The sequence below is a fragment of the Paenibacillus wenxiniae genome, from assembly GCF_039822605.1.
Lineage (GTDB): Bacteria > Bacillota > Bacilli > Paenibacillales > Paenibacillaceae > Saccharibacillus > Saccharibacillus wenxiniae.
Genome location: NZ_JBCGUH010000018.1, coordinates 1 through 57,671, shown reverse-complemented (window position 1 = coordinate 57,671; position 57,671 = coordinate 1). Strand labels below are relative to the sequence as shown.

The 57,671-nt window shown below is 45.8% G+C and carries 53 protein-coding genes; 41 read left to right on the top strand and 12 right to left on the bottom strand.

Going from position 1 to position 57,671, the window contains the following annotated elements:
- Window positions 1-52: 52 nt before the first annotated feature.
- Window positions 53-370, top strand: a complete 318-nt coding sequence (locus AAHF22_RS21160) for a hypothetical protein (RefSeq protein WP_347327005.1) — start codon at window positions 53-55, stop codon at window positions 368-370.
- A 331-nt stretch (window positions 371-701) separates the two neighbouring features.
- Window positions 702-1,880, top strand: coding sequence for a helix-turn-helix transcriptional regulator (locus tag AAHF22_RS21155; RefSeq protein ID WP_347327004.1), 1,179 nt, complete (start codon window positions 702-704; stop codon window positions 1,878-1,880).
- Window positions 1,881-2,312: 432 nt separating this feature from the next.
- Here AAHF22_RS21155 and isdG read toward each other — a convergent pair whose 3' ends face one another.
- From isdG to AAHF22_RS21135, 4 genes are read right to left on the bottom strand one after another with little or no spacing between them, the layout of a single operon-like run.
- Complete coding sequence (gene isdG, locus AAHF22_RS21150; protein WP_347327003.1) at window positions 2,313-2,672, bottom strand: heme oxygenase; 360 nt, start codon at window positions 2,670-2,672, stop codon at window positions 2,313-2,315.
- Entirely contained in the window at window positions 2,638-3,501 is an 864-nt protein-coding gene (locus AAHF22_RS21145; RefSeq protein WP_347327002.1) for an ABC transporter ATP-binding protein, read from the bottom strand. Before AAHF22_RS21145 ends, isdG begins: the two co-directional genes overlap by 35 nt.
- Complete coding sequence (locus AAHF22_RS21140; RefSeq protein ID WP_347327001.1) at window positions 3,498-4,493, bottom strand: FecCD family ABC transporter permease; 996 nt, start codon at window positions 4,491-4,493, stop codon at window positions 3,498-3,500. Before AAHF22_RS21140 ends, AAHF22_RS21145 begins: the two co-directional genes overlap by 4 nt.
- A gap of 7 nt (window positions 4,494-4,500) precedes the next feature.
- Window positions 4,501-5,487 carry an ABC transporter substrate-binding protein gene (locus AAHF22_RS21135; protein ID WP_347327000.1) on the bottom strand — a complete coding sequence of 329 codons (987 nt, stop codon included), beginning with the start codon at window positions 5,485-5,487 and terminating at the stop codon, window positions 4,501-4,503.
- 447 nt (window positions 5,488-5,934) lie between these two features.
- Between AAHF22_RS21135 and isdC the strand changes: the two genes are divergently transcribed.
- The 8 genes from isdC to AAHF22_RS21095 all read left to right on the top strand — a co-directional run bounded on the left by isdC (window position 5,935) and on the right by AAHF22_RS21095 (window position 15,900).
- Window positions 5,935-6,408, top strand: coding sequence for a heme uptake protein IsdC (gene isdC, locus AAHF22_RS21130; RefSeq protein WP_347326999.1), 474 nt, complete (start codon window positions 5,935-5,937; stop codon window positions 6,406-6,408).
- 28 nt (window positions 6,409-6,436) lie between these two features.
- Complete coding sequence (locus AAHF22_RS21125) at window positions 6,437-6,922, top strand: NEAT domain-containing protein (RefSeq protein ID WP_347326998.1); 486 nt, start codon at window positions 6,437-6,439, stop codon at window positions 6,920-6,922.
- A gap of 59 nt (window positions 6,923-6,981) precedes the next feature.
- The gene (locus AAHF22_RS21120) at window positions 6,982-7,470 is read left to right on the top strand and encodes an NEAT domain-containing protein (protein WP_347326997.1); all 489 of its coding nucleotides are present in this window, start codon (window positions 6,982-6,984) and stop codon (window positions 7,468-7,470) included.
- A 95-nt stretch (window positions 7,471-7,565) separates the two neighbouring features.
- Window positions 7,566-11,201: an NEAT domain-containing protein gene (locus AAHF22_RS21115; RefSeq protein WP_347326996.1), complete on the top strand. Its 3,636-nt coding sequence runs from the start codon at window positions 7,566-7,568 to the stop codon at window positions 11,199-11,201.
- Between the two features lie 310 nt (window positions 11,202-11,511).
- Window positions 11,512-12,375: a heme ABC transporter substrate-binding protein IsdE gene (gene isdE / locus AAHF22_RS21110; RefSeq protein ID WP_371834093.1), complete on the top strand. Its 864-nt coding sequence runs from the start codon at window positions 11,512-11,514 to the stop codon at window positions 12,373-12,375.
- A 377-nt stretch (window positions 12,376-12,752) separates the two neighbouring features.
- Window positions 12,753-13,820, top strand: a complete 1,068-nt coding sequence (locus AAHF22_RS21105) for a FecCD family ABC transporter permease (protein WP_347326995.1) — start codon at window positions 12,753-12,755, stop codon at window positions 13,818-13,820.
- Window positions 13,810-14,595 (top strand): ABC transporter ATP-binding protein, encoded by a 786-nt coding sequence (locus AAHF22_RS21100; protein ID WP_347326994.1) that lies wholly within the window; start codon window positions 13,810-13,812, stop codon window positions 14,593-14,595. The genes AAHF22_RS21105 and AAHF22_RS21100 overlap by 11 nt, the downstream gene beginning before the upstream one ends.
- Window positions 14,596-14,790: 195 nt before the next feature.
- Window positions 14,791-15,900, top strand: a complete 1,110-nt coding sequence (locus AAHF22_RS21095; RefSeq protein ID WP_347326993.1) for an MBL fold metallo-hydrolase — start codon at window positions 14,791-14,793, stop codon at window positions 15,898-15,900.
- A gap of 152 nt (window positions 15,901-16,052) precedes the next feature.
- Here the strand turns inward: AAHF22_RS21095 and AAHF22_RS21090 are convergent, their stop codons facing one another.
- The gene (locus AAHF22_RS21090; RefSeq protein ID WP_347326992.1) at window positions 16,053-16,802 is read right to left on the bottom strand and encodes a hypothetical protein; all 750 of its coding nucleotides are present in this window, start codon (window positions 16,800-16,802) and stop codon (window positions 16,053-16,055) included.
- Between the two features lie 480 nt (window positions 16,803-17,282).
- Between AAHF22_RS21090 and AAHF22_RS21085 the strand changes: the two genes are divergently transcribed.
- The 3 genes from AAHF22_RS21085 (at window position 17,283) to AAHF22_RS21075 (ending at window position 21,315) form a co-directional block, all read left to right on the top strand.
- Window positions 17,283-18,908 carry an ABC-F family ATP-binding cassette domain-containing protein gene (locus AAHF22_RS21085; RefSeq protein WP_347326991.1) on the top strand — a complete coding sequence of 542 codons (1,626 nt, stop codon included), beginning with the start codon at window positions 17,283-17,285 and terminating at the stop codon, window positions 18,906-18,908.
- 815 nt (window positions 18,909-19,723) lie between these two features.
- Window positions 19,724-20,602 carry a cation diffusion facilitator family transporter gene (locus AAHF22_RS21080; protein ID WP_347326990.1) on the top strand — a complete coding sequence of 293 codons (879 nt, stop codon included), beginning with the start codon at window positions 19,724-19,726 and terminating at the stop codon, window positions 20,600-20,602.
- Window positions 20,603-20,634: 32 nt separating this feature from the next.
- Window positions 20,635-21,315, top strand: coding sequence for a hypothetical protein (locus AAHF22_RS21075; protein ID WP_347326989.1), 681 nt, complete (start codon window positions 20,635-20,637; stop codon window positions 21,313-21,315).
- A 123-nt stretch (window positions 21,316-21,438) separates the two neighbouring features.
- On the opposite strand, the gene AAHF22_RS21070 is transcribed toward AAHF22_RS21075, so the two are convergent.
- The gene (locus AAHF22_RS21070; RefSeq protein ID WP_347326988.1) at window positions 21,439-21,603 is read right to left on the bottom strand and encodes a DUF1328 domain-containing protein; all 165 of its coding nucleotides are present in this window, start codon (window positions 21,601-21,603) and stop codon (window positions 21,439-21,441) included.
- Window positions 21,604-21,811: 208 nt separating this feature from the next.
- Between AAHF22_RS21070 and AAHF22_RS21065 the strand changes: the two genes are divergently transcribed.
- The 10 genes from AAHF22_RS21065 to AAHF22_RS21020 all read left to right on the top strand — a co-directional run bounded on the left by AAHF22_RS21065 (window position 21,812) and on the right by AAHF22_RS21020 (window position 33,118).
- Window positions 21,812-22,336 carry a DUF948 domain-containing protein gene (locus AAHF22_RS21065; protein WP_347326987.1) on the top strand — a complete coding sequence of 175 codons (525 nt, stop codon included), beginning with the start codon at window positions 21,812-21,814 and terminating at the stop codon, window positions 22,334-22,336.
- 64 nt (window positions 22,337-22,400) lie between these two features.
- The gene (locus AAHF22_RS21060; protein WP_347326986.1) at window positions 22,401-22,970 is read left to right on the top strand and encodes a hypothetical protein; all 570 of its coding nucleotides are present in this window, start codon (window positions 22,401-22,403) and stop codon (window positions 22,968-22,970) included.
- A 148-nt stretch (window positions 22,971-23,118) separates the two neighbouring features.
- Window positions 23,119-23,463 (top strand): YflT domain-containing protein, encoded by a 345-nt coding sequence (locus AAHF22_RS21055; RefSeq protein WP_347326985.1) that lies wholly within the window; start codon window positions 23,119-23,121, stop codon window positions 23,461-23,463.
- 221 nt (window positions 23,464-23,684) lie between these two features.
- Window positions 23,685-24,854, top strand: a complete 1,170-nt coding sequence (locus AAHF22_RS21050) for a SpoIIE family protein phosphatase (protein ID WP_347326984.1) — start codon at window positions 23,685-23,687, stop codon at window positions 24,852-24,854.
- Entirely contained in the window at window positions 24,851-28,546 is a 3,696-nt protein-coding gene (locus AAHF22_RS21045) for a response regulator (protein WP_347326983.1), read from the top strand. Before AAHF22_RS21050 ends, AAHF22_RS21045 begins: the two co-directional genes overlap by 4 nt.
- A gap of 151 nt (window positions 28,547-28,697) precedes the next feature.
- A complete protein-coding gene (locus tag AAHF22_RS21040) occupies window positions 28,698-29,591 on the top strand; it encodes a CheR family methyltransferase (protein ID WP_347326982.1) in 894 nt (297 codons plus the stop codon).
- Between the two features lie 18 nt (window positions 29,592-29,609).
- On the top strand, window positions 29,610-31,277 hold the full coding sequence (locus AAHF22_RS21035) for a hybrid sensor histidine kinase/response regulator (protein WP_347326981.1): 1,668 nt from the start codon (window positions 29,610-29,612) through the stop codon (window positions 31,275-31,277).
- Between the two features lie 258 nt (window positions 31,278-31,535).
- Window positions 31,536-31,874, top strand: a complete 339-nt coding sequence (locus tag AAHF22_RS21030) for an STAS domain-containing protein (protein WP_188777281.1) — start codon at window positions 31,536-31,538, stop codon at window positions 31,872-31,874.
- An 18-nt stretch (window positions 31,875-31,892) separates the two neighbouring features.
- Window positions 31,893-32,345: an anti-sigma B factor RsbW gene (gene rsbW / locus AAHF22_RS21025; RefSeq protein WP_347326980.1), complete on the top strand. Its 453-nt coding sequence runs from the start codon at window positions 31,893-31,895 to the stop codon at window positions 32,343-32,345.
- Window positions 32,342-33,118, top strand: a complete 777-nt coding sequence (locus AAHF22_RS21020) for a sigma-70 family RNA polymerase sigma factor (RefSeq protein WP_188777278.1) — start codon at window positions 32,342-32,344, stop codon at window positions 33,116-33,118. The genes rsbW and AAHF22_RS21020 overlap by 4 nt, the downstream gene beginning before the upstream one ends.
- Before the next feature lie 1,145 nt (window positions 33,119-34,263).
- On the opposite strand, the gene AAHF22_RS21015 is transcribed toward AAHF22_RS21020, so the two are convergent.
- From AAHF22_RS21015 to AAHF22_RS20995, 5 genes are all read right to left on the bottom strand, one after another.
- Window positions 34,264-34,641, bottom strand: a complete 378-nt coding sequence (locus AAHF22_RS21015; protein ID WP_347326979.1) for a DUF5665 domain-containing protein — start codon at window positions 34,639-34,641, stop codon at window positions 34,264-34,266.
- A gap of 111 nt (window positions 34,642-34,752) precedes the next feature.
- Entirely contained in the window at window positions 34,753-35,265 is a 513-nt protein-coding gene (locus AAHF22_RS21010) for a YtxH domain-containing protein (protein ID WP_347326978.1), read from the bottom strand.
- A gap of 160 nt (window positions 35,266-35,425) precedes the next feature.
- Entirely contained in the window at window positions 35,426-35,683 is a 258-nt protein-coding gene (locus tag AAHF22_RS21005) for a GlsB/YeaQ/YmgE family stress response membrane protein (RefSeq protein WP_347326977.1), read from the bottom strand.
- A 162-nt stretch (window positions 35,684-35,845) separates the two neighbouring features.
- A complete protein-coding gene (locus AAHF22_RS21000) occupies window positions 35,846-36,493 on the bottom strand; it encodes a phosphatase PAP2 family protein (protein WP_347326976.1) in 648 nt (215 codons plus the stop codon).
- 380 nt (window positions 36,494-36,873) lie between these two features.
- Window positions 36,874-37,098 carry a DUF1128 domain-containing protein gene (locus tag AAHF22_RS20995; protein ID WP_347326975.1) on the bottom strand — a complete coding sequence of 75 codons (225 nt, stop codon included), beginning with the start codon at window positions 37,096-37,098 and terminating at the stop codon, window positions 36,874-36,876.
- A gap of 167 nt (window positions 37,099-37,265) precedes the next feature.
- Between AAHF22_RS20995 and yyaC the strand changes: the two genes are divergently transcribed.
- The 18 genes from yyaC (at window position 37,266) to AAHF22_RS20905 (ending at window position 55,660) form a co-directional block, all read left to right on the top strand.
- On the top strand, window positions 37,266-37,808 hold the full coding sequence (yyaC, locus tag AAHF22_RS20990) for a spore protease YyaC (RefSeq protein WP_347326974.1): 543 nt from the start codon (window positions 37,266-37,268) through the stop codon (window positions 37,806-37,808).
- Window positions 37,809-38,004: 196 nt separating this feature from the next.
- Window positions 38,005-38,793: an alpha/beta fold hydrolase gene (locus AAHF22_RS20985; RefSeq protein WP_347326973.1), complete on the top strand. Its 789-nt coding sequence runs from the start codon at window positions 38,005-38,007 to the stop codon at window positions 38,791-38,793.
- A 133-nt stretch (window positions 38,794-38,926) separates the two neighbouring features.
- Window positions 38,927-39,571, top strand: a complete 645-nt coding sequence (locus AAHF22_RS20980; protein ID WP_347326972.1) for a DUF6483 family protein — start codon at window positions 38,927-38,929, stop codon at window positions 39,569-39,571.
- A gap of 25 nt (window positions 39,572-39,596) precedes the next feature.
- Window positions 39,597-40,781 (top strand): class I SAM-dependent methyltransferase, encoded by a 1,185-nt coding sequence (locus AAHF22_RS20975; protein ID WP_347326971.1) that lies wholly within the window; start codon window positions 39,597-39,599, stop codon window positions 40,779-40,781.
- 664 nt (window positions 40,782-41,445) lie between these two features.
- Window positions 41,446-42,045 carry an undecaprenyl phosphate transporter UptA gene (gene uptA, locus AAHF22_RS20970; protein WP_347326970.1) on the top strand — a complete coding sequence of 200 codons (600 nt, stop codon included), beginning with the start codon at window positions 41,446-41,448 and terminating at the stop codon, window positions 42,043-42,045.
- A 26-nt stretch (window positions 42,046-42,071) separates the two neighbouring features.
- Window positions 42,072-42,641, top strand: a complete 570-nt coding sequence (locus AAHF22_RS20965; protein ID WP_347326969.1) for a thioredoxin family protein — start codon at window positions 42,072-42,074, stop codon at window positions 42,639-42,641.
- Window positions 42,642-42,646: 5 nt separating this feature from the next.
- Window positions 42,647-43,282 carry an MBL fold metallo-hydrolase gene (locus tag AAHF22_RS20960; RefSeq protein WP_347326968.1) on the top strand — a complete coding sequence of 212 codons (636 nt, stop codon included), beginning with the start codon at window positions 42,647-42,649 and terminating at the stop codon, window positions 43,280-43,282.
- An 872-nt stretch (window positions 43,283-44,154) separates the two neighbouring features.
- The gene (locus AAHF22_RS20955; RefSeq protein ID WP_347326967.1) at window positions 44,155-44,532 is read left to right on the top strand and encodes an ATPase; all 378 of its coding nucleotides are present in this window, start codon (window positions 44,155-44,157) and stop codon (window positions 44,530-44,532) included.
- A gap of 241 nt (window positions 44,533-44,773) precedes the next feature.
- Entirely contained in the window at window positions 44,774-45,061 is a 288-nt protein-coding gene (gene gatC / locus AAHF22_RS20950; protein ID WP_347326966.1) for an Asp-tRNA(Asn)/Glu-tRNA(Gln) amidotransferase subunit GatC, read from the top strand.
- 44 nt (window positions 45,062-45,105) lie between these two features.
- Window positions 45,106-46,563, top strand: coding sequence for an Asp-tRNA(Asn)/Glu-tRNA(Gln) amidotransferase subunit GatA (gatA, locus tag AAHF22_RS20945; protein WP_347326965.1), 1,458 nt, complete (start codon window positions 45,106-45,108; stop codon window positions 46,561-46,563).
- A gap of 27 nt (window positions 46,564-46,590) precedes the next feature.
- Complete coding sequence (gatB, locus tag AAHF22_RS20940) at window positions 46,591-48,030, top strand: Asp-tRNA(Asn)/Glu-tRNA(Gln) amidotransferase subunit GatB (protein ID WP_347326964.1); 1,440 nt, start codon at window positions 46,591-46,593, stop codon at window positions 48,028-48,030.
- Window positions 48,031-48,213: 183 nt separating this feature from the next.
- On the top strand, window positions 48,214-48,708 hold the full coding sequence (locus AAHF22_RS20935) for a GNAT family N-acetyltransferase (RefSeq protein ID WP_347326963.1): 495 nt from the start codon (window positions 48,214-48,216) through the stop codon (window positions 48,706-48,708).
- On the top strand, window positions 48,708-49,421 hold the full coding sequence (locus AAHF22_RS20930) for an MgtC/SapB family protein (RefSeq protein ID WP_347326962.1): 714 nt from the start codon (window positions 48,708-48,710) through the stop codon (window positions 49,419-49,421). The genes AAHF22_RS20935 and AAHF22_RS20930 overlap by 1 nt, the downstream gene beginning before the upstream one ends.
- A 226-nt stretch (window positions 49,422-49,647) precedes the next feature.
- A complete protein-coding gene (locus tag AAHF22_RS20925; RefSeq protein WP_347326961.1) occupies window positions 49,648-50,217 on the top strand; it encodes a hypothetical protein in 570 nt (189 codons plus the stop codon).
- Window positions 50,201-51,664 (top strand): DUF4097 family beta strand repeat-containing protein, encoded by a 1,464-nt coding sequence (locus tag AAHF22_RS20920; protein WP_347326960.1) that lies wholly within the window; start codon window positions 50,201-50,203, stop codon window positions 51,662-51,664. The genes AAHF22_RS20925 and AAHF22_RS20920 overlap by 17 nt, the downstream gene beginning before the upstream one ends.
- Before the next feature lie 178 nt (window positions 51,665-51,842).
- A complete protein-coding gene (locus tag AAHF22_RS20915; RefSeq protein ID WP_347326959.1) occupies window positions 51,843-52,268 on the top strand; it encodes a Fur family transcriptional regulator in 426 nt (141 codons plus the stop codon).
- 139 nt (window positions 52,269-52,407) lie between these two features.
- A complete protein-coding gene (locus AAHF22_RS20910; RefSeq protein WP_347326958.1) occupies window positions 52,408-54,120 on the top strand; it encodes a glycosyl hydrolase family 18 protein in 1,713 nt (570 codons plus the stop codon).
- A gap of 661 nt (window positions 54,121-54,781) precedes the next feature.
- Complete coding sequence (locus AAHF22_RS20905) at window positions 54,782-55,660, top strand: nucleotidyltransferase-like protein (protein ID WP_347326957.1); 879 nt, start codon at window positions 54,782-54,784, stop codon at window positions 55,658-55,660.
- A gap of 577 nt (window positions 55,661-56,237) precedes the next feature.
- Here AAHF22_RS20905 and AAHF22_RS20900 read toward each other — a convergent pair.
- Window positions 56,238-56,747, bottom strand: coding sequence for a hypothetical protein (locus AAHF22_RS20900; RefSeq protein WP_347326956.1), 510 nt, complete (start codon window positions 56,745-56,747; stop codon window positions 56,238-56,240).
- Window positions 56,748-57,671: the final 924 nt, after the last annotated feature.

The following is a 57,671-nucleotide window of genomic DNA, read 5'->3' as shown; positions in this document are numbered from 1 at the left end:
GGTGGAATGTTAAGTGCTTATCCTGTCAGATAAAGGTTTAAGGAGTGAGAACATGATTGATGTGATCGAGCATTTTTTAGAGGACGAAATATCTTCTCAAGAGCTATACGAAGAAATATACTCGTTTATTACTTCTTTTCATATTCGAAGTGGTGAGTTTGAAGCGAACTATCATATTATTAAAAAAATGGATCAAATAAACTTTTTTATTTATGCTGAAAATATATTTCCCGATGATCATCATAGAGAGATACCTTACGGTGTCGCTATTTATAAAAGAAGCTTAATCAAAGCGATTAACAAATATGCCCAGCTACAAGGCTTTACGGTGATGGATTATGCAGATCATGAAGCGGACAATATCCTATAGATCATCTGCGGGCTATTGGCAGCTAGATCATGCTATATGAGAAAACAAAGCTCCTTTTCCTTGAGAAGGAGCTTTGTTTTTAATTAAAAAATGTAATGATAGCAGCATAGATCACTATAGATGCTCATGCAAATGGAAAATCACCCACATAAGCACAGCGCGTTTCTTGATTGTACATCAAAACGCTCCGTGTTTTTCTTCGTGAGATCATCGTATAGCGAAATAATAAGCTCTAGGCTATACTACATACCCAACATCACAACTATTATCAAACGCTGCTCTATCGCGTCTTATATACTAAGCTCATCACCACAGCAGAAAGGAGCAGCATATGAACAAATCGAACTTGCACAATCATCTACCCAATCATCTACCCAACCATCCCGTTCAGCAGATGATCGATAGTATCGAACACACGATTGCGCAGCAGCATGAATTCTCTCTACCCGAACTGGCTCAACAAATCGGTTATTCTCCTTTTTACTGCTCCTTCCTATTCCGTCACCATACCGGAATCAGCATTAGAAAATATATCCTGCTACGACGTAGCTTTCTGGCAGCATCCCGATTAGCGGATACGAATGAACGTATTCTCGATATCGCCATACAATATGGCTATTCCTCGCAGGAAGCCTTTTCCCGAGCATTTAAGGACATATTTGGCATGACACCAGCCGCATTTCGCAATCATCCACAGCCTTTACAACAATACGCTAAACGCACGTTATCTCCACTAGATGCACACAAAGGAGCGATTTCCATGTATGAGATCAAAACCGCAGATATTGTTCACCTGCAACATAAAGTAGAGCAACTGTACGAGCAGGATATTTTAAACGTATTGAACGGTCAGATGATGTATAAGCAGTTTCAATCCAATCAATGGATGGGCGCGAGTAGCTACGTTCCTTTTAATGAAGCAATGTGCGTGCATGAAGCAACAAGTGATATATTCAGCGAGTCCTTTAATAAAATCAGAGCAGCGGGACATAGCAGTACATTAGCGGATTATGAGCAGATCGTTATCGCTCCACTACAACCGCTATTTACAAATCTGCACGATTACAAATGTATCGTGCTCTGGTTTGGTGACGATATGTTCTGCCAGCTTAACCTGCTAACGATGCTCGCCTATTTGGAACAACAGCACTATTCAGGCACCGTCTACTTCAATACCGTTCAGGAACAGACCTATGATGTACAACAGACCGAAATGAAGCTGGGCACATTTGCTTCATTATATGAGCAAGTTGTACTGCATCACCAGATGCCCGAGCAACCGCTGCTGCCTGTCATGTATCAAAGTATTCGTCTATACTTGCAATTACAATCTGCGGACAACGAACTGACCCGTTATATCGCTGCTCATCCCGATCAATCGCAGCAAGAGCTAGTACAGGCTATGCTACAATTGTTCACTCACTACGGATTAGGCGATACGCAATATATAGAATGGATTCAGCAAGTACGTAGCGAGGTGGGAAGAGGAGTAGATGCAGATCGGAAGTAGGGTACAGATACGACAAGCAATAATGCGAATGAAGCACATGCGACGTTTAAACATACGCGTTTTATTGGTAAAGCTACGACCATAAATGATGCGAACGTGCATGGCATACAAATGAATGCTACGCCAACCCTTTCCACTCCTTGCGAAGCCGACCATTGCCAAAATGATTGTGCTTCCACGCAAATAGCTTCCTTCAAGCGATACACATCACGAACGCGAACCATCCTTTCCATAACAAAGGCTGCTCTCATCGAAACTAGAGCAGCCTTTTTTTATAGTTCTTCACTTGTCTATAGTATTCACTCATCTAGCTACATCGTTCACTTATCTATATTTTTCGTGTAATCCTTTTTATAAGCAACTCTTTGTACCAATCCACAGCTACTATAACCTACCACTACTAATACAACTCATACTATCCATACTGCTAATTTATACCGCCGCCTGATCGCCTTCCGTTTCACGCAACTCCACTGCTGGTGCCTGCTGCGGCTGACGCACAATTTTCACATCGTAAAACGCAATTTTATTATCCAAAATATAATCTGGAATATTGCGATGGGCGTGGGATTCGCGGAAGGCGTCGCTGCGTGTCCAGTTATGGAAATGATCTTTCGTTTCCCAGCGTGTGCTGATCGTCACTTCGTCGTATTCCTTATTGCTGTCATTGTATAGCACTTCCAGACCGAGAAAGCCGTCCATATAATCGACCTTGCCCACTTTATCAAAGCGTTCAACGAGCAGATGGGCGCTACCTTTAGTAATTTGTGAAGTGTTCGTTACGATAATCATGGGATATTCCTCCTGAATGGTGTGGGATGTCCGGTACAATGACCGGGTATTTGCCTTCATATTGAATACGGGCATTCATGCCGTATACTTGACGGATAAACGTATCGGTTAACAATTCTAGCGGTTCACCCTGTGCCGCAAGGCGGCCGTTTTGGAGTGCGATCATATGATGGCAATAAGCAGCAGCTTGCTGTAAATCATGCAGCACCATTACAATCGTAATTCCAGTTTCTCGGTTGATCCGATGCAGCATATCCATCACCTCAAACTGATGGGCAATATCGAGAAAAGTAGTCGGTTCGTCAAGCAGTACGATCGGTGTCTGCTGTGCCAGTGCCATGGCGATGCGTGCACGCTGCTGTTCACCACCGGACAGGGTATGCAACATGCGGTTGCTATAATGGGCGATACCTGTCCAGTCGAGCATCTGTTGAATCACGCTATCGTCTTCCGCACGATGTAAGGTCTGGAAGTGTCGCTTGTGCGGAGCGCGTCCGTATGCAACCAGCTCGCGTACGGTCAGTTGCGGTAAAGCTTCCTTCAGTTGCGGCAACATCGTAATCTGACGCGACCATTCGCGCAGCGTATACTTTGTAGCGGGTTTATTTTGTATCGTGACTGTTCCATGATCTGGCTTCAGTAGGCGTACTATAATACGCAATAGTGTCGATTTGCCGGAGCCATTGGGACCGACGATGGCGGTTAATTTATGGGCCGGGATAGAGAGCGAGATATCGTCCAACCGGAAATGACCACGATGCAGTGCGATATTTGCTACTTCAATCGCTGCATCGGAAAAGGAATTAGCATCGCCATTCGTAGCGTTCATGTCAGCACACGCCCCTTTCGTTTCAATAAATAAAGAAAGAACGGTGCGCCGATCACAGCGAGCAAAATGCCAACCGGCAATTCAATCGGATCAAACCATGACCGTGCAATGCCATCGGCGAACACGACCAGTGCCGCGCCGCCGATCATTGAGTACGGCAGCAGAAAGCGATAATCCTCACCGATCAGCAGCCGGATCATATGCGGTACAACCAGTCCGACAAATCCGACTAGTCCTGCTACGCTAACCGCGGCGCCTGCCAGCAGTGCAGCGAGCACAATAAGCAGGAAACGCTGTACTTCGACACGTTGACCGAGCAAGCGAGCGGAGTCATCGCCCAACAACAACAGATTGGCTGGCTGAATGGCGAATAGACAGAGTACGAGTCCGATCAGTGCATACGGTGCCATGAATTCTAAATGATGCCAGCTACGTCCATTTAATCCACCGGACAACCACGGCAGTACCGCCTGGACCCGATCACTGAACACCACCATAATGCCATTGGTGACGGCACCGAGTAAGGCATTGACCGCTACGCCTGCCAGTACAATTTTGACGGGTGAAGCACCGTGCTCCCATGCCATGGCATAGATGACGATCGCCGTTACAAACGCACCTATAAAAGCAGTGATCGGCAATAAATAGCTGAACTGAGGTAGCATCACCATCGTGATCATCGCCGCCATGCCACCACCGGCGGATACGCCGATAATGCCAGGATCAGCGAGCGGATTTTTCATCACACCTTGTAATAACGCACCGGAAGCTGCGAGGCAAGCGCCGACTAGCATACCAACCAGTACACGAGGTATACGCAGATCGATAATAATCGTACGATAGACCGATTCCTGCTGACCTTTCAGTACAGCCAGCAGATCGGCAACAGGAATCGAGATCGCTCCATCGATGATGCTGTATAGCGACACGAGTAGGAGCAGTATAGGAAGGAGTATCGCCAGCATGAGTCTGCGTCGTGAACGCCGCAGCATATCGGGATTACTCATCGGTTTCCGACGGATACAGCAGATGATGCATTTGATCCAGCGCTTCGGTTACACGTGTACCTGGATTCGTACCGAACAGATCGGACGGAAGGACTTCAACCTGATTCTGTTTGACCGCCTTCACACTACTCCATGCTGGATTATCTTGCATTTCCTTAAGAAAGCCTGCTTTTACTTCCGCGCTATTACCGTGTGTCATGATGAATACATAATCCGGATCTGCTGCTACGACCCGTTCCGTGCTGAGCTGTGCATATTGCGGAAAACTTTGCAGTCCGGGCAGATCAGCAGCGATATTGTTGCCGCCTGCCAGCTCCAGTATGTTACCGCTAAGCGAATTCGGCAGTGCTGCCATATATGTACCGGGTGCGCCGTAGACGAGCAATACGTTGGGTTTGGCAGCTGCTTGTGTGTCTGTTCGAGTTCGATCTGATAGGCTGGCAATATGCTGATCCAGTTGCTCGTTCAGCTGTTTTGCCCTGTCTTCTTTAGCGAGCAGCCCACCGAGCAGCGTAATCTGGCGCTGAATATCTGCGACCGAGTTGGCTGAGCTTAGTACCATCTTCGCCCCGATACTTTCTACAGCTGGAATGTCCTTCTCATTCATCGGACTGTTGCCAAGCACGATATCAGGCTGGAGCAGAGCGACCTTTTCCAGATCGAGTTCATGGGTAGAGCCAATCGTCTGCGCTTGCTCGGCTGCTTTGACCGGAGCGCCATTGTTCGACGTCGGACGTCCAACGACGCTACCGCCCAGTGCGTAAACGATATCGACTTCTCCATTACTGAGTGCCACAATTCGCTGTGGTGCATGTTGCAATTGCACGATTCGACCAGCAAAATCGGTCACGGTCACCGATTGACCTGTAGCAGCCGCTGCGGTTGCCTGTGTTGGAGCCGTACCGCTTGAAGGGGATTGACTGCATCCTGTAAGTGCACATATTAACAGAGCCGATAAACCGAGATAACGAGCGTTCATGAATGTTTAGTCCTCCTGCACGATGTTCCTTCATGAAGTAATGAATTTAATTGATAATCATTTTCAATTACTCTGACCTAAATGATAATTAATATCATTTGCATAGTCAATGCTTAATGTGCTTAAAATTTAATTTTTTCAAAAAATAGGTAATTCATTTTGAGTACGTATGCTGTCGCTATAGAAGAAGCGGAAATTTAAAACGTCCACAAAAGTGTTGATTTTACAGGTGTATAGGGCAATATTGACGTATTGACAACGAATGGAAGCTTGGTCTACCATTGGCGATGTGTAATGCACACTCTTCTCTGAACAAAATGGGAGAGGGAACAACTAGCATTTCACATGTCCGAAAAGGACATTTATTTTTGGATTTAATTGAGAATGATAATCAATTAAATTCCGGTATCAACCATTCTCATCAGGAAAGGAGGAACGCTAGCTTTTATGAAACAACGCTTTGTTTTACTGATCGGCGGACTGATTATGTTCACGCTGATACTCGGTTCTGTGGTGCCGTCAACGGCGACGGCTGCATCCTCATCGAGACCTGCAAAAGGTACATACACACTCGATTACGATATTTTGCGGGCAGAGGATAATTCGGTGTCGATGGCTAACGATTATTTTGAAAAGCCAGCCAAATTATATGTGACCGACAGCAAAATGACGATGCAGATCACGATTAACCATAGTACCTGGACAACGAAGTTCAAGGTGAAGTACAAAGGCCAAATCGTCGATAGCACCGTGATCAAAACGAATGCTGCTAAGGATACACGCATCGTGCAATTTCCGATTGCCGATCTCAGTACGCCGATGATCTCGCAAATTCATGTCACTGTGCCTTCTTACAACTATGACCATGACTACACGATTCGCTTCAAACCTAATCTGAAAAGTGTTAAAAAAGTAAATTAATCCAATCCAGTACAGGGAGAGTGTTGTTATGAATATCGCAATCAACCGCAATGAAAAATGGAGCTTCAAAAATACACTGCTCGTGATGCTGATGACCGCATTGCTCGGTATGCTGGCATTGCCGTGGGGCGCAGGTCAGGCACATGCGGCACTGGCAGAAGGCACCTATTCGGTCGACTACCAAGTGCTGGCAGATGGCTCTACAAGCACATCCCGTTTGGATAGCTATGTTGTAAAGCCAGCTACAGTAACGGTAGCAGGTGGCGTAACCAAAGCACGCATTACCATTACGAGCAGCAACCTGATCACTGCATTCAAAGTCGAGCAAAACGGTCAACTCGTTGATGCTACTGTCGTTAGCACGAATACAGCCAACAACACCCGTGTTGTGGAATTCCCGGTTGCTGATCTGAATGCAACGCTGAACGCCTATGCAGAGATCAAAATTCCGGTCATCGGCTACACAGGCAAATACAATGTCGATCTGAAGTTTGATGAGGCAAGTGCGGAGTAATCGATAATTGTTGCTGGAATTAAGCTCACTATAAAAGAACAAAAAGGAGAATGAATTCGATGAATATGACAATGAATCGTATGGAAAAAAGTACGTGGTTGAAAGTGCTTATGATCGCGATGGTTGTAGCTCTGGTAGGTGCCTTGATGGCACCGTGGGCATCAAAAGCGAATGCGGCGATTGCAGATGGTACGTACGACATCGATTACACCGTGTATGCAAACGGTACAAACAATCCTTCGTATATGGATAATTCGGAATACTCTGTCAAACCGGCTATATTGATCGTATCTGGCGGCAAAGCAACGGTAAAAGTAACGCTGAATCATAAGGATTGGATCAAATCGTTCAAAACGCAGCAAAACGGAACGTATGTTGCTGCTCCATCAACAACAAGTGGTGACTCAGTAACGTACACATTCCCTGTAAGTGATCTGTCTGCAAAAGTAAATGCACAAATTCGCGTTGTCGTTCCAGCAGAAATCGCAGGTCAAGCCTACGATCACACGTATACGGTTCAATACGTATTCGATCAAGACAGTATTTAATGTGACAATACAAATAAAGTAGATCAACTACTATTGCTTATCTGGGACCACCTGGTCCCAGGTAAGTCTATTTTGTTAACAGGGGGAGCATCACTTTGAAAAGGCGCTTTGCACCATATGTCATTAAATGCACTGTTTTTGTCATGCTGTTCGGAATGATTTCACCAGCACTGCCTTCCGCTTTCGCAGAGGATACAGGCAGCAGTCATTCGAGCAGCGTCAGTGCTGATACTTACGGTAATTCCTCATCGGGAACGGTCGGCAATAATACCTATGGCCCAGCGGAAACATCTATACATGTCCCTTCACAGGACCCATTGAGTGCATTTAACTACTCCACAGCGACTACAGCTACGTACAATACGTATGCCAATGGACAGTATACAGTTAATTACAATGTACTTCGAGTAGACGGTACGGGAAGAGAAGTGAATCTATTTAAAAGTACGACGGGTAATGCAGACCGACCGGGTCAATTGATTATGGATAACGATGGCTATCATTTTAGCTTTAGAGGGAAAAACGCTAAATTTTTTAGCGATTTTAAAGCAACTCAAGCGGATAAGACCAGTACAGCCATCTATACAGTTGAAAAGGAATCGGTCAAAGATGCTCAAGGCAAAGACGTAGAAGTGAACTATACGAGAGTTAGTTTCGATGTGTACGATCTTAATCAACAGGTCAAACTTGATTATTCTTTTAATGGCGCAAGCCCTGCCAGTGGATATTTGACATTGGATATGTCCACATTAACACCAATTCAACCCGTCATAACCGAACCAGAAACACCTGTAGACCCTGAACTTGTACAAGCAGTGAAAGGGACGACCAAAGAGATCACCTATACGGCTTTACAGGATGGAACGACACAATCTTCAAGCATGAACAATTATATGGTGAAGCCAGCCAAATTTATTGTTACTGCGGATAGCAAAAAATATGTACAGCTTACGCTCACCAACAGCAACCTGATTGCTGGTTTCCAAACACAGGTCGGCACAGAGTTTATAGATACCGGTATCATTGCAAAAGATGCCACCCATCATACCCGTACCATTCAATTTGCCGCAGATGCGCTGACAGCAGATCACAACGTAATCTCTGCTAAAGTCCATGTCGTCACAACGGCTCCAACCGGACAAGTATATGACAAATGGCATACGGTTCAACTGCAATTTGACACCCGTATATTGAATGAAGTAACTTCGCAAACTATCCAGTATACGGTGTACAAAGATCAAACGAATGAAGTTTCGATCATCGACAGTTATCTGGTTAAACCTGCACAACTGATTACAGAAAATGGGAAGAAATATATTCGTCTTCAACTCAAAAGCAGTAATCTCATTGTTTCTTTTCAAACGCCAATCGATGGGGTGAATACGGAAGCCCAAACGGTTGAATCCGACACAGCCAACAATATGCGAACGATTCAATTTCCGGTCGATAATCTGTCTCAAAAGTTGACAGCTTACACCCATATTTATATACCTAACTTAAATTATGATCACTGGTACGATGTACAATTCCAATTCGATAGCTCCAGTCTGCCCACAAACCCGGATACGGGTTCTAACCTTACACCGGAACCGATCAAGTTGCAAAACGGGGCTTATACGATCGATTTTGCTGCTTTGAAATCAGATAGCGATCAAGCATCAACGATGGGCAATTATCTTGGTCAAACAGCTAACGTAACAGTGGAAAATGGACTGTACCATGTATCACTTGTCGTAAAAAGTAGCAATATCATTCCAAGCTTCAAAGTTAAAGAAGACGGAGTATGGGTTGAAACGACAACCGTAAGCAAAGATATCGATGCCAATCAGCGTGTCGTTTCATTCCGTACCACCCAATTACAAACGATCATGAACGCTCAAGTTGGCATACAAATGCCAAACTATAACATGACACACCCTCTTCGTTTGCAGTTCAATCCCGATTCCGTCCAGTCCGTCTCCACTACACCGGATGGCATGGCTGACGGCAAATACAGTGCGTCCGTCATCGCCTACAAATACGGAACGAAAGAAATCTCCGTGATGGATGATTATCTTGGCAAGCCGGTAACAGTAGTGAAGAAATCCGGTAAATATGTTGTACAGCTTCTACTCAAAAACAGCAGCTGGATCAAAACGTTTAAAGTTGGTGGACAGGATGCGCAGGTAATCGAAGCTTCTGGCGATACCCGGGTCGTGCAATTCCCGGTAACCGAACTGCCACGCAAACTGAAGGTCAACACCCATGTGATCGTGCCCGGTCTGGAACTTGGTGGTGTACCTTACGATCATACGTATGATGTCGATCTGCAAATCGGTTCGATTATGCCATATGAGACACCTACATTGTCTGCAACAACGACGACTTTACTGGACTTTACGAATCTGGCAGCCGGTAAGTACAAATTGCCATTTAGCATTGTGATGTCAGGAATGACTTCCGGTACATCCTCTCCGCTTGATCGTTTTATGCCGGCAGATCAACCGGTACAACTGACTGTGGAAAGTGGCAATCGCTACGTTACGATGACATTGAACAACGGCAACCAGATTAAAGCGCTGCGTATCGCTAACGGTGATGCCTATACAGATGCCGAAGTAGTCCGTAGCGATGAAGTGAACAATACGAAGACCGTTACATTCAGCGTGTCCGACTATACCCAAAATGTACCGGCACAGCTCATCACGACCGGCGGTGTAAGCATCGCCAGCACGTCGGACAGCAGTGATACCGTATACGATTTTGCATTCAAATTCGATACAGCTTCCGTTACGATGGACAGTTCTGCGACCGATACAGCAACCAGCAAAGGCACCCATACGATTGCCGATGGCGACTATACGGCTACTTACCGTATTTTAAAAAATGGTTCTAATGCCGATTCCGTACTGACGCCGTATGTGGATCGCACTGCCAAGCTGACCGCAAAAGGCGGCAAAGTGTACGCAACGATCACGATTGTCGATAGCGAAGCTCTACCTGTATTGATGACCGATTATGAAGGCAAATACACAGCGCCACAGGTGCTTTCACAATCGCCGGATGGCAAGTCCCGTACCGTGACGTTTGAAGTTCCTGATCTCGACAGCAAGCTGAGTATTTTCGCGCATGCGAACGTTTCGGCTTATTCCCTGAATAAAGAGAAATTGGGCGGCCAACTGCTGTTCGACCGTACAACACTAACATCGAAACTAGCAGCGAATACCGGTACAGCTGAACGACAACCTGCACCGACTACGGCAGTTCAGCCTGCTAGCCCGTCCGATCCAGCCGGAACCGTTCCAGCACCAGCAGCAACTACCGGTGAGAACGGTTCCGACAGTACCAGCACGACAACGCCTGCAACTCCAGTCGCTGCAAAGAAATATAGTATTGGCGTGAAAATATACAAAGATAAAAGTGATGAGTTGTCCGTCATGAATGATTATGTGCTGCCAACCGCCACACTGGTAGAAGCAAATGGCGTAACTTATGCCGAGCTGACACTGAAAAACGGTAGCTGGATGCCTGTATTGCAAGTAGAGCAGGACGGTACATTGAAAGACGTAGAACAAACTTCCTCGACTGGCGCGACCACAGTCGTTCGTTTCAAAGTGGATCATCTGTCGAGCAAAATCAATGCGTATACCCATGTTGTCGTACCCGGTCTGATGATCGGCGGTGTACCTTATGATCACTGGTATACGATACAGTTCCAATTCGACGAAGCGAGCAAAAAAACACTGAACTAACAACACCAGAACTAACAACACAAGAACTAACAATACAAGAACTAACAATACAAGAACTAACAATACAAGAACTAACACCTGTACTAACAACACCATATTCAGACAGGTACGATTAGCCTGTGCGCTTGCAAGTCTTGGCATTTATTAATGTCAGGGCTTGTGGGCATTTTGGAAACTATTTTGAACGTTGGAGGGAATGCTGGTGCATTTACATTTATCCCGTCGCACTGGAGCGAATACACGTACAGCGAGTACAGCGATATGCACACGTAAGCCCATTTATTGTGGAAGTTTACTTCTACTTTTGCTCATGCTAATCTTGTCCGGCTGCTCTGCTGCATCCGGTACAACGACCACTTCCGCTGCTGCGGACAATGAACGTGCAGCTAGCACCAGTCCGGCGCGCATCGTCGCGACTACGGTAGCGATCACCGAAATTGCCAATGCGCTGGATCTTGATCTGGCCGGCAAACCTACCAGTACTAAGCAACTGCCGGAACGCTATAAAGATGTACCGGACGTGGGTAACCCGATGAGTCCAGATATGGAAAAAGTGCTCTCGCTGGCGCCAACTGATATTTTATCCGTTACAACGCTTCAATACGATCTGGCGCCCAAATTCAAAGGACTGAACATTCACGCCGAGTTTCTCAATTTCGAAAGTTTAAGCAATATGGAAAATGAAATTACGAAGCTGGGTGCACGCTTTGATCGTGTACAGCAGGCGAAAGAGGTCAATAGCAAGCTGCAAAGCAAAGTTGCAGAGATCAAAAAGCAGGTGGCAGGCAAGCCATCACCCAAAGTGCTGATTTTACTCGGTGTACCGGGCAGTTATTTAGTAGCAACCGAAAATTCGTACATCGGTGATCTGGTGAAGATCGCAGGCGGTACGAATATTGTACAGGGCGAAAAGGTCGAGTATCTTGCTTCCAACACCGAATATTTGCAGCAGGCGAATCCGGATATCATTTTGCGAGCGGCGCATGGAATGCCGGAGGAAGTGGTGAAGATGTTTGACGAGGAATTTAAAACAAATGATATTTGGAAGCATTTTAACGCGGTACAACATGGACATGTGTACGATTTGCCAGAGCCACTGTTTGGCACAACGGCAAGTTTGTCCGCAGATCAAGCGCTGGATGAGCTGGTGAACATGTTATATCCGGTGCAATAACATAATTTACTGTATCCGACATAATCACTGTTATGCTGTATTCATTGCAATCATGCATCGTGCTGTAGCGGAAGTATGAAAGAAGGATAGTACATTTCAGTATTTCTATGCTTGAAGGGCTTGATAAATACGGTAGGGCTGAGATGTAGGACTAATTATAGAAGTGATACAAACGTGTTAAAAGCGTGCTAAAGACGTACTCAAGCCGTGCTGAAGACGCGCTGAAGATGTGTTAAAAGCGTGCTAAAGACGTACTCAAGGCGTGCTAAAGCCGTGTTAAAGATGTGTTAAAAGCGTGGTGAAGGCATGGTAAAAGCGTGTAGCAGATGTGATCACAGCGCAGCTTATCAAACATCAATAGACAGGAGCGAAGAAGTTTGGCAAATATGAACTCGGCCCCGGCTAGTATAGGGTTATCCGAACCAGACAGGACGGAAGCGCGGCTTACATATCGCCGTCAGGAACGCAAGCGGTTATGGAGCTTTATCGGTGTATGGATCGTGCTCATTGGCGTTATATTGTATTCGGCGATGATGGGAAGTCTGCATGTTAGCGTTACGCAATTGCTGCAAGGGCTGTGGACAGGGACGGATGCACAGGTGAATGTAGTACGCGATCTACGATTGCCACGCATCATTATCGCAGTGATGGCGGGTGCGGGGTTAGCGGTTGCTGGTGTGCTGTTCCAAGCCGTTATGAAAAATCCGCTTGCCGATTCAGGGGTGATCGGCATCTCGTCCGGGGCGGCACTCATTTCGCTCATTGCGGTGACCGTTTTCCCGGCGCTGTATTTCTGGATGCCGGTCTTTTCCTTTTTCGGCGGTGCGCTAGCCTGTCTGATGGTATATGGGTTTTCATGGCGTTCTGGACTCCATCCAGTTCGGCTCATTCTGATCGGTGTGGCGGTGAATGCGATCTTTTCGGGGTTGGGGCAATCGTTTAATTACCGTGGAAGCTATGCGGTGACTAGCATTAATCAGGTCACGACATCCACGCTGTCGATGAAAAAGTGGGTCGACGTGGATGTGATGCTCTGGTATGGAGGGATCGGACTGATCCTCGCGCTACTTGTGGCAAACTGGTGCAATTATTTATCGTTACAGGAGAAAACGGCGCGCAATCTAGGACTGAACGTCACGCTCGCACGCGTACTCATTTCGGTCGTAGCGGTTATTCTCGCTTCAACAGCAACAGCCATCGCCGGTGTGATCGTCTTTATCGGCTTGCTAATTCCGCATATCGGCAGGCAGCTGGTTGGATCGGATCATAAATGGCTCATTCCATTTAGCGCTTTTGCAGGCGGATTGTTGCTGTTGCTCGCCGATACGCTGGGCCGTACTGTGCTGGCGCCGCAGGAGATTCCGGCATCGATCATTATGGCGATCCTCGGCGGCCCTTTTCTTATTTTCCTGATCCGAAGGAGTGACCGTGTGCATGGACGTTAATGGGATTACCTTTTCTTATGATGGCCGAATCGATCGTCTTCACGATGTGCACACGACGATTCAGCAAGGCAAAATTACGACGATTATCGGGCCGAACGGTTGTGGTAAATCGACATTGCTGAGCGTGATGTCCAGCAATGGGAAACCACGTCAGGGTGAGGTGATACTGGACGGTAAGGCGATTATGCGCTATCGTCCATCTGAGCTGGCACGGCGGCTTGCTGTCGTGCATCAGCAAAACGAAGCACCGGATGATTTGACGGTAGAGAAGTTAATTCGTTTTGGACGGATGCCGCATAAAACGATGTTTTCCAGCGATAAAGCGGAAGACGATGCGGCGGTTGAATGGGCGATTGCTTGCACCAATCTGGAGCAACGGCGTTTCCGCACATTGGAGCAACTGTCCGGCGGCGAGCGTCAGCGCGTGTGGATTGCGATGGCACTGGCGCAGCGGACGCCGATTTTATTTTTGGATGAACCGACAACGTATTTGGACATGTTTTACCAGTTAGAAATTATGGAGTTGATCCAGCGTCTGAACCTGGAATATGGATTAACGATTGTGATGGTGCTGCATGATATTAATCAGGCGCTTCGTTATAGCGATGTGATCATTGCGATGAAGGAGGGGCGTATCGTATCATCCGGTCATCCGCACGATATATTGACAGCAGCTTTAATTGAAGAAGTGTACGATGTGCAGGTGGTGATTCGTCGCGATGCAGAGGCAGGCTTGTATATCGTACCGATGCAGGCGGTGTTGCGGCCTGTCTGAAACCGGGTAATACAAAGGCAAAGACAGCCAGTCGTGTCTCCCGCCTGCCAACGATGCTAGGGAACTGTGGATGACACAGCCCTGGCATTGCTATTTAGATAGTGACATTTCTAAATCGACACACCTGTTTCCAGGTACAAGACATGAATTGAATCCACTTCCATTACGCATCCAGCAGGGGAGGAATGTTTGGTTATGGCAAAAGCTCGTTATCACAATGTAGACAATGTCGGCATCGATAAGACACTCAAGCAGTTCAAGCAATGGCGTGCCGATCGGCGCAAAAAGGCATTGCGCGATCGCTCCTATGTTGTACCGAATTACCAGCCAGAGATGGATTATTTGCATGGTAATCGTGAAGACGCTTCCATTACATGGATCGGGCATTCCACCTTTTTTATTCAATATGAAGGTTTAAATATCGTCACTGACCCGGTATGGGCGCAGCGACTCGCTTTTCAACGTCGGATCGGCCAGCCCGGTATTCCGATTGAGGACATTCCGCCAATCGATCTGATTTTGATCTCTCATTCCCATTATGATCATATGCATATTAGTTCGATTCGCAAACTGTATCGTAGCTCAACGACGATTATCGTACCCGCAGGGCTGAAGCGGAAAATGCAGCGCAAAGGCTTCGGCCGCTGTCACGAAATGCACTGGTGGGAAACGCTCAAGATCGGCGATTTGAATCTGACTTTTGTGCCTACCCAGCACTGGAGCCGCCGTACACTACTGGATACGAATACATCGCACTGGGGCGGTTATGTGCTGGCGCCTGTCCATCATCCGATTATGCCGGACGAACAGCATAACCCGTGGGTGACCGCTCAGGACCCGGTACAGCAACCACATCCAACGATCACCGCCGATGCGACCAGACAGGAAATGGGCTACCAGCAGCGCGCCGTTCCGCCAACGGTTTATTTTGCCGGAGATAGCGGATACTTCCCTGGTTTTGCCGAAATTGGTCGTCGTCACCGCATCGATGTCGCCCTGCTGCCCATCGGCGCCTATGAACCCGAATGGTTTAACAGTTCTCAGCACACCACACCCGAAGAAGCATTACGCGCCTTCAACGATATTTGCGCCGAAATCATGGTGCCGATGCACTACGGCACCTTCAAGCTCGCGGACGACACCGCACGCGAAGCACTGGATCGGCTGGATACCGAACGCCATCGCCTGCATATCGCTAAGGAACGCATTCGTGTACTCGGCTATGGGGAGACTTTGATTGTGCACGGACTACTGGATGAAGAGGCACAAGAACGTGCCGAGGCATGTCGTTCGGATGCGCTGTAAATCGTAAAAATATTGAATCGATCTCTTATATGTAGATAGAGGATACGATGATCTGATAAATATTTAATAATTTAACAATAAAAGGACTCTAAACCAACTGCTATGTTGGAAGAGTCCTTTTATTTAGAGTCATGCCTATATTTAACTAGGTATTAAAATTTTGCCCAAGTAACATTGGGGATACCGGGATGACTGGAATAGACAGAAAAGTATTTATTCTGAAATGTTGTACCTTTAATATCAATGCCTACAGTATCGCTAATTGCACCAGCAGCACCTGTTGCATACATTTTCCATTTCCCACCACCATAATAGTAACCGCCAGAAACATAACCTGGGTGTGTACTTGATTGCTCAGACAAAATCAAAATCGGATTTCTGTTTGTGTGTCCTTGAGTAACACTGAGTGGTCTAACTGCAACACTACTATTATGTTCCCAGTTCACAGTAAGTGTGATGGTAGTAGTATCAATCCCGAATGCCTCTAAAGTTATCGACCGACTTGCTGAGGTCTGAGTAGCAGCCAAAGAAAATTGAGGACTAGTATTGTTTACGATATCTTCCCCTTTAATTTCAACCTTTACATCAGTACCATCCATATTATAAGTTAAATCGTTCTCGCCGTTTAATCCTGCTTGAAGTGCATTTAAATAATGTGGTGAAGCTAAAAATTTTATAAATGCTTCTTGTTGATCATTTTCCAAATTGTTGAACTTAGTTAATGTTTCTTTGGCTCCTATATCCCCACTGTTAATTAGTGTCTGTAAGTATTTTTCGTAAGCTACAGGAGTAAGTACATCTGCATCGGAAGCAGATACAATATTATTAGAATAAAAAAGACTAAAAGAAAATAAAAATAACAATAGAAGATTAGATTTCATAAAATTAAGTCTACGTGTCATTAGTTAATAGATCCTCCTATAATGGTTATTTGTTACGATGTTGGCATGACTATTTGTTTATGTTACCATAAATGGTAGTTTAATGGTAATTATTATAAATAAAATTAACAAAGGTGGTAAATAATGAAATCTAAGAATTTAGTTTGGCTGGTTGTTGGTGTCGTAGTTATAATGATTGTAATGTACTTTTTTGTTTCTGGTTCATCCAGTTCATAATTGAAGTAACCTATATCAAGAAGCACATCACTACTATAGATTGATGTGTTTTTTGTTTTGTAAAGAGTGGAATATAGGAAATACCTTATCTACAACCTACTCAAAATTTTAATCACAAACCTCAAGTCACGCCTACGATTACATCTATTAGTATGGTATACTATTGCCAACAGTCGTTTCATAAGAACGAATACTGTCTTTTTGTTGTGAGATTGGAACGTTTCATTACTATATTTTATTAAGGATAAAGGATGGGTTGAATACATGATTAGTACTTCAGGTATCACGCTGCGTTATGGCAAGCGTGCCCTTTTTGAAGATGTAAATATTAAATTCACACCGGGTAACTGTTATGGTCTGATCGGTGCGAATGGTGCAGGTAAATCGACATTTCTAAAAATTCTCTCTGGTGAAGTGGAGCAAAACGAAGGTGAAGTTCACATCACACCGGGCGAGCGGATGGCGATTCTGAAACAGAATCAATCCGAATACGATGAGTTCCAAGTGCTGGAGACCGTGATCATGGGTCACAAGCGTCTGTACGATATTATGAAGGAAAAAGATGCACTGTACGCAAAAGCCGATTTCAGCGATGAAGATGGCATGCGTGCTGGCGAATTGGAAGCTGAATTTGCTGAAATGAACGGCTGGGAAGCTGAAGCCGAAGCAGCTGAAATGCTGAACGGTCTGGGCATCGACAACGAAATGCAATACAAAATGATGAAGGAATTGAATGGTAACGAGAAGGTACGCGTCCTGCTCGCACAAGCATTGTTTGGTAACCCGAACATCCTGCTGCTGGATGAGCCTACGAACCATTTGGACATCGAATCCATTCACTGGCTCGAAAACTTCCTTGCTGGATACGATGGCACCGTTATCGTAGTCAGTCACGACCGTCACTTCCTGAATACCGTTTGTACGCATATCGCCGATATCGACTTTGGTAAAATCCAGATGTATGTCGGTAACTATGACTTCTGGTACGAGTCCAGCCAGCTTGCACTGCAACTGAGCCGTGAGCAAAACAAGAAAAAAGAAGACAAGGTGAAGGAACTACAAGCGTTTATCCAACGTTTTAGTGCCAACAAATCCAAGTCCAAACAAGCAACGTCCCGTAAAAAGATGCTCGACAAAATTACGCTGGATGACATTCGTCCGTCCAACCGTAAATATCCGTTCATCAACTTTAAGGGCGAGCGTGAAGCAGGTAAACAATTGCTGCTGATTGATGGTCTGACGAAAACGATCGATGGCGAAAAAGTGATCGACAACCTGACGCTGACCGTGAACAAAGGCGACAAAATCGCATTGGTTGGTCCGAATGGTAATGTGAAAACAACGCTGTTCCAAATTCTGATGGGCGAAGTAGAGCCGGATGCAGGAACATACCAGTGGGGTGTAACGACATCTCAAGCGTATTTCCCGAACGATAACTCCGCTTACTTTGACGGTGTGGATGTAACGCTCGTCGATTGGCTGCGTGAATATTCTAAAGACCCGGATGAATCGTTCCTGCGCGGATTCCTCGGTCGTATGCTGTTCTCCGGCGACGAAGCTTTGAAAAAAGCAAGCGTACTGTCCGGGGGCGAGAAAGTTCGTTGCATGCTGTCCCGCATGATGCTGATGGGCGGTAACGTCCTGTTGCTGGACGAGCCAACGAATCACCTTGATCTGGAATCGATCACCGCACTGAATAACGGTCTGATCGACTTTGACGGTACGATCCTGTTTACTTCTCATGACCATCAGTTCGTACAAACGATTGCGAACCGCATCATCGAGATTACGCCAAACGGCATTATCGATCGTATGATGAGCTATGATGAATACCTGGAAAGCAAAGAAATTCAAGCAATGCGCGAAAAGATGTATCCGGTTGAAGTGTAAGCCGATACCTGTTCCATCCGCATAACGTAATGCCTAGCCTGAACGTTCAGGGACATGAAAATGTTCCTCGTTCAGGCTTTTTGGCTTTTTGCTATATTCATTTACTGCTTATCCCCTCACAGGTGAGAATCAATTTTTCTTAGCAGGCAGGCATACTTTTTCGTTTATGTACGATATATCGTCGTTTCTAAGTTAGTTCAAACGCATGTAATCACTACAGCAACAATCATTTGTCGTACTCAACTGAATTACATTTAGATTTATAAAATGCTTATCGATCGAATATTCCTTACTTCTGGAAGTTATTTTTTTGGTATTGCTCTTGAAAAAAAATTATGCTGCGAGAAGCACAGAACGGAGGGAAGGAAATAAGGGGTAAGGACGATTTTGGAGGGGCGGGAATCTTCCATTACTCCTAATCCAAAAGATTCCCGCGGCTCCACTGAGTCCGTCCCCTTATTCCTTCCCGGAGTGGTTGAAGCTCAATCACTCCACTAACTTTCAACCGACTCACCTTTCCCTTCAAAAGATCTTCAAAAATATTTTAAAAATTACATCCTCGTTCACTATATTGAACAAACTCATTCATTTTTCACATCTTTCCTCTGTGCAAAACTGTTTACACCCCATTACAGATTTTCACCCCCACCACATGATTTGCCCGACACTACAACATTTACAGCAGGCTAAAAGGTTTGCCCACCCCTACAACGTTTCTCTAGACCCACAATAAATTCATTTGTTAAGATGAACAGATGAAATCGGGAACTAGCGAGCAATGCTGTGTGTGACCGAGTGTGGGAGGATATCGCGATATGGTAGATGTGTATCAAAATTTAAAAGAAGGTGAGCGCGGAGCCTGGCTGAGCATTGTATCGTATCTGGTGCTATCTGCGTTCAAATTGATTCTTGGCTATGTATTCCTGTCCAGTGCACTACGTGCAGACGGTATGAATAATTTGACCGACATTATAGCTTCGATCGCTGTGCTCATTGGTTTGCGTATCGCTCGCAAACCGCCGGATTCGGATCATGCGTATGGTCACTTCCGTGCAGAAACGGTTGCTGCCCTGATCGCTTCACTGATTATGGCGATGGTAGGCATTCAGGTGTTGATCGATGCGGTAGGCTCATTGTTCCGCGGTCATGAACAGGCACCTCAGCCCTGGCTGGCAGCAGTCGCCATCGTGTGTGCAGGTATCATGTATGGGGTGTATCGCTACAATCTAGCCCTCGCTCGGCGCACGAACAGTCAGGCACTGCTTGCAGCAGCGAAAGACAATCTGTCAGATGCTATGGTTAGTATTGGCGCAGCAGTGGGCATTATCGGCTCGCAGTTCGGTATGCCGTGGCTGGATGTGGTCGCTGCGCTCGTAGTAGGCTTGCTCATTTGCAAAACGGCATGGGATATTTTACAGGAATCGATGCATCGGCTCACCGATGGTTTTGATGAAAAGGAACTGCCGGAGCTGAGAGACACTATCGGGTCCATTCCGGGCGTAGAATCGATCAAAGATATTAAGGCACGGGTAAACGGCAGTCAGATACTCGTTGATGTGATTATCGAGGTTGCTGCCGATATGTCCGTGAGCGACAGTCATGATATTACCGATCGGGTTGAAGATACGATGGCCAAAGTGCATAATATTCATTATGTACATGTGCATGTGGAGCCAAAAGAAATCTGCACGTAAAGCTCCTTTGCATCGAAATGGAGGCCGTTTCGTTGACGCAATCACAGGATCAGCACCAACAACAGGATAACAGGGTGCAGCAGAAACCACTTCAAGCCGAACATAAGCGATATGGACGGAAATCATTACAGCCGCGTCGCCGACGCTTTCTACGTCGATTGCTTGGCAGCCTGCTCGTGTTTGGTTTGCTAGCAGCCGTGGCGATTGCCTGGCTCGCCTGGATGATTGCACCGGAGCGTGATCCAGGTCTTACACATAATCATATTGATCTGAAGGCGAAAATTATACAAATGGTGGAGCAGCGCAAGCTAGAGACGACACTCACACCAGCGGAATTTAATGATCTGGCCACAGCAGAATTACTGGATCGTGCCAACCATTTTCCACCCGGTATAACGGTGACCGGAGCTGCATTTAGCTGGCAGGGTGAAGTAGTACAGGCGGATGTGAGGGGCAGTCTATGGGGGATTCCATTCGGTGGCTTGCTTGATTTTGATGCGGTACGTGACGGCAATGAACTGGTATTAACACATCGGCATACAACTGTGAAGCATGGCTCGTTCAATTGGCCGCATCTGGAGCCGATTCGAATTTCATTGAATAAATATATGCCTGCTGTGGCGAAAGTAAGCGATCTAACGTTTGGGACAGGACAGATTACCTTAACATTTAAACTGGATTTATGGAAAATACCTCGTTTATTATGGAGATAACACCACGCGAAAAAAGCACCATGACCCTATACAGGATCATCATGCTTTTTTCGCTTTTTTTGCGTTATCGCTTATAATCGGAATAGTCTGCCGTCGGCACCTATCCGTATGTTAGGCTACCTGCTAATACGTCTTTCGACGTCCGGTTAACAGACTTACCACAAACAGAACGAGGAATAAGAAGAACAAAATTTTTGCAACAGATGCCGCCGCCTCCACAAGGCCAAAGAAGCCAAAGATCCCGGCTACGATTGCGATAACGAGAAAAATAACGGACCATTTCAGCATGGATGTTCACCTTCTTTCGTGAAGTTTTCGGTAGTGAATGGTTAACCGTCATTTTTCCTTTTGAAACAAGCGCTTTGACAAGTTGGCAAGCTCGTACTTTTTGTTTCGTGCCAAAGGCTGGCGGGTAGTTATGAGTAACATACGTACATGAGGATTGACCTCGGAAGACATACCAAATTTCTATCGTGACGAAGGAGAGGACCTATCTATGATCATCAGTATCAGTGTCGCAATTATCGCGATCGCATTCGCCGTACTCGTTGTATTTCTGGTTAAAGTTTTACTCGCAGCTAAAGATTCGCTGGATAATGTATCCACCACATTGAAGGATGTTCAGAAGACGATGGAGGAGCTAACCTATGAGGTGAAACAAACGATTCGCACCGTCAATGATATTACCGCTAACGTGGATCACAAGTTGAAGCAAGTTGACCCTGTCGTCGACTCTGTTAACAATCTGGGTATTGTGCTTACTGAAGTTACCGAAGTTGTGAAGGAACTGACATTTAAGACCAAAGAAGTTACCGGTGCGGTATTTGAACGCATGAAGTCAGCAGGTGGCGGTCATGAATCCGCTGAAAACCCACATGGTGTTGTCAAAGCATCTACCCCGGAAGATCGTACATTGCAATCGTACGCTGCTACATACGGCGGCAAGCAAGGCGCCTGGATGAATGCCGTTGATATCGCGGTAAATATCTGGCAAAGAATGCGCAAATCTCCTTCACGTTAAGATGACGTTGTAAACAGGTTGGCAAGTGTTAAATTAAGAGGTAGACCGTAGAAAGGGTGAGACGATGATTACTCTCATGATGTTGCTCGCTGGAATATTGTCCCCTGACGCCGGTTACGATCAAGTATCTGCTGCTCCCGTACAATCGACTGCGGTTGTACAAACTGCTCAATATGCTTCTTCCACACCGGATCAAGGCATCCGGACGGCTGTAGATAAGCCGTCCGTATCGGATGCTGTTTATGAAGATCATCACCATACGTACAGTACACTAAATGGCGTGTCACTGGAAGATTCGAAGGCAGATGTGCTGCATAAGTTGGGCAAGCCTGCTGAGATTACGAAGACGCCGGGCGGTTATACGGAGTATCGTTATCATGATGTGACGGTAGGCATGATGGATGATGGTCTGATCTACTATATTAGTGTGCCGGTCAAAGCTGGTGCGGTCGAGTTGGATGGTCAGCATATTGCGCTGAATAAGCAGGAGATTACCCGTGCACTTGGCACACCACAGTTTACGGCTGATGATGGCGAAGGCTATAATAATGATTTTTATGCGTTTAAAGTATTTACCGATCCGGATACCGGTCATATTGTGAGCGCAGATATTTTCGATGTATGGTCGCAATAATGCATGTTACATGCAGAGAGTGACATCATTTGACGTGATTCGTATGAGCTGTTGAAAAAAATATCGAATCATCTGTTTCAAACGCGAAAGATGAGGTTAATGGAATCAATGACCATTTTGACAATCTTTGAACTGGAAGGTGAACAACATGAGTACGACTGATGCGAAACCTTATGGAAAAGTTGTAGAAAATGGAACACAGGCAGTAGAAGTTGTGAATGAATTGAAAAGTACCGGTTATGGATTCGATGATATTTTTGTGCTGGCTCACCAGAAGGACCGCACGGACAAAATTGCCGAAACCGCAGGTACGCAAGAAATCGGCATTAAAGAAGAAGGCGTATTTGACTCGCTGGCGAACGTATTTCGTTCCCGCGGTGACGAGCTTCGTTCCAAAATGACCTCCCTCGGCTTCACCAAAGAAGAAGCTGATTTTTATGAAGAAGAATTAGATAAAGGCAAGGTACTCGTCATTGCTCGTCGTCATTCCTGATTAGGAATGTGTCAGCAGGATGCTCGCTAGTATAGAGCCGTACAAGTATCAAGGACGATCGCAGAGTATGTATCAAAATCATAGACCATCGTCCCCGTAAGGGCCTTGAATTGTAGGACAGTACCTTCAACTCCACCTGCTCGGTGGTGTTGAAGGTTTTTTGACGAGTTTAAAATATACTCCCTCTGGGACATGCAGAAATGAAGGAATGAGGAGAATGTATGAATATATTAATCGTTGATGATAATCCGACTAATGTCATCATTATCCGCGAGATTTTGAAAAGAGAGCAGTACACCAATATCGTAACTTCGTCCTCGGCCAGAGAGATGTTTCAACATCTGGGCGTAGGCGAACCGGATGCGATCTCACGATCCAAAGCGAACGAGGTGGATCTGATCTTATTGGATATGATGATGCCTGAAATGGACGGAATTGAAGCTTGTCGCTTGCTCCAGCAGGATGAGCAACTTCGCGATATTCCTGTCATTATGGTTACCGCAGTAGGTGATTCCAAAAAGCTGGCTGAAGCGCTGGATGCCGGGGCCGTCGACTATGTGACCAAGCCGATAAATAAAGTCGAGCTAATGGCGCGTATTCGTCTTGCCCTGCGACTTAAACATGAGAAAGACTGGCATAAGGAACGCGATCAGCACATTCAAGAAGAGCTGAAGCTGGCAAGTCTTGTTCAACATGCTGTATTAAGCACACCGATTCATGATCCTCATTTCCAGATTGAAGCGTTGTATAAGCCTTCTTTTGAGCTGGCCGGTGATTTGTACGCCTGGTATCCACTAGGTGAAGGACGATACGGTATTATTTTGCTTGATATGATGGGGCATGGGATTTCATCATCGCTGTTCTGTATGTTTATCGCGTCCGTACTTAAGGATACGGTCACTACATATGTGGAACCGGAAAAAGTTATTCAAGAGCTAAATCGACGTTTTAATCAGCTTCATATTGAGAATCAGCTTGTACAATATTATTTTACGGCCATTTATCTGGTCGTCGATACAAAATACAAGCGTATCGATTATGTGAATGCAGGTCATCCACCAGGTCTGTTCTTTGCTGATAATGGCGAAGTCATTCGTCTGGGCACAACAGCGCCACCTGTAGGACTGTTTGATCGGATCGATATGGAATCGAAAAGCTTCCATTATGAAGGTGAAGGTCATATGGTATTGTATACCGATGGATTGCTAGAAGCTGTAGAAGGCGATCATGATACACAACTGCAATTTTTGATCGATGAATTGGCAGGTCATCATAAGCTGGATAAAGCAGAGATTGAACGGATGTTTTTTGAGACGAGCGTACCGTCTGATCGAGACGATGACAAATGTCTGGTATGGATTTCGCTACATGAAGGGACGGACAGTGAATGAAGTTGCGTACAAAGCTCGTACTGGGGTTCAGTGTCATCATTATCATCATGATGACGCTGGGCTTTATTACGTATGACCGCATGAATTATATGAATGAGCAACTGGATCAGGTCTATCAGGAGCGCTATTTGAAAGTACGTTACTCTACCGATGTTCGTTCAGAGATGAACGTTATCGCGCGTGAGATTGCCAATGTGTTACTAAGTTCTTCTTCGCAGCCGCTTGAGCAAACGCGCAATATGATTGAAGAAACGATTGTGAATGGTGGCAACAATTTAAAGCTGCTCAATCAAGGTGCAGACACGCCGGAAGAGCGGCAACTCATTGCTACCGTTTCAACGAACTGGGCAACGTATATTAACTTTGCACGTCAGGTAACGGATATACTGGCTAATGATCAGATTGCCGAGGCTAACGATTATCGCACTAAAGTCGGGTTAGCGGCACAGACCAATCTGGGCGATAGTATCAGTGTATTATCCGAATTTCAAGATCATGCGATCGATAAAGAAATTGCCGATGCCAATGCCGCATATCAAAGCTCGATTCGGATGACGACGTATGTAATGGGTCTGGGCATACTGCTAAGCTTATTAATTATGCTGTGGATCGTACCAAGCTTTAGTAGAGGACTTGGTGTAGTATCGACGATGATCAAAGGCTTCTCTGATGAACGCTTCGGGGCGATTCGCCGTATGCGTGTGAAATCGACCGATGAGATGGGCGAAGTTGCACTCGTCTTTCAAAAAATGGCAGGTGATCTACAGGAGAAGCGCAAGCTAGAAGATAAATATCGTCAGGCAAAAGAAGATCAGTCCTGGCTGGATTCTAATACTGCCCGTATTACCGAGCTGCTTCGCGGAGTAAGTTCGCTCCAACAAAGCGCGCAAACATTCCTCAATGAGTTTACGCCGCGGCTTGGTGCACAGATGGGCAATCTGTATTTACGTACACCGGAAACGCAGGATCGAATCGAGTTGCTCGCTTCTTATGCAGCTGAAGGTCAAACTACTGCACGTAAGGAACTGTATATCGGTGAAGGTTTGACCGGACAATGTGCGGCAGATCGTCAGCCGCTAATGATCGACGATGTGCCACCCGGCTATTTCCCGGTCAATTCCTCACTCGGTGGAGCAGAGCCGAAAAGCCTGCTAATCTATCCGATTTTGTTCGAAGATGAGCTGCTTGGTGTGATCGAACTTGCATCCCTACAAGGCTTCACCTCTCTGCAAAAGCAATTGCTGCACATGCTCACTCAGGATCTGGGTGTGATTGTGAACAACATCAACCGTCGCCTGCATGTCGAGCAATTGCTGCGCGAATCGCAAGCATTGACGGAGGAATTGCAAAGCCAGTCTGAAGAACTGCAAATGCAGCAGGAAGAGCTGCGTCGTTCTAATGAGCGTCTGGAAGAACAGACTGAGGAGCTGAAGCGCTCGGAAGACCTGTTGCAGCGTCAACAGGAAGAGTTGGAGCATTTTAACAATGAATTGATTGCCAAAACACGTGAGCTGGAAGAACAGGTACAGCATGTCGAAGAGCAAAATGAAGAGATCGAACAGAGCAAGTTCCAGCTGGAGCAACAGGCAATGCAGCTTGCGGTTACGAGCAAATACAAGTCGGAGTTCCTGGCAAATATGTCGCATGAGCTACGCACACCGCTGAACAGCCTGCTCATTCTGTCACAGCTATTGACCGAGAACAAGGATGGCAATCTGACGGATAAGCAGTTGGAATATGCAAGTACGATCTATATGTCCGGTGCAGATCTGCTCAAAATGATCGACGAAATTTTGGATCTGTCGAAAGTCGATGCGGGCAAAATGGATATCAATCGCGAACTGGTGCCTGTTGAAGCACTGGAAACGTTTGTGAATATGAATTTTGCGCCCGTAGCCGCGAAGAAAAATATCGAGCTACGTATCCTGGTTGCCGATGGCGTGCCGGAAGCACTTGTCACCGACGAGCATCGGGTCAAACAGGTGCTGCGTAATCTGCTGTCCAATGCATTCAAGTTTACGGACAAAGGCTTTATCGAAATGGCGCTGGAGGAATCGACAGGTAAAGACCTACCGGTGTATCTGCGTAAAGATTCGTCCTATATTGCGATCAGAGTCAAAGACAGCGGAATCGGTATTCCGCAGGATAAGCTGGATCTGATCTTTGAAGCATTCCAGCAGGTAGATGGTACGACGAGTCGTAAATATGGTGGTACCGGACTCGGTCTGTCGATTAGCCGTGAGCTGGCACGATTGCTCGGTGGCGGCATTACGGTGAGTTCTGAGGAAGGGCGAGGAAGTGTGTTCACGCTCTATTTACCAAAACTATCGCCGTCTGCTGTTGACCAACCGGCCCATGTGACTTCTACATCTGTCGATCATGTGAGTTCGGCTTATATGCCAGCTGACCAGACGATGCATATGATCCAGCAGCAAAGTGGGCGAAGCCGTTCGGTAGAACCATTACCATCTCAGCCATTGCCCGATACGCTGGAAGATGATCGCGATCGTATTGGAAAAAGCGATAAAGTGCTGCTTATCATTGAAGATGATCCGAAGTTCGCACGGATCTTGATGGATATGGCACGTGGACGCGGCTTCCGTGCACTGGTGGCGATGCAAGGCGACACCGGATTGCAGATGGCCAAAACGCACAAGCCAGACGCGATCATTTTGGATATTCAGCTACCGGTCATGGATGGCTGGTCGATTCTGAGTGAGCTGAAAAGCAATGCCGCCACTCGTCATATTCCGGTGCATGTGATCTCAGTCATGGACGATGTGAAGCAAGGGCTGATGATGGGCGCGATCGCCTATCTGAAAAAACCGTCCAGTAAAGAAGCGCTTGAAAAAGCATTTAATCACCTGCAATCGTATACGGAGCAAGGTTTGAAACAATTGTTAATCGTTGAAGACGACGAAATTCAGCGCAAATCGATTATTGAACTGATCGGTCATGACGATGTAGCGATTACCGCTGTATCGACCGGACAGGAAGCATTACAGGAATTAGATTCAAAGCGCTATGATTGTATGGTGCTCGATCTGATGCTAACCGATATGACCGGATTTGAGCTGCTTGATCGCATTCGTGATGATCAGCGTCTGCGCGATCTGCCAATCATTATTTATACAGGCAAAGAGCTGGACAATAAAGAGGAAACACAGCTTCGTAAATACGCCGAGTCGATTATCGTCAAAGATGTAAAATCGCCAGAGCGTTTGCTTGACGAAACAACCTTATTCCTGCATCGTGTTGAAGCGGATTTGCCGGAAGATAAGCGTCGCATTTTGCAGAAACTGCACAATAAAGAGACGCTGTTTGAAGGCAAACGTATTCTGCTTGTAGATGATGACGTGCGCAATGTGTTTGCCTTATCTAGCGTGCTGGAAGGCTATCGGATGGAAGTGACCTTTGCCGAAAATGGCCGTGAAGCGGTTGAATTAGTGGAGCAGCAGGAATTTGATCTCGTATTAATGGATATGATGATGCCGGAGATGGATGGGTATGAAGCGATGCGACTCATTCGTCAGATGCCTGAACATGATAAGCTGCCGATTATTGCGTTAACGGCGAAGGCGATGAAGGATGACCGCTCTAAATGTATCGAGGCAGGCGCATCTGATTATGTCAAAAAACCGATCCAAACCGATCAACTTTTATCATTAATGCGGGTTTGGTTGTATTCGTAGCAGGCAAAAGTGGGTATATGAAGTATAATGTACAACGCTGGCTCTTTTATAAGTCGGTGTAAATGTAATAATAAGGAGCCTGAATGATAAGTTCGGGCAGTCGATAAATATGCAACAATCCAAGAGTGAATAGAATTGGGGCTGAAAAGAAATGACACCAATCGATCATGAGCAAATAACCGGTACGACCGAATCGCCCCAGGGGGAAAGCCAGCTTACTACGAATCTTGCGGAACGCGAACATATCGAAATTGATCTGCTGCTTGAAGGCATGCACAGGCTGTACGGCTATGATTTTCGTAATTATGCCCGTGCGTCGTTGACTCGTCGCATCTGGCATCATGTCCATTCCGAAAAGCTAGGGTCTATTTCTGCATTACAGGAGCGTGTGCTTCATGATCGCACCTGTTTTGAGCGATTGGTACAAAACCTGTCGATCCCGGTAACGGAAATGTTCCGTGATCCGCATCTATTCCGTATGTTCCGAGAAAAGGTCGTGCCGCTACTGCGTACGTATCCTTATATCCGTATCTGGCATGCAGGCTGCTCTACTGGCGAAGAAGTGTATTCGATGGCGATTTTGCTTCATGAAGAAGGACTGCTGGACAAAGCGAGAATTTATGCAACCGATATGAACAATCGCTCGCTCCAGCAAGCTAGAGAAGGTGTGTTCGGCATTGAACGTATGCAACTCTATACGAAAAATTATCTGGAGGCGGGCGGTACACGCTCGTTCTCCGAATATTATACGGCTCGCTATCAATCCGTAATTTTCCAGCCTTTTTTGCGCAAGCATATTATATTTGCAGAGCATAATCTGGCAACGGATCGTTCGTTTAATGAGTTTAACGTTATTTTATGCAGAAATGTTATGATTTATTTTGATGATAAATTGCGTGAGCGTGTGCATAGTTTGTTTCATGAGAGTCTGAGCCGTTTTGGTATTTTGGTGCTCGGCTCAAAGGAATCGATGCAGTTTACAGGCTATAGTGATAGCTATGAACCACTGGACCGTATGGAAAAAGTGTACCGGAAAATTAACTAGAGAATGTAGGGGGATTCCATGAGGTTTCATGAACCGATTCACATCTTGCTTGTAGATGATCGACCTGAAAACTTGCTCGCACTGGAAGCCGTCCTTGAAAGTGAACGCTATAATCTGGTCAAAGCGACCTCGGGAGAGGAAGCGTTGCGTTGTTTACTTAAGGACGAGTTTGCTGTGATTGTGTTGGATGTGCAGATGCCTGGTATGGATGGGATCGAGACAGCCAAACTGATCAAAGCGCGGGAGAAGACTAAGGAAATACCGATCATCTTCATTTCTGCCAACAGCAAAGAAGCGGAGCATTTATTCGCCGGCTATTCTGCCGGAGCGATCGATTACATGGTGAAGCCGTTCATTCCACAAATTCTCAAGTCCAAAATCGAGGGCTTTGTGAATATGTACTTAACGAACAAACGTCACAAAACGCAATCGATGCAGTTGCAACAGAAGACGTTGGAGCTGGAAAAGATGAACCAGGAACTGATCCGTGCCAAAGAAGACGCAGAGATTGCGGCGAAGGCGAAAACTGAATTTTTGGCGATGATGAGTCATGAGATTCGTACACCGATGAACGGTGTAATCGGCATGATTGATCTGCTGATGGAGACGGAATTGCAATCCGAACAAAAAGATTATGCTGAGATCATTCGCAGCAGCGCGGATGCACTGGTTATGGTCATTAATGATATTTTGGACTTTACCAAAATGGAATCAGGCAAAATGGAGCTGGAAGAGCATCCATTTTCACTGGAAGCCTGCCTTTCGGAAGTGTTCGGTCTCTTTTCCATGGAAGCATCGAAAAAGAATTTGGAGCTAGTGTACCGCATTAGTGACGATGTGCCGGCTTATCTGTTTGGCGATATGGCACGATTACGCCAGGTGCTGATTAATCTGACCGCGAATGCAGTCAAGTTTACCGAGCATGGTGGTGTGTATCTTGAAGTACAGTGTGTCGGTGAGCAAGATGGACGCATGGAGCTGGAATTTAAAGTGAAAGATACAGGAATCGGCATTGCACAGGAAAAGCGAGAGCAATTGTTCCAGCCATTTTCACAGCTTGATTCATCGCTCACTCGCAAGTATGGCGGTACAGGTCTAGGACTGGCTATTTGCAAAAATTTAGTGCAGATGATGGGCGGCGATATACAGCTCGCTTGCGAAGAAATGGAAGCACAGGGCGGCGCTGTATTCTCATTTAACATCTGTGTGAGAGAATATAGTATGAGTGAGCTGGAAACGACCAGCCTAGAGGAGCGACCAGCAAGTCTGCTTCAACAGGGTAGCAGCATTCCGCATATTTTGATTGTGGACGATCATCCGATTAATCAGAAGCTAATGGTCACGATGTTAGAGCGGCTTGGCTATCATCCCCATACAGCAGATGATGGCGAAGAAGCGATTCGGATGGCGAGTCATCATACGTATGACTATATTTTTATGGATGTGCAGATGCCGAATGTCGATGGTCTGGAAGCAACGCGCCGGATTCGTCAGCTGGTGAGCGGCGAGCAAAGTGTGATTATCGCAATGACGGCTGACGTGATGGAAGGTATTAAAGGACGCTGTTTTGCCGCAGGGATGGACGACTATATTAGCAAGCCGGTGAAGATGACCAGTGTGAAAAATGTACTGGAACGATATTCTTCCGAGCTAGCGCGCTTTGAAGCGAAAAAGACCGTATATTAAGCACATCCGTTTATCGAGTTTATACGTATATAAAATTATAAATGAAATCGGATGTGCTGTTGCTAGTAGACGTATACGGAGTAAGCATAGCTGTAGGACTAAGGATTTTATAGTTGTTGTAACAACCATTTAATGGATAATGAATAAATTAATGGTTATTTTTCCATGTGTACAAAGATAGCAATTTAGCATCGAATGTTTCAGTGCTTTCGGCGTTGGGTTATTAGTAAAGAAACCATTGTTCAGGGGAGAATGTCTATGACTACAAATAAAAATGAGAAATTTAATGCAGTAACCCAGATGGATGAGCAATCCTGCACCGTATTTGTAAGTGGGGAAATGGATCTGTCTGTAGCACCTGATTTTCGTCTTGTAATGGAGCCGCTTGTAGGCAATGCAGAACAGGATCTGATCGTTAACATGAAGGATCTCAAATATATCGATAGTACTGGTATCGGTATTCTTCTTTCCATCCTCAAAGCACGACATGGCATGAATGCTAGCTTTGCCGTTGAAGAAGTCCCTTCCAACATCCAAAAGCTGTTTGAAATGACCGGAATCGCCAAGTTTTTCGCCCCTCAGGAGAATTCCCACTAGGAAAGGATCGAACATAGCATGAAAGTTGATACTCAAAAAGTGATACTTAATCTGCCAGCCACCGCAGAATTTGTAGATGTGGTACGTTTGAATTTGTACGGAATTGCCTCCAAAATGGGTTTTTCCTACGAAGATATTGAAGATATGAAAGTAGCTGTCTCCGCAGCATGCAACAACTCTGTCCTGTATGCATACGGTCAAGACCATGGTCATATTGACGTTATTTTTGAAATTGGAGAAGAAACGCTGTCGATCATCGTTGAAGACGAAGGGGAGAGCTTCGAAACGGTGAAAGAAGTAGCGGATCAAACGACACTTCATGATAAAGAACTGAGCGACGTCCAAATTGGTGGACTGGGCTTTTACCTGATGCAGGCGTTGATGGATAATGTCCGTATCGAGAATGTGGCGGGTCAAGGTACGCGTGTGACCATGTCCAAAAGCCTTGCTCGAAGTGAGGAAAGAGTATGAGTGAAAAAGTGACTCCCCCCGAATCGATGGACGAGGCAATCGGCCTGATCTGGGAGTATCAACAAACAAAAGACAATGATATCGCGACCGTACTGATCAAAAAGTACGAACCTATGGTCAAAATGGCCGCAGGTAAAATCGCTCGTAATCGCCCTGACCTGTATGAGGATCTATATCAGGTTGGGCAGATGGCGCTTATTCGTCTTTTGCAGCAGTATGATATCTCTCTGGGGATTCCTTTTGAACCGTATGCGATGAAAAGCATGATTGGTCACATGAAAAACTTTTTGCGTGATAAATCATGGTACATACAGGTTCCACGCCGAATTAAGGAAAAGGGAGCCCTGGTGCAACAGGCGATTGACGAACTGACCGTGAAGCTGGAGCGTTCCCCAAGTGTGCGCGAGATTGCTGGATTTTTGGATTTATCTGAAGAAGAAACGATTGAAGTATTGGCTGGACGCGAATGCTATCACTACGTTTCTCTGGATTCTCCATTATCGCAGGAAGAAAGCGCTGCAACCCTGGGTGAGCTGATCAGTGCAGATGTGAACGATTATGATGCGGTTGAGAAACGCATGGATCTGCAACAAGCACTAAGCCAACTGAAAGAGCAGGAGCAGAAAGTACTGCTGCTTGCATTTCAGGAAGGGCAATCTCAGCGTGCGATTGCACAAAAACTGGGCGTATCCCAGATGAGTGTATCGCGTATCCAGAAGCGTGCGACAGAAAAGCTTAAGCAGATCATGTCGAACGCATCCTCATCAGGATAACCAGATGGGATTAATAATGAATTTTACACAATTGTCGATGCGGGCAATGGAATGAAGGTATGCTATTCTCTCTACTGTGTGGAGAGGGTGGGCATACCTTTTTTGAATTTCTGGAGTGGAGTGAAATAAGGCTGTAGTGTGCTTTTATTTTGAAATGGGAAAAGTTTTCTGTAGCTGAGATTTTTCGTTTTGAGCTGAAATTAATTTTACTTTAGGGATGGTTTTATTTTGGAGATTATGGTGGTAGTGAGTGGATATTTGAAATTCGGGTTTAAGTAGGTGTTGGTTGGTGAGCAGGGACCACTCCGGCAAGGAATAAGGGGACGGACTCAGGTGGAGGGGCGGGAATCTTTTGGAGTTGGGTGAGAATGAAGATTCCCGCCCCTCCAAAGTAGTAAGATATTTTGCTTTGCAAAAATCACTTTTTCATTGAACCCCGTGTTAGAAAGTCGCTAACACTAGAAGTCGTCCTTACCCCTTATTTCCTTGCCTTCGTTCCGTGCGGCTCGCAGGATTAAAGCGTAAATATAAAACCTCGAACCTCAAACCTCAAACCTCAAACCTCAAACCTCAAACCTCGAACCTACCTTTTGTCACATGTATTTTATATAAGTTGGATTTATGTGGTTTTTGAAAATGCGATAGTATACAAACCTAATCAAATGGAACATTTACACGTTTTAGCAATTTAGGTGCTATATTTGTCATCCACTGTGTATTTTAAAATCACGGATCATTATTTCTGAAAGGGTATGTGTATGATGTCCAACTCAGCATAGAAGTATAACTCAGCATAGAAGCAGCATTCAGAAATAGAAGTGAAATTCAAAATAGAGAGTATACACTTTAACGAATAGGTAAGTAATAAACAGGTTAGTAGCAAGTCTACAATAGAATAAACAGTTTGTATTTCTGTGATTTAGAGGGTAGAGAAGAATGAGAATGAAGAAGGGGGACAGCAGTGGGGGATAGACAGCAAGGAGAGAATAGCAATGAAGTAAGGTAGCAGAAAAAAGTTGAATGTATCGCTTGAATAGCATTCCACAATACATCATCCTCCAGTGATCGTTGCTGTAATCGCGAGTCAATGGAGGATGATTGAGGTGATGTATGACAACAGCAGCGAAGTCATCTATGTTTTGGTATTAGCGTCCGCCCTGGGAAGTGTTTACGTATTTAAGCAGTTCATTGATATAATCGCCGATGACGGGGAGGTTGAAGCTGACCAGTAGGGACAGCAGGTAACCGAGCAGGGCGAGGATAACGATCGTACCGAGTGATAGTCCGAGACCGCGTGCGGCGCCGGCGACGAAGTTGGTCAGGATGCGTTTTTTGACGCTGCTGTAATTTTCGATAATGTCTTTAATTTCCGCTTTATCGAGAGCGGCGGTGAGTTGGTCAAGGCGTTCATTCAGGCGCTTTACCTCGTGTCGAAGCTCGAATGGATGTTCACGTATCGTATCGGGCGGTTCTACTACCCGTGGCGGGTTAGGGGTTAATTGCTTGTCGTCTTTGTCGGCCATGTTGTTCCCTCGCTCTCAGATGAATTGGTGTACTGGACAGAGAAATAGCCGACTGCAATGAGCCGGCTATGATCATGTATCATTCTCGACGATGATGCGCCGGAATTGATTTTACTTATTGTCCGGAGTCAGTGGCTTTGCGTCTTTTTTTACATTGTCCGCCGCTTTGCCTACTTCTTTGCTAATATCGTCTTTTGCATCTTTTACATCTTCAGCGATGTTTTTGGAAGCTTCCGCTACATGGCTGATGATGTTGTCCTTCGCATTTTCTTGCTCCGGTGTTGGGGTTACACCATCTTTTACTTTTGTCGTGATTTCAGATGCTTTTGTCGCTACGTTTTGCGCCAGTTCTGTTGCTTTGTTGCTCACTGTACCAGCCAGTTCAACGGTTTTGTCGCTGATCAGGCCAGCTGCTTGTGCCGTTTGATCGGATACCGTATTGTAAACGGATTTCGTTTTCTCACCTGCAACAGACAGCTTATCGGAAATGTCTTCGCGCAGTTCGCGACCCGGTTTAGGAGAGAACAGCAACGCAGCAGCTGCACCAATCAATCCCCCGATAAATACACCTTTTAAAAATGTGGAACTGCTTTGCACCGGATACTCTTTTTCTGCTTCGTTCATGAACAATCACTCCTTGAATTAGTATAGGTTACATTGAATAGCATATACATCCTCCGTGGGAGGACCTAGCCATAGACGATCGAGTGAAGCTTTTCTTAGGAGTCGGATAATAGAAGTATCGCTTACCAAAAGTATGGCCTATATTTAAGCTCGGTGGTGATCAGGCGGATCGACGAAGCAATCCGGATACCAATCCAAGCAAAAAAACGAAAATCGCTGTACCTAGAATGGCGGGTATAATGGCAAAGCCGCCAATTACCGGACCAAAGTTACCAAATACGAGTGCACCCAACCATGCGCCGACGAATCCAGCGATTGCTGCACCGATCATACCACCAGGCATATGATCGCCTGCAAGAGCATTGCCAATCACACCGATAATAATGGCAAGTACTACGCTAATGATAATTCCCCACATAAGCAACGCCTCCTTCTGTAATAAGGTCATTGTATGTTTTGCCTTATCGCAGTTCATCGGGGTTCGATATCCGTTTTCGTAGGATATCTGCCAGCAATTGGTTGCTGCGGTCTTACTTCGTATATAAACATGGTTTATGCAGCATGAAACATAAGTGTGACGTTACGCCTTGCCCTGTAAGGGCTGCTGAGGTCGCCTGGATTGCCATAAAAAGAGACAATACGCACAGCCGACAAACCACCAAAAACCGCTAAAGAATCCAGCAAGCACATCGGTTGGATAGTGCACACCGAGATAAATGCGTGTCGTTCCAATCGTGACAATCAATAAAATACCTAAAACAATTGCAGGCAGCATGCGCTTGCCCTGTTGCTTACGATAGCGTGCCCAGATGAAGAACAGCATCCCATACATTGCCGCAGCAATCGTCGCATGACCGCTCGGGAAGCTATATCCAGACGCAGGTGCCCAAAATTCCAGCTCTGGCCGTGGACGCATAAAGTGCAGTTTGAGCACCGTGTTGAGCAACCAGGCGCCACCCATCGTAGGCAATAGCATAATCGCTTCACGATATTGCTGCATACGAACAAGGATGAAGCCGAAGCCAAATGATACGAACAAGGTCGGGTAAAATGAACCCAGATAAGTGAAAAACAGCATGATCGTGCGTAGTGGTTCCCCATGATGCGAGCGCAGACTCTGCTGAAATTCATTTTCCCATACATGAATTCGATTTCCGAATAAAGTCTGAACGAGCCAGATTGCCCCTTCCAGCAAGCCAAAGGAAATAATGCCGCCGCCTACAAGCACCAGTACAATAAGTAACCATAACGGCAGTGCGGAGGCGCGAGCGCGTTCAGAAAAGGATCGTGATGATATCGTAATCGCCCTCTTTCAACAATAAAGTAGAACTAGCAAACGAATCAAGTTTGCCTGCTAGGTGGCTGTTATTGCATACCGAACAGCCGAACCTATGTCGGTATAGCCGATTGAGAATAATAGATACGAGCCATCGGGATCGCCATCTATAAAACCTTTGCAGCTACAGACCGAGATAGAAGTTATCTATATATAACCACCTATCGGCGTATGAACCCTGTTATACGCAAACAAATCGTGAACGTTGCGTAAAAAAAGCCAGGCCCGCTTTCCGCACTGGAAAGGGACCTGGCTGTAGTGAAACCAATCCATCATTTATTGCGCAAACGTCCAAGCTCAGACACGAGCGCTTCGACTTCGCTAATACTCAGGTTAGGCTTATTCATGACGATATCATATACATCGTAAATATCATCGTACTGCTCTAACGAAAAAGCAGATGCTTGCATCGCTGCTCCACTCGCCATCCGCAGCTTCGCTTTGATACCTTCAATCATAGTCTCCAGATTTTCAGGCGTTTTTTGCGACAAATCCATAAATGGTGTTCTCCTTCTTTAGCAAATCGCTGATTTGGTTGTATTGTATCATGGATAGCGAGTCGTAACCAACATTTTGCGGTAACCTGGCGCATGCGGTAAAATGACAAGGAGCCACGTCTATTAAAAAGAATAAACACTATTGTTGAAGGGAAACTACCATTATTATGATTAATCGCCGTTCAAGCCTGCTCCCGTATGAGCAGCAGAACCGACGCAATGTGAATATGGATGGCATGGTACAGTTTTTTCGCATGATTCATAGCCGACATGCGCTTGATGAACTAGCCTTCGTTTGCATCGGAACCGATCGCTCGACTGGCGATGCGCTTGGGCCTTTGACGGGTAGCGGATTAGAAGCACACGGCATCCCGTATGTCATCGGTACACTGGAGCAACCATGCGATGCCCATAATTTACATGTACGCATCCCGTCCATTCCGGAACATATGACCGTGATCGCGATTGATGCCTGTCTTGGACAGCAGCGCTCGGTCGGTCTGTATAGCATCGGCGAAGAACCCTTATTCCCCGCACTATCGGTAGGTGGACAATTTCCAGGTGTGGGCACGTATAGCATTGCGGCCATCGTGAACGAGAATGGCCCTAAACCGTATTGGACATTGCAAACGACCTCATTACGTCAGGTGATGCAAATGTCAGACGATATCGTACAGGCAGCTGTCCGCGGACTCGGTTTGCGCTGTTAATGAATCGTAATGGATCTGAACGTAGCTGAAGTAGCGATACATTCGCACAGAGTGGCCTAACTATTGTAGTATAAGTGGAGCTAGAGCACGCTGAATCATCATGAACCTATACACGACAAACCCGTATGCCAATAAGCACAGTGTTCATACAGCGGCACGATCATATAAACGACCAAGCACAGGGAGGAACACAATGATGAGCCATCTTCCATCTGATTCTATCAACCACCCCACACTGCACTATACCGAATCTGGCAAAGGTGCACCGCTAGTATTGCTGCACGGCTTTCTAGGCAGCTCCGCTTACTGGGATGAGCTTGTCCCGTTATTATCTGCTCATTATCGCTGCATTACGCCTGATTTGCGCGGACATGGCCGCAGTCTCGCACCGGAGGGCAGCTATCGCATCGAGCAAATGGCCGACGATGTGATCGGGCTGCTGGATCATTTAGAACTTCCAACTGCTACCGTACTCGGCCATTCTATGGGCGGCTATGTTACACTTGCACTGGCAGAGCAGCATGCCGACCGCCTGGATGGATGGGGCTTAATCCATTCCACACCACATGAAGATGCACCGCAAGCGAAAGAAAATCGCCTGCTGGCTGTATCCAAAATTAATAGCCAGGGTATCGCTGCCTTTACCGATGGCATAGTCGAAGGTCTGTTCGCCCCTGCTTCACTGGAGCAACTACCTAAAGCCGTTCAAAAAGTACGCGAACTCGGCTATGCCACCCCACCACAGGGAGCGTGTGGCGCAGCACTAGCGATGCGCGAACGCCCTGATCGTCGCGAAGTGCTAGCCACCTCAACCCAACCGATCCTACTCGTAGCCGGCGCGCAAGATGGACTCATCCCAGCTGAACGCCTGTTCACATCAGAGGGACCGAACATTTCAGCGCACACGATTGAAACCGCAGGACATATGGGGATGCTGGAAACGCCAACAGAACTGGCAGGAATTATCCGCGATTATTTGGGCTGATGATGGGATGATTGGTAGTAGGTATAAAATTGTACATGGAAGTAATAAGGCTACGGTTTTATAGGTTTTTAAGTAACTTGCTTTTAATATAATGGCTTCTGATGCATTCACTATTACCAAAGGCGGGATCTCAATGTTCAGAAAAGATTACCTCGTAGGCATGATTGAGGATATGACCAGTATGATTGCCAAAGCATTTGGCTTAAAAGAGCAAAAGAAATACACGGAAGCGTTGTGGGAAATGGATGATCTGATGCGCAAAAACTTCCGACTGAACAGTGAACTGGTCAATCGTATGCCAACCGTTGAGATTATTGAGATGTTCCGTATCGGACCTACCGTTGAAGTGGATCAACTGCAAGGATTAGCTCGCATTCTGCGCGTCGAATCCGATATTTACGAAGCATCGGATAAGCAAGAGGAAGCAGTAGTACGCCGTATTAAGGCGTTGCATCTGTTTTTGTACAGTGCTGTCCACGGGGCTGATCGTGATCTATTAAACTATCCGCAACATATCGACGAACTGCTGGATGAGCTGGAAGAATACCTGCTTCCTGCCGCTGTTGAAAAATGGATGGTGGAATATGAGGAACAGGAAGGCTATTATGATAATGCGGCAGATGCGCTGCAACGATTAAATGAGCTGGATGCTGCTGAAGGAATGGCGGCAGGCGCAGCCTTTTATGAACGCTTGCATCTGAAAACCGACGAACAACTGGAAGCAGGCGGTCTGACTCGCGCAGAGGTAGAAGAAGGACGTAGGCGTTTCCAGAATTGAAGCAATAGAAAGTGAGATGTACAACATGGAGTCACTCCAGAAATTGATTCATCAGCTACTCGACAGCGGCGAGCTGATTTCCGCAACATTGAGCCAGCGCCGTAAACGTGATCCCGAAGGGTTTAACAAAGTCGTGATCAAGCCGGTCGAGCTGAAAAAGAATCTGTATTACCAGTTTGCTTACCATTACAGCAATAAAGTCACGCATGACAATATACCGGCTGCGGAGGCAGAACGTCCGCTGATGGAGCTGTTTGAGGAAACAATGCGTCAAGGTCTGCTCTGTACCGCAGAAGCAGATTACCAGATTTTGATCAGCAAAAAGTATAAAGTGTCGATTTTGACCAAAACCGCCACCAAAACGCAAGCCGATCTGAATCATAATCGCAAAAAGCGTTATATTTTGGACGAAGGCGAGCCTGTACCGTTTCTAGTTGAGCTGGGCATTATGAATGAGAACGGTAAAGTGCTGGCGAAGAAATACGATAAATTCCGTCAGATCAATCGTTTTCTGGAAATGGTGCAAGATATTTTACCTGCCCTGCCGGAAGGACGCGAACTCACCATTGTCGATTTTGGCTGTGGCAAGTCCTATCTGACTTTTGCGCTATACCATTATCTCAACATTCAACAGCGCAGACCGCTACGTATCGTAGGACTGGATCTGAAAGCGGATGTGATCGAACATTGCAGCCAACTTGCGCAGCGGCTTGACTATGACAAGCTGCGTTTTCTTGTGGGTGACATTGCGGACTATAACGAGCTGGATCAAGTCGATATGGTCGTTACACTGCACGCATGTGATACCGCAACCGATGCAGCGCTCGAAAAAGCAGTTCGCTGGGGTGCTTCCGCCATTTTATCCGTACCTTGCTGTCAACACGAACTGTTCGCACAGGTGCAAAATGACGAACTGTCTCCACTGCTATCGCACGGCATTCTGAAAGAACGTTTTTCCGCGCTAGCAACCGACGCCATCCGTGCACGCCTGCTCGACCTGATGGGCTACCGCACACAGCTGCTTGAATTTATCGATATGGAGCACACACCGAAAAACATCCTGATCCGTGCCGTCAAAGGCACAGCCGGCGACCAGGCAACGATGTGGCAAGAATACACCGTATTCCGCAATATGCTAAGCGCTCATCCGTATTTGGAAAATGCTTGTCGTGACCTGCTGCCACAAGCTGCTGAAGCTTCTAAGGCGTAAGCCGGTCAATGCTAAACAGGTACGATCATATCATTGCATCACATAACTTCATCACTGTATAACCGCATAATTGAACCGTTATGTGTTTTAGATTAGATGATGCTGTTACTTGAATTATGTTTAATATGCCTATTACAAGCTTTGAAGTAAGCCTTAGATGTAAGATGTAAAGCCACTTCAGGTTTTTATGTATAGGTGAAAAGCATAGAATTTAAACAAACATATAAAGCGACATAGATACGCTACGTCATAGACTGTTCATCATGCTGCTCTATAATTAGGATGTGTACGCAAACTTGCATGATGCGAGCAGCACTTCGCTGCGGGAAGGAAATAAGGGATGAGGACGATTTCTAGTGTTAGTGACTTCCTAACACGGATGCAATGAAAAGTGATTTTTGCAAAGCGAAATATCTTACTGATTACAGTGTTAGCGATTTCCTAACACGAGGTTCAATGAGAAAGTGATTTTTGCGCAGCAAAATATCTTACTGATTTGGAAGGACAGGAATCTTCATTCCTTCCCAATCCGGTAGATTTTCGCAGCTCCACGGAGTTCGTCCCCTTGTTCCTTGCCAAAGCGGTGTGTTTGCCCATCCAAACCAGTTTGCGTACAACCCCTAAACCCAAATTAAAAGCATCCAACTACATGCAAGGAGGATTGGTGGAGATTATTTCAGATATCATTGCCCAATTATTACAATGGGTAGAACAACTCGGCTATTTCGGTATTATGCTCGGCCTGATGATTGAGGTCATTCCAAGTGAGATCGTGCTCGCTTACGGCGGTTATCTTGTACATAATGGTACGATCAATTATTTTGGTGCGGTATTTTTCGGTACGATTGGTGGGGTTATCGCCCAGCTGTTCATTTACTGGATCGGACGCTACGGTGGTCGCCCGGTGCTGGACAAATACGGTAAATACATTTTGATCCGCAAGCATCATATCGATCATGCCGAGGAATGGTTTAACAAATACGGGACAGGTGTTATTTTCACCGCTCGCTTTATTCCGGTCGTGCGCCATGCCATTTCCATTCCGGCGGGGATTGCTAAAATGTCACATATGCGCTTTATTTTACTGACCACACTGGCAGTCATTCCGTGGTCAGCGCTATTTGTCTACCTCGGTATGGTACTCGGCAGCCAGTGGCAGAACATCGACGAAATCGCAGGTAAATATACCACACCGATTCTGATTATTGCCGTTGTGCTGTTGCTTGGCTATCTTCTGGTTAAAAGAAAAATGAAGAAAAAATAAACGCAATCCGAAAGGCGGCGGACTTCATGGCAAAAAGCAATCTGGCACATAAATGGGAACAGGCAATCACACCGCAACAGTTTATGGAAGGCATGACGAAAAATAAGGAAACATTCCACGATAATTACCAGCTGTTTAACTGGACGGATCTGGACGACCATGAATTTTTCAAATTGCTGAATCATCGTGACGATCTGCGTTCGCTCATTTTGGCAGCGGATTGGTGCGGCGACGTTGTGCGCAACATTCCAGTCGTATTCCGTGCTTTTGAAGAAGCAGGAATTCCAACGAAGGTGCTAATTATGGAAGAACATCTGGATGTGATGGACGAATATTTGACGATGGGCGGACGCTCGATTCCAGTTGTGATCGTGATCGATACCGGCGGACATGTGCTCGGTCAATGGGGACCGCGTCCACAGCATGTGCAGGAACTGATGGTTGCTTTCCGTGAAGAGAATCCAGACCGTGAAGCACCGGATTACAAAGACAAAATGGCGGTTGTCCGCCAAGCGATGATGGATCGTTATGGTGAGGGTTCTGCTTCCCATGCGATGGTCATCCGTGAGCTGCATGAATTATTGTCAGGAGTGTGAGTACTTTGTTTAAAATAGAAACGTTCTCGCTCGGTCCTTTGCAGACGAATGCGTATCTGCTCGTTGCTGAGGATAGCCAACGTGCGGTTGTGATCGATCCGGGGATGAATCCCGGTTCACTCATCCGACGGATCGAGACATTACAGTTAGAAATCGAAGCGATTTTGCTGACCCATGCTCATTTTGATCATATGGGCGGCGTGCAGGAACTGCGCCAGCTTGTGAATAGTCCGGTATATTTGCACGATCTGGAAGCAGAGTGGATGACGAATGCGAAGCTAAACGGCTCAGCCAATTGGCCTCAGGTCACACCGCCGATTACAGCCGAACCTGCCGAGCATGCACTGGACGAAGGACAGAAACTAGAACTCATCGGTCACACGTTTACGGTGTATCATACGCCGGGACATTCACCAGGTAGCGTAAGCTTCCTGTGCGATAAGCATTTATTTTCCGGTGATGTACTGTTCCGGATGGGGGTAGGACGCACCGACCTGACCGGCGGAAGTGAGCGCCAGCTCGTCGATTCGATTCGCACGAAGCTGTACCGTTTTGCAGACGAGACGATCGTCTATCCGGGCCACGGCCCACGCACAACGATCGGAGCCGAAAAAGCGAGCAATCCATACGTACCTGCTTAATCGGTAACAGGTTGATTAGCATAGCGTTAAAGCTTCAATCGTATATGTTCAAATCATCAGGAGACGGACAACGCTAAGGCTGTCCGCCTCTTTCATTTATAATGAGACATATTTTATGAGTTAAAGCCCAATCGTTTTTATGCCCATGTTTAATTCATATATGATGCATGGGCTATATAAATAGCCTACCTTACTGGGCTGACCTTTGCTCCTATCATACTGATTCGCAAAGCAGGTATCTATTTCAAAGCTTATTTATTACTTGTGTACTTGTGCTTTATGGTACTTTTTGAAGGCGAAGTTTATCCATATAACCGTACTCGATATAAAAATGTCGCGCATAGTGAAACTGCATTTTAATTTTTTTGTAGGAAATTGTCGATTTGCTATTGCCATTCTATAAAGGATCGCTATAATAAAACTATGCACGAGCACGCAGACCGCATGATTATCACGGTTTGCGTGCTTTTTTATTTGTACATGTATATGCTATATAAGTTTCTACAACCTTCATACGGCTTTATATAGAAGTACAGCAATCAATGTTTTATAATGAGTTACTTTTTATATTATTCGCTCATGTTTTATTCATAAACAACAATGCGCATTTAAAGATCGTTTATGCTAGTTTTTGAAAAATTCTTGTGCCTTACTTACTGCTGAAAATCGCCTCAACTTCGTCTACATCCGCTTACCAAAGGGTGCCCGCATCCCGCACACATTGACACCAATCGATGCCTTTAAACGTACACTATCACAGTTCCAGATCAGGCAAGAGTACAACGCCGCAATTTTCAGCATAAAAGTGGACACTACTTACTTTTTGTAGTAGGATGTACAAATAAGTAGATACAGCTAGGGGGAGATAAACGATGCTACACCTCGGTGAAAAAGTCGTAGTTGTCGCTGATACCTTTGAGCAAAATCTGCCTGTAGGCGATTACGGATATATTATCGCATATGACCGCAATCCTGATAATGCCTTCGATTATGTCATTCGTATTCCTAAAGCAAACCGTAACTTCTTTGTGCCGGCTACGGATATTGAGCCAGAAGAGAAGCTGCTGCAACAGGAAGCTGAACGAGTCGGACGCGAGGCGCTCATCGATTATGCTCTAGCGACACATAATGAAAAATTGTTTTTTCAAATTATGAATGGCGGAGAACTTCCAGTTCCTGAAGAACCATTAATTGATAAAAGCTCACAGGCTGATTTCGTTAAACAAATCAATCTGCGCGCTTGGATTTAAAAGAGTCGGCTCTGCCGACTCTTTTTTTGTTGATACTGTCGCTTTAACGGATTGAATTGTAAAGGTATGTACCCTATAATGGAAAAAGTTATTTCTTGCCGGAATCTGCGCGATTTTGCATAGGAATGTGCATCTCATTGAAGGGCATTATACTTTTATGTAGCACATGTAGCCTATGATCATGCAGATGAAATATTCGATCCGGCAGATGAACGGTACAGCATTGAAGGAGGGGTATACGATGAGCATTAATATTAGCGATGTAGAGCACGTAGCCAAGCTAGCGCGTCTGGACTTGAGCGAAGAGGAAAAGGAAATGTTTACGGCGCAACTGAGCGCAATTTTAAAATACGCGGAAAAGCTGAACGAACTGGATACAGACAACGTTGAGCCGACAACGCATGTCCTGCATGTGAGCAATGTGATGCGTGACGATGAAGTAAAAGAAAGCTTGCCGATCGAGAAAGTGCTGCGTAATGCACCGGACGATGAAAATGGACAATTCAAAGTGCCGGCGGTACTGGAATAGTTGGATCGAAATGAACGGATACAGAATTAAAGGAGGACACGCAAGTGACTTTATTTGATCTCAGTCTGAATGAAATACATAACCGGCTTCATGCCGGCGATTTGTCGGTAACCGATCTGGTTAGCCAGGCCTTTCAGACCATTAACGAACGTGATGAACAAATTCAAGCTTACCTGACATTGGACGAGGAAGGTGCGCTTCGTCAGGCGAAAGCGATGGATGATCGCCTATCCAGCGGCAGCGAACGTGGACTGTTGTTCGGTTTGCCTGTGGGCGTAAAAGATAATATGGTAACCGAAGGGCTGCGTACAACATGTGCGAGCCAATTTTTGCGTAACTATGACCCCATCTATGATGCAACGGCGGTCGAGAAACTGCGTGCAGCTGATTCGGTTATTGTGGGTAAGCTGAACATGGATGAATTTGCAATGGGCGGTTCCAACGAGAACTCCAGCTTTAAGCCGGTTCGCAACCCGTGGAATCTGGACTATGTACCGGGCGGCTCCAGCGGTGGCTCGGCAGCAGCTGTAGCGGCAGGCGAAGCGTATTTCACACTCGGTTCGGACACAGGCGGTTCGATTCGTCAGCCTGCCTCGTATTGTGGTGTCGTTGGCTTGAAACCAACCTATGGTCTTGTATCTCGTTATGGTCTGGTTGCTTTTGCTTCATCGCTTGACCAGATCGGACCGATTACGAAAAATGTAGAGGATTCCGCTTACGTGATGCAGGCCATTGCTGGTTATGATGCGAAAGACTCTACCTCTGCCAAAGTCGATATCCCTGATTATATTAGCTCGCTGACTGGCGATGTAAAAGGTTTGAAAATTGCCGTTCCATCCGAATACATCGGCGAAGGCGTAGACCCGGCTATCAAAGACGCGATTATGAGTTCACTGAAAGTGCTGGAAGGACTGGGCGCAGAGTGGGAAGAAGTATCTTTGCCTTATACCGAATATGCAGTAGCTACGTATTATATTCTTGCTTCCTCAGAAGCTTCGTCAAATCTGGCGCGCTTTGATGGTGTGCGTTACGGCGTGCGTGCGGACAATCCAGCGAACTTGCTGGAACTGTACCATCGCTCCCGCAGTGAAGGTTTCGGACCGGAAGTGAAACGCCGCATTATGCTGGGTACGTATGCACTAAGTTCCGGTTACTATGATGCGTACTATTTGAAAGCACAAAAAGTACGTACATTGATCAAGCAGGACTTTGACAATGTATTTGCCAACTATGACGTAATTATCGGACCCGCTGCACCAACAACAGCATTCAAGCTCGGTTCGCAGGTGGATGATCCGCTGACGATGTATTTGAACGATATTTTGACGATTCCCGTCAGTCTGGCTGGCGTACCCGCAATTAGCGTGCCATGCGGATTCGTAGACGGAATGCCAGTCGGCATGCAAATTATCGGTAAAGCCTTTGATGAGCAGACGGTTTTGCGTGTGGCGCATGCGTTTGAGCAACATACCGATTTCCATAAGCAGCGTCCACAACTGTAAAATCATCTGAAGAAGGAGGAATTACCGATGTCTACACCGACCTATGAAACGGTCATCGGGCTCGAGGTTCACGTCGAGCTTCATACCAAATCCAAAATCTTTTGCGGCTGCTCCACTTCCTTTGGTGCGCCGCCTAATACACATACCTGTCCAGTTTGCCTCGGTCATCCGGGCGTTTTGCCTGTACTCAACCGTCAGGCAGTCGAATATGCGATGAAAGCAGCGATGGCGCTAAATTGTCAGGTTGCGGATGTGAGCAAATTTGACCGTAAAAACTACTTTTATCCAGACTCCCCTAAAGCGTATCAAATCTCTCAATTTGATCAGCCGATCGGTGAACATGGCTGGATCGATATTGAAGTAGACGGCAAAACGAAGCGTATCGGCGTAACCCGTCTGCATCTGGAAGAGGATGCAGGTAAGCTGACTCACTCCGATGGCGGCTATGATTCGCTCGTTGACTTTAACCGTGTCGGCACACCGCTGATCGAGATCGTATCGGAGCCGGACATTTCTTCGCCAGAGGAAGCGCGTGCGTATTTGGAGAAATTGCGTGCGATTATGCAATATTGCGATGTATCGGATGTGAAAATGGAAGAAGGCTCGCTGCGCTGTGATGCGAATATCAGTCTGCGTCCAGTCGGACAGGAGAAGCTGGGCACACGTGCCGAGCTGAAAAACATGAACTCTTTCCGCGGCGTACAGCGTGGTCTGGAATATGAAGAGCTGCGTCAGGCGCAAATTTTGGACGATGGTGAGCTGGTTGTACAGGAAACACGTCGCTGGGATGAAGCGCAGGGCAAAACAATTTCGATGCGTGGTAAGGAAGAATCCCACGACTATCGTTATTTCCCGGACCCGGATCTGGTGACACTGCATATCGATCAGGAATGGAAAGATCGTGTGCTGGCTTCGATTCCAGAATTGCCGGATGCACGTCAGGCACGTTATACGTCTGAATATGGTCTGCCTGTCTATGATGCAAGTGTAATCACATCATCCAAACCGCTGGCAGATCTGTTTGAAGAGAGTCTAGCATTTACGAAAGATGCCAAATCGGTAGCAAACTGGATGCAAGGCGAGCTGCTCGGTTATTTAAACGCCAACAATTTGGAGCTGTCCGCGGTACCATTAAACGGACAAAAGCTCGGTGAAATGATTGGTTTGATCGAAAAAGGCACGATCAGTAACAAGATCGCCAAAACGGTCTTCAAAGAAATGCTACAATCCGGCAAAACATCCCAGGAGATCGTCGAAGAGAAAGGCTTGACCCAGATCAGCGATACAGGTGCGATTAAAGCGATCGTCGAAGAAGTGATTGCTGCCAATCCGCAATCGGTAGCTGATTATCAAGCTGGTAAAGACAAGGCGATCGGTTTCCTTGTCGGTCAGGTGATGAAGCAAAGTAAAGGTAAAGCTAACCCTGGCATGGTAAATGAGCTGCTGGCAGAGCTATTGCCTAGATAATACGGCTGTGGCTTGCTAATTGAACAATCAAGGGGCGCCACGCTCGGTAATTATATATTTATCCGGAGCTGGACGGATCGTCTATCTGCCCGACACAAGGACCTCGATTCCACACTGTGGAGATAGAGGTCCTTCTTTACAGCTAACGTTTCATACTAATAGGGAAATAGGAGAGGAGTTCATATGATACGCCAATGTTCATTACAGGATGACGATATCGTTCGTCAAATATGGAGCTTACAGCATATCGCTTACCGCATTGAAGCAGAGCTGATCGGAGTGAAAGAGCTGCCGCCGCTCATGGATACATTGGAAAGCTTGCGTCGTTGTGGCGAAACTTTTTATGCTGAATTTGACGAAGATGATGAGATTCAAGGCGTGGTTGCTGTAGAGTGTGAGCAGCCAGGTACGTTGACCATTTCACGTATGATGGTACATCCGGCATATGCACGTCAGGGCATTGGCAGCCATTTGCTGGAACATGTATTCAGCCGTTATCCTGATGTGCCGTTATATATCGTATCGACAGGTACACGGAATGAACCGGCTGTGAAGCTGTATCGTAAACAAGGCTTCCAGCCGGTAGAAGCATTTGAGGTGACACCTGGTGTAGAGCTGACGACCTTTCATCGTCACAATGTAGATCGTACTATTGCCTCCGCAGGGGAGGTTCATTGATGCCGGTTCACGATCCGTGGTATATCGATAATGTTCATATTTTATTGCGACTGCTGGCAGCGATGTTGCTCGGTGGTCTGATCGGCTGGGAACGGGAACGCTCCAGCCATGCCGCAGGCTTGCGGACGCATATTCTCGTCTGTGTCGGTTCTGCGCTCATTATGATGCTATCGGTGTACGGATTTTCCGAATTTGTAGCCGAAACGAATGTACGTATTGACCCGGCGCGTCTGGCAACCGCGGTGATTTCAGGGATTGGTTTTCTCGGTGCGGGTACGATTTTATTTACCGGTAAAGCAATCACTGGTTTGACGACAGCCGCTTCGTTATGGGTAGTTGCTGCTATCGGATTGGCGATTGGAGCAGGCTTCTTTTTTGCTGCTTTTGTAGCGACACTGCTCGTCGTTGTCAATCTGTGGGTACTTAATATTGTTGAGCTGCGTTATATTCGCCGTAGTAAAGCCCATGCGATTACGATTGAAGGCGTATCCGGTGTACTGACGCTGGAACGTGTCTCCAAATTCATGTACGCTGAAAATATCACGATCAAAAAGATTACGTTTATTAAGGAACGCAGCGGACATACGATCTCGTCCGAGACATTACTAACCGAACTACGTATGAATGTAGAGATTCATCATGAGTATAAACCGATGGAGATCATCAGTCGGATGCAAAAGATCGATGGCGTAACAGCGGTTTCGATCGAGTAGAACGACTAGAACGACGGGATATCGCCTGATGTACACTGCACACATGTATATGCGATGTAGGATAGAATGAAGACATAGATCATGCTCATATCGTGCGCATATATGGCTTATATACACATAGCGATTCACTATTTTCGAATCAAAAGCATCACTTCGGTGTAAATAGTACACAGACTTGTGTTTATGATATAGCTTGATTGCTTTGAAATGGAAGGAGGACCCGGCCATGACCACATCACCCTCACGGCTCCCGCTGAAACGTAAATTTTTTGCTCTATTGATCGCTGCATTGTTTCCGGGCTTGGGTCATATTTATTTGGGACTGGTACAAAAGGGCATTCAGTTCATCGTGCTATTGCTGCTCGATGTGTCGGCGTTGCTGTATTTTACCTCCAAAGGAATCCAGATCAACCTGCCGCTGCTAGTGCTGCTTGCGCTGTTTGTACCGATCATTTATTTCTACAATATTTACGATGTATTGCAGTCTACCGATTGGATTAACAATCATATTCGTGCGCTCATTCCTTTCAAAAAGACCAATCCAGCTTTTGCCAAACTGCGCGGTATTTATTTTGGCATCTTGCTAATTGTAGAGGGAGCACTGATCTGTCTGTTCTGGCTACGGCCGTACTGGCTGCGTAATATAGTCAGCTTCTGGGCAGGCTATGTCACCGCAGCTGTATGTCTATTGATCGGACTGGCACTGCTCGTATTCCAGATCATTCGCATCTATCGTGCGCTGCATCGACCTGTTCAGGAAGAGACGGGAGGTGTGATTCATGCCCGTAAAAATTAAAGTCGGTCGCCTAACAGCAGCCTTACTATGGATTGCGCTTGGTATTCTGGTTATTATCGATCAGCGTACCGATGGGGGGCAATTGATGTTACTGCTCACCTGGTGGCCGCTCATCCTCGTCGCATTGGGGATCGAATATGTCGTGTTCTATTTGTTCGCCAAGCGTCGTCTGCTACGTATCCGATTCGATATCAAAGGGATTTTACTAGCGATTATCGCGTCTGCGGCAGTGTTTCTTGTGACCGAGCAGAATCAGTATTTGTATCTATGGAGCAGAGTCAGTCTGGATTTGACAGCAGCATCGTCTGAATTTAGTGAAGCTTCCGGTACTCGTACCGAGCTTGCACGTGTCGATGTGCCTTTGTCCGATGATACAGACGAGATTACGATTGAAGGGATCAACGGTGATCTAATTGTACGAACAGGTAATGTAGAGCAGATTCAAGTCCGTCCGGTTGTATGGGTAGATGAAGTCAAAGCGGAAGAGGCGCGTGCCATCGCCGAAGCGACTACGATCAAGACGAGTGAAGGACAGGAGATTAACATTCATGCGGAAACGAAAACGTATGGTGAATCCAAAAATCGTCAGCCACGCGTGAATATGGAGATCATTTTGCCATCTGCTCGCCACTTTGATATCAATCTGCAAACGACGAATGGTAAAATCTCGATGGACAGTGTAGAAGCACTTCGCAATATTTCAGTGCGCACAGGCAGCGGTAGCATCGTGCTTAACAAAGTGATGGGCGATGTGAAAGCTCAGGCAACGACCGGTAATATGGTCATCAATTCGGTGCTCGGTAATTTGAATGCCGATACGAGTCAGGGGAATTTCCGCGTCCGCGATGTGAGTGGAGCTGCGCGTCTGTACACGCAAGTAGGGGATATTTCGTTAATGAGCAGTTTGGGCGATATCGATGTGAATACGCGAAACGGTAATATTTTCGTGAATGAAGCTAATTTTGGTGTGAAAGCAGAGACGCTGAACGGTAATATCGAAATTCGTTCGGTTAGCATCGGAGACGATTGGTCTGTGTATAGCGCTGTCGGTGTCATTAATTTGTATTTGCCGCCTTCGGGTGATTATACGGTCGATGGTTCGAATAGCTATGGGACAGTAAAGACCGATTTGCCGTTAGAAATGAAAAATAGAACGCTCTCCGGTACATTTGGCAATGGCGATCATACGATCCGAGTCGATGGGAATGGCGATCTGAATGTGCTGCGAAATACCGATGCGCCGATCAAAAACAATGATGCAGAGCAGATTGAGCCTGAAGGTGTAGATACGACTGGGAATGAGAGCCAGAGTAATGAAAATCAGAGTAGTGAAAATGAACGTAGTGAGAATCAGAACCGTTCGAATCCATCTGTAAGCAATGCCAATCCGACTGGAACAGGAACGACCAATAATGAATCCAACTCGGATACAGATGCTGCTCAATGAACTTCAACATCTGCCCGATGAATTATTGGTGCCGTTGACAAGCCCAATTTGAAGCACGTACAATGGAAACCGTGTAGAAATGGGCTTGACCTCCAAAAGTTTCTGCACGTACGATGGCCGTAAAGTAAACAGGAAGAAGCTCCCTCACAGAGACAAAGCTAGACAGGATGGTGAACCAATGACAGCACGAGTAGAACATGCACTGGAACAATTGAAAACGAGTGGAGTTCGCATCACGCCTCAGCGTCATGCCATTCTGACCTATCTTATGGATTCGATGGAGCATCCTACAGCGGATGAGATTTATCGTTCACTGGAGCGGCAATTTCCAAGCATGAGTGTAGCAACCGTTTATAACAATTTGAAAATGCTCACTGAAGCAGGAATGGTACGTGAATTGACCTATGGAGACAGCTCCAGCCGATTCGATGCTAATGTGAGCGAGCATTACCATATTATTTGTCAGCATTGCGGCAAAATCGAAGATTTTCATTATCCTGCGCTGACTCATATTGAAGATCAGGCAGCCAGACATACAGGCTATCGAATTTCCGGACATCGTATGGAGTTATACGGAATTTGTAGGCAATGTCAGTGTAAATAGAACAGAAGTGAGCAGCACGGACAACATAACGTCGTGCTGCTTTTTTTATCAAGCAGACGATAGTAGCAGCAGCATGGATAAGCAATACCAAATAAAGCAATACGTACACAACCTAACATGAGCACAACAGGAGGTTACCTTGACCAGACAAAGACGTTCGCGTACACGCAGAAGTCGTATGATCAAATGGTGGATCGCAGTATGGATGTTAATAATTGCAGCCGGACTTGCCGCTTTTCTGATTTTACCGAACCCATTGCATGAACAGCCAGACTGGAAAGGGTTAAAGAAGCCTATATTTGTACAGGGAGTATTAATGAATGAACCTGCCTACGGAACAGGCGAATCGCTCCAATTGCCATTGTCTGTTGTACAGGAGCAGATCAATGGGAATATTCATTATGAACAAGCTACACGTTCTGTTATTTTAACGACAGGCCATAACATTATGCAGCTACAGGAAGGCAGTAAGACTGCTAATCTGAATATGAAGTCCGTTCAACTTCGTGTAGCCCCGCAGCAGGCAGGCGATATCGTCTACATTCCGATCGCGCCGCTCAAGCATATTTATCATATCGATGTGTATGAAGATTCACAGACTGGCGCCGTTATCTTAATGCGTGCGGGCGACCGGATTCAATATGCGCATGTAGCAACAGAGGATCAAGACGGAACGATACCTATGCGTGCGGCAGCGAGTATACATTCACGCATTTATGCGGATGTTACAGCCGCTCAGCGTTTGCGCATCTGGGAAACGGGTGAACAGTGGGTGCTTGCCCAGCTGGATAATGGTGTATCCGGCTATATTCAACGTGATCATATCGCACTCGCTGATCTGGTCACTGTACCTGTACCGAACATTCCAAATAACCGAAAAGAAAACGATTGGCGTGGCAAAAAGGTAAATCTAGCCTGGGAAGCTGTCTATGAACGCCGTATTGATCCTCATTCGATCGGCGAGCTGCCAGGTGTGAATGTGCTGAGTCCAACCTGGTTCGAGATGATCGACAGCAAAGGCAACGTGCGGAGCAAGGCAGATATGGAATACGTTAATTGGGCGCATAACCGCAATAAGGAAGTGTGGGCTTTGCTGAGCAATGGGTTTGATGCGGATCGCACAACGGTAGCGCTAGGTACGTATGAAAATCGAAGCCGAATCATCGCTCAAATGTTAGAGTATGCCAGCATGTACCAGCTGGATGGTATCAATATCGATTTTGAAAGTGTGCACACATCAGATGGACCGAATGTGGTGCAATTTATACGTGAACTTAAACCACTTGCAACCCAGCGCGATCTGGTGCTCTCGATGGATGTTACACCGAAGTCCAATAGCGAACTCTGGTCAAAGTTTCTCGACCGCCGTGCGCTGGCACCTTCACTGGATTATATGATGTTAATGGCGTATGACGAACACTGGGCGTCCAGCCCCAAATCAGGTTCGGTCGCTTCTCTCCCGTGGGTGGAAAATGCCGTCCAGCGTGTGCTACAAGAGGATGAAGTACCAGCGGATAAACTGATTCTCGGCGTACCGTTATATACACGAGTATGGACAGAGCAACAGCAAAATGGCAAAACGAAAGTTTCCTCGCGCGCACTCGGCATGCAGCGCGTAGCCAATCTGATCGAACAAAAGAAGCTAAAACCTGTTTATGATCAAACAACCGGTCAGAACTATGTCGAATACAAGGAAAACGGCACAACCCAGAAAATATGGATTGAGGATGAAACTTCTCTAAAAGCTCGCGTCCAACTGGCCAACAAACTAGGTCTTGCCGGCATCGCCTCATGGACACGAGGTTTAGGCGACGACAGAGCATGGGACACACTGGCTACTATTAAAAAATAAACGACTGCCCTTGTATCATTAAAAGCTCCAATCTTTGATACTGATATACATGCCATCGTTGCCCAACCCTGGATTCGCACGTATGCACATAGATGCAATGTTGACGCATTTGCTTCATCAGCGCTGGACTAGTCCGCAACTGAATCGCATAGTGCGTCATATTGTTTGTATCACCAATCGGTGACAGCGTTCATAGGTTTTCCTAAGCTTAAAGCAACCAATCTATCGAATTAAACATCCCATGATTTCTCAGCCAATGGATTGCCAATACATTCCTCATCCATAACTGATTATTAATAAAGCATCGTCACCAAAGCAGTATTAACAAAACATCTCTAGCAAAACATCCTTAGCAACAAATCTTTAACAACAAATCCTTAGCAACAAATCGATCAACTTTAATAGCACGGCAGATTACTTCCATGAACAAGGGAGACTGCCGTGTTTTTACATGTTTAAGCACATACTAGTCCTTCATTAACGCGGTCGCTTAGTATATAAATAAAAGGAATAATTTTATGACTATGAAAATTCACAACCTGTTCGGCAGGAAAAAAAGAAGAGGTTGTAGAAATATGGACTGATAAGAAGGCATACTGCCCAGGAAGTCAGACGACCAGAAGTGCCATCCATATTTCGTTAAACGGATGAGGGGGATACCGTGGAATTAACTAACCTTTCTTTTCTTCATGAAAAGCGAAATAATCATCGGATCATCGGAGCGGTTGCTTCGCGTAAAACGAGCGGAAGCTTTGACGGCTCACTGCTTCATGATTTTGATGTATTAATTATTGTTGTCTATCGTCAACATGAGGACGAAGAAATCATAGAGCATCGTATGGATGCAAGTAACAAGAACATACAGGTGATATACATTGATCGTCAGGTGTTGGAAAATGATATGATCACAGGCAGCAATCATATGATTGTCGAGCAGTTTTTGAAAGGTGATCTGATCTGGGATACAGACCGCGAGCTGGAACGGTTACGCAAGCAATTTGCACATTTTGAGCGTCCATTGAGTGAGCGTCGCGTTTTGCTGGAGTTCGCCCGTTTTCTGGAGCTATATGTGGAAGCCAAACGCCATATGCAGCAGCAACAGGTCATGGATGCCTACAATTGCATCTTTCAAGCACTTCCATATTGGGCACGAATCGATTTATGTGAAAAAGGAATTTATCCGGAAATGGCAGTATGGGAGCAAGTACGCGAGCATAAGCTGGATGTACATAAACTGTACGAACAGCTAGCATTCAGCAATGAAACGATGGAACAAAGAGTCGAGCTAGTGTTGCTAGCATGCGAATTTTCTGTCATGTCCAAAATGAGTGAATGCTCCGCTTCGCTGTTCCGTGTGCTCCGTAGCCGTCAACAGCCATGGAGTATAAGAGAATTGCTCGATCACCCGGAGCTATGTCATGTAGGCAGCCGACTATCCATGATCGTCCGCAAGCTGGTCTATCGTTCCCTGATCAAAGAAACAACGATCTGGAATCCGAAAGCAGGCGGCGAACGGGAAATTCACTACTCATTAAACTAAGTTTTGCATACATCGTCACCGGAACACATCATTCTAATGGATGGTCTCCCTATAAAATAAATTAAAAAGAACTAAGCGCAACACAACACAACACAACACAACACAACACAACACAACACAACACAACACAACACAACACAACACAACACAACACAACACAACACAACACAACACAACACCAGTACCTTGACCAGACTAAATATTAGTTTTGATTGTATATTGAAATGACTATATTTTAAGACGTAAATCATTCTTGAAAATTAAATTAATCTCAGTCAAGGTGTTATCAGTTCAGCCTATGATCCTAGCTTTAACGTGCAAATCTACATTCAAGTCTAAAGATTTCCAAACCTCAGAACTCAAGCGCTCAGAACTCAAGCGCTCAGAACTCAAAAGCTAAGAATTCAACAAAACTCAAATGCTTCAGACCAGAAAGAGAGTGTCCGGCATCTACACAACCGGCCACTCTCTTTCTACTTCATAGTAGAATCCACTGACAAACTCACAAACTAACTAAATAACTAAATAACCAACCATGTATAAACCACAATTACACACTCAACCAATACAACACCATTTAAAAGATAGCAAAAACAATTCCTGCCCGCTCAGCTGCGGCCTGCTCAAAAAGCGTAAACACTTCATCCAAATAGGGTAATAAGTAACCTTCCACTATATCCTCATACGTTTCTTCCTCATGAATCGTAAACATGAGCGGCATCACCTGAGCCATATCTTCCAGCCGATCAGCTGATCCCGGATGATCCAAATGTTCGCCCATATGCGTTGAACGATGCTTCCAGTCTTCAAAATGTATGCGTTCCTGAAGAGACGCTGTCTCTTTAAGTTCAGGTAGCTTCTCCGCCATATGGGCAACCTGCTCAGCCGACAGATAAAATGTACCCAATTCGGTCAACGTGCTTTCCACATGATAAGTGCTCGTAACAGGTACGAGAGGGATATCAGGAAACATCGCCGCAATCAAACTCCACGCTTTATCAATATCCAGATCTGGTTGACCTGCATCGCCATTCAAAATCTGCTGCAAATTATCTCGTTCCACAAAGTAAGCTCCCGTTATACCCATAATGACCATCGCCTCCTATGGTTTATACTCAATTACCAACATACTAGATCTTTTTTGAAAGTTATGTGCTCACCAGCCTATTCAACAATTGTCTATAAAATCACGCCTATACTATATATCACCATATCGCTTTGCAAAGACGAATCCATTCATACTACAAGAGGCTACGCATACTATAAAAGAAAGAGCAACATCATCTACTACCTTCACTAACTCAAATACAAACCCAAGTTCAAACCCAAGTTCAAACCCAAGTTCAAACCCATACTTCTCTTCTTACTTTACTGTTCTCTGTTTTATTTACTTTTGCCCGTTGCGCACTGCTTACACGTATACAGGTTTGCTTAAATACCCTAGTGCGTTGATCATTTTAAATACTAATTTTTATAGTATCCTTGTTTGACGATAGTAGGGGACTTACAGCAATTTCAAAATGTACAGTAATCGAAGTTAACATACGATTTGCAATACGTCATGAATATAAGTCATCATAAATTGAAATACTACAATCAAGAAACAATGATTTACAGGATTTTTCAGAAAATATCCTCCTAGAAACAGAGGGGAATCTGTGGAGGAGCAAATGATAAATAAATAGTTGACTTCTACATTTGATTTATGATAAATTATAAAACGTTCCGCTTGAACATCTTATTAATAAGAAACGAGCAGAATGGCTGAGCTTCAACGGTTTATCGACATTATAAATGGAAAGCTCGTTAAGAGCTTGAAAAAAAGTGTTGACACTATGAATCTCACATGATATATTATAAAAGTTGTCACGAACGAGTGATGATGAAAGAAAAAGTATCATGAGCTTCCTTCGTGAAGCGCTTTGAAGCGAAAAACACTTCAAAAAAAGTGCTTGACGAAAGAAACACAACATGATATGATATAAGAGTTGCTGCGAGAGACACTGAGCAG

What these genes read in the sequence shown, in the direction of transcription:
- AAHF22_RS21125 (WP_347326998.1), top strand. Translation starts at nt 6,437, where the DNA reads ATGAATATCGCAATCAACCGCAATGAAAAATGGAGCTTCAAAAATACA.
- AAHF22_RS21060 (WP_347326986.1), top strand. Translation starts at nt 22,401, where the DNA reads ATGATTACTCTCATGATGTTGCTCGCTGGAATATTGTCCCCTGACGCC.
- AAHF22_RS20900 (WP_347326956.1), bottom strand. Translation starts at nt 56,747, where the DNA reads ATGGGTATAACGGGAGCTTACTTTGTGGAACGAGATAATTTGCAGCAG.
- AAHF22_RS20930 (WP_347326962.1), top strand. Translation starts at nt 48,708, where the DNA reads ATGCCGGTTCACGATCCGTGGTATATCGATAATGTTCATATTTTATTG.
- AAHF22_RS21095 (WP_347326993.1), top strand. Translation starts at nt 14,791, where the DNA reads ATGGCAAAAGCTCGTTATCACAATGTAGACAATGTCGGCATCGATAAG.
- AAHF22_RS20955 (WP_347326967.1), top strand. Translation starts at nt 44,155, where the DNA reads ATGCTACACCTCGGTGAAAAAGTCGTAGTTGTCGCTGATACCTTTGAG.
- isdE (WP_371834093.1), top strand. Translation starts at nt 11,512, where the DNA reads ATGCTAATCTTGTCCGGCTGCTCTGCTGCATCCGGTACAACGACCACT.
- AAHF22_RS21100 (WP_347326994.1), top strand. Translation starts at nt 13,810, where the DNA reads ATGGACGTTAATGGGATTACCTTTTCTTATGATGGCCGAATCGATCGT.
- yyaC (WP_347326974.1), top strand. Translation starts at nt 37,266, where the DNA reads ATGATTAATCGCCGTTCAAGCCTGCTCCCGTATGAGCAGCAGAACCGA.
- AAHF22_RS20995 (WP_347326975.1), bottom strand. Translation starts at nt 37,098, where the DNA reads ATGGATTTGTCGCAAAAAACGCCTGAAAATCTGGAGACTATGATTGAA.
- AAHF22_RS21005 (WP_347326977.1), bottom strand. Translation starts at nt 35,683, where the DNA reads ATGTGGGGAATTATCATTAGCGTAGTACTTGCCATTATTATCGGTGTG.
- AAHF22_RS21090 (WP_347326992.1), bottom strand. Translation starts at nt 16,802, where the DNA reads ATGACACGTAGACTTAATTTTATGAAATCTAATCTTCTATTGTTATTT.
- rsbW (WP_347326980.1), top strand. Translation starts at nt 31,893, where the DNA reads ATGAAAGTTGATACTCAAAAAGTGATACTTAATCTGCCAGCCACCGCA.
- gatB (WP_347326964.1), top strand. Translation starts at nt 46,591, where the DNA reads ATGTCTACACCGACCTATGAAACGGTCATCGGGCTCGAGGTTCACGTC.
- AAHF22_RS20985 (WP_347326973.1), top strand. Translation starts at nt 38,005, where the DNA reads ATGAGCCATCTTCCATCTGATTCTATCAACCACCCCACACTGCACTAT.
- gatC (WP_347326966.1), top strand. Translation starts at nt 44,774, where the DNA reads ATGAGCATTAATATTAGCGATGTAGAGCACGTAGCCAAGCTAGCGCGT.
- AAHF22_RS21155 (WP_347327004.1), top strand. Translation starts at nt 702, where the DNA reads ATGAACAAATCGAACTTGCACAATCATCTACCCAATCATCTACCCAAC.
- AAHF22_RS21010 (WP_347326978.1), bottom strand. Translation starts at nt 35,265, where the DNA reads ATGAACGAAGCAGAAAAAGAGTATCCGGTGCAAAGCAGTTCCACATTT.
- AAHF22_RS21045 (WP_347326983.1), top strand. Translation starts at nt 24,851, where the DNA reads ATGAAGTTGCGTACAAAGCTCGTACTGGGGTTCAGTGTCATCATTATC.
- AAHF22_RS21140 (WP_347327001.1), bottom strand. Translation starts at nt 4,493, where the DNA reads ATGCTGCGGCGTTCACGACGCAGACTCATGCTGGCGATACTCCTTCCT.
- isdG (WP_347327003.1), bottom strand. Translation starts at nt 2,672, where the DNA reads ATGATTATCGTAACGAACACTTCACAAATTACTAAAGGTAGCGCCCAT.
- isdC (WP_347326999.1), top strand. Translation starts at nt 5,935, where the DNA reads ATGAAACAACGCTTTGTTTTACTGATCGGCGGACTGATTATGTTCACG.
- AAHF22_RS20965 (WP_347326969.1), top strand. Translation starts at nt 42,072, where the DNA reads ATGGCAAAAAGCAATCTGGCACATAAATGGGAACAGGCAATCACACCG.
- AAHF22_RS20980 (WP_347326972.1), top strand. Translation starts at nt 38,927, where the DNA reads ATGTTCAGAAAAGATTACCTCGTAGGCATGATTGAGGATATGACCAGT.
- AAHF22_RS20915 (WP_347326959.1), top strand. Translation starts at nt 51,843, where the DNA reads ATGACAGCACGAGTAGAACATGCACTGGAACAATTGAAAACGAGTGGA.
- AAHF22_RS21065 (WP_347326987.1), top strand. Translation starts at nt 21,812, where the DNA reads ATGATCATCAGTATCAGTGTCGCAATTATCGCGATCGCATTCGCCGTA.
- AAHF22_RS21035 (WP_347326981.1), top strand. Translation starts at nt 29,610, where the DNA reads ATGAGGTTTCATGAACCGATTCACATCTTGCTTGTAGATGATCGACCT.
- AAHF22_RS21030 (WP_188777281.1), top strand. Translation starts at nt 31,536, where the DNA reads ATGACTACAAATAAAAATGAGAAATTTAATGCAGTAACCCAGATGGAT.
- AAHF22_RS21020 (WP_188777278.1), top strand. Translation starts at nt 32,342, where the DNA reads ATGAGTGAAAAAGTGACTCCCCCCGAATCGATGGACGAGGCAATCGGC.
- AAHF22_RS21135 (WP_347327000.1), bottom strand. Translation starts at nt 5,487, where the DNA reads ATGAACGCTCGTTATCTCGGTTTATCGGCTCTGTTAATATGTGCACTT.
- AAHF22_RS21050 (WP_347326984.1), top strand. Translation starts at nt 23,685, where the DNA reads ATGAATATATTAATCGTTGATGATAATCCGACTAATGTCATCATTATC.
- AAHF22_RS21070 (WP_347326988.1), bottom strand. Translation starts at nt 21,603, where the DNA reads ATGCTGAAATGGTCCGTTATTTTTCTCGTTATCGCAATCGTAGCCGGG.
- AAHF22_RS21085 (WP_347326991.1), top strand. Translation starts at nt 17,283, where the DNA reads ATGATTAGTACTTCAGGTATCACGCTGCGTTATGGCAAGCGTGCCCTT.
- AAHF22_RS20925 (WP_347326961.1), top strand. Translation starts at nt 49,648, where the DNA reads ATGACCACATCACCCTCACGGCTCCCGCTGAAACGTAAATTTTTTGCT.
- AAHF22_RS21040 (WP_347326982.1), top strand. Translation starts at nt 28,698, where the DNA reads ATGACACCAATCGATCATGAGCAAATAACCGGTACGACCGAATCGCCC.
- AAHF22_RS21145 (WP_347327002.1), bottom strand. Translation starts at nt 3,501, where the DNA reads ATGAACGCTACGAATGGCGATGCTAATTCCTTTTCCGATGCAGCGATT.
- AAHF22_RS21120 (WP_347326997.1), top strand. Translation starts at nt 6,982, where the DNA reads ATGAATATGACAATGAATCGTATGGAAAAAAGTACGTGGTTGAAAGTG.
- AAHF22_RS21080 (WP_347326990.1), top strand. Translation starts at nt 19,724, where the DNA reads ATGGTAGATGTGTATCAAAATTTAAAAGAAGGTGAGCGCGGAGCCTGG.
- AAHF22_RS20920 (WP_347326960.1), top strand. Translation starts at nt 50,201, where the DNA reads ATGCCCGTAAAAATTAAAGTCGGTCGCCTAACAGCAGCCTTACTATGG.
- AAHF22_RS20975 (WP_347326971.1), top strand. Translation starts at nt 39,597, where the DNA reads ATGGAGTCACTCCAGAAATTGATTCATCAGCTACTCGACAGCGGCGAG.
- AAHF22_RS20935 (WP_347326963.1), top strand. Translation starts at nt 48,214, where the DNA reads ATGATACGCCAATGTTCATTACAGGATGACGATATCGTTCGTCAAATA.
- AAHF22_RS21015 (WP_347326979.1), bottom strand. Translation starts at nt 34,641, where the DNA reads ATGGCCGACAAAGACGACAAGCAATTAACCCCTAACCCGCCACGGGTA.
- AAHF22_RS21055 (WP_347326985.1), top strand. Translation starts at nt 23,119, where the DNA reads ATGAGTACGACTGATGCGAAACCTTATGGAAAAGTTGTAGAAAATGGA.
- AAHF22_RS21160 (WP_347327005.1), top strand. Translation starts at nt 53, where the DNA reads ATGATTGATGTGATCGAGCATTTTTTAGAGGACGAAATATCTTCTCAA.